At 55.7% G+C, this 53,463-nt stretch carries 48 protein-coding genes; 29 read left to right on the forward strand and 19 right to left on the reverse strand.

All coding sequences use genetic code 11. The features are described 5' to 3' along the window. Nucleotides 1-278: 278 nt before the first annotated feature. Nucleotides 279-1,190: a recombination-associated protein RdgC gene (gene rdgC / locus GVJ63_RS21105; protein ID WP_159227326.1), complete on the reverse strand. Its 912-nt coding sequence runs from the start codon at nt 1,188-1,190 to the stop codon at nt 279-281. A gap of 146 nt (nt 1,191-1,336) precedes the next feature. Between rdgC and mak the strand changes: the two genes are divergently transcribed. Next, nucleotides 1,337-2,248: a fructokinase gene (gene mak, locus GVJ63_RS21110; RefSeq protein ID WP_033766617.1), complete on the forward strand. Its 912-nt coding sequence runs from the start codon at nt 1,337-1,339 to the stop codon at nt 2,246-2,248. 83 nt (nt 2,249-2,331) lie between these two features. Here mak and eat read toward each other — a convergent pair whose 3' ends face one another. After that, nucleotides 2,332-3,696, reverse strand: coding sequence for an ethanolamine permease (eat, locus tag GVJ63_RS21115; protein WP_010671181.1), 1,365 nt, complete (start codon nt 3,694-3,696; stop codon nt 2,332-2,334). 249 nt (nt 3,697-3,945) lie between these two features. On the opposite strand from eat, the gene GVJ63_RS21120 reads away from it, so the two are divergent. Both GVJ63_RS21120 and GVJ63_RS21125 read left to right on the forward strand, forming a co-directional pair. Further along, nucleotides 3,946-4,950: a phosphotransferase enzyme family protein gene (locus tag GVJ63_RS21120; RefSeq protein WP_159227327.1), complete on the forward strand. Its 1,005-nt coding sequence runs from the start codon at nt 3,946-3,948 to the stop codon at nt 4,948-4,950. Between the two features lie 162 nt (nt 4,951-5,112). After that, nucleotides 5,113-6,180 carry an AraC family transcriptional regulator gene (locus GVJ63_RS21125; protein WP_010671183.1) on the forward strand — a complete coding sequence of 356 codons (1,068 nt, stop codon included), beginning with the start codon at nt 5,113-5,115 and terminating at the stop codon, nt 6,178-6,180. Here GVJ63_RS21125 and GVJ63_RS22435 read toward each other — a convergent pair. From GVJ63_RS22435 to sbcD, 3 genes are all read right to left on the reverse strand, one after another. Then, the gene (locus tag GVJ63_RS22435) at nt 6,177-6,407 is read right to left on the reverse strand and encodes a cell envelope integrity TolA C-terminal domain-containing protein (RefSeq protein ID WP_010255303.1); all 231 of its coding nucleotides are present in this window, start codon (nt 6,405-6,407) and stop codon (nt 6,177-6,179) included. The two genes, GVJ63_RS21125 and GVJ63_RS22435, sit on opposite strands and share 4 nt — an antisense overlap. A gap of 286 nt (nt 6,408-6,693) precedes the next feature. After that, nucleotides 6,694-10,368 (reverse strand): AAA family ATPase, encoded by a 3,675-nt coding sequence (locus GVJ63_RS21135; RefSeq protein WP_159227328.1) that lies wholly within the window; start codon nt 10,366-10,368, stop codon nt 6,694-6,696. Then, nucleotides 10,365-11,564, reverse strand: a complete 1,200-nt coding sequence (gene sbcD, locus GVJ63_RS21140; RefSeq protein WP_159227329.1) for an exonuclease subunit SbcD — start codon at nt 11,562-11,564, stop codon at nt 10,365-10,367. The genes GVJ63_RS21135 and sbcD overlap by 4 nt, the downstream gene beginning before the upstream one ends. 197 nt (nt 11,565-11,761) lie before the next feature. On the opposite strand from sbcD, the gene phoB reads away from it, so the two are divergent. From phoB to GVJ63_RS21175, 7 genes are all read left to right on the forward strand, one after another. Further along, a complete protein-coding gene (gene phoB, locus GVJ63_RS21145) occupies nt 11,762-12,451 on the forward strand; it encodes a phosphate response regulator transcription factor PhoB (protein WP_003852491.1) in 690 nt (229 codons plus the stop codon). 14 nt (nt 12,452-12,465) lie between these two features. Next, nucleotides 12,466-13,779: a phosphate regulon sensor histidine kinase PhoR gene (gene phoR / locus GVJ63_RS21150; protein WP_010255313.1), complete on the forward strand. Its 1,314-nt coding sequence runs from the start codon at nt 12,466-12,468 to the stop codon at nt 13,777-13,779. Nucleotides 13,780-13,798: 19 nt separating this feature from the next. Beyond that, on the forward strand, nt 13,799-14,719 hold the full coding sequence (locus GVJ63_RS21155; protein WP_061901708.1) for a PstS family phosphate ABC transporter substrate-binding protein: 921 nt from the start codon (nt 13,799-13,801) through the stop codon (nt 14,717-14,719). A 165-nt stretch (nt 14,720-14,884) separates the two neighbouring features. Beyond that, entirely contained in the window at nt 14,885-15,991 is a 1,107-nt protein-coding gene (locus tag GVJ63_RS21160) for a cobalamin-independent methionine synthase II family protein (protein ID WP_159227330.1), read from the forward strand. 391 nt (nt 15,992-16,382) lie between these two features. Further along, nucleotides 16,383-17,702 (forward strand): branched-chain amino acid transporter carrier protein BrnQ, encoded by a 1,320-nt coding sequence (brnQ, locus tag GVJ63_RS21165; RefSeq protein WP_010255323.1) that lies wholly within the window; start codon nt 16,383-16,385, stop codon nt 17,700-17,702. Nucleotides 17,703-17,772: 70 nt separating this feature from the next. Continuing rightward, on the forward strand, nt 17,773-19,125 hold the full coding sequence (gene proY, locus GVJ63_RS21170; protein WP_010255326.1) for a proline-specific permease ProY: 1,353 nt from the start codon (nt 17,773-17,775) through the stop codon (nt 19,123-19,125). A gap of 441 nt (nt 19,126-19,566) precedes the next feature. After that, nucleotides 19,567-21,135, forward strand: a complete 1,569-nt coding sequence (locus tag GVJ63_RS21175; protein ID WP_235038370.1) for a sensor domain-containing diguanylate cyclase — start codon at nt 19,567-19,569, stop codon at nt 21,133-21,135. A 67-nt stretch (nt 21,136-21,202) separates the two neighbouring features. Here GVJ63_RS21175 and GVJ63_RS21180 read toward each other — a convergent pair whose 3' ends face one another. Then, complete coding sequence (locus tag GVJ63_RS21180) at nt 21,203-21,661, reverse strand: hypothetical protein (RefSeq protein WP_010255330.1); 459 nt, start codon at nt 21,659-21,661, stop codon at nt 21,203-21,205. Beyond that, entirely contained in the window at nt 21,654-22,577 is a 924-nt protein-coding gene (locus tag GVJ63_RS21185; RefSeq protein ID WP_060679577.1) for a winged helix-turn-helix domain-containing protein, read from the reverse strand. The genes GVJ63_RS21180 and GVJ63_RS21185 overlap by 8 nt, the downstream gene beginning before the upstream one ends. 391 nt (nt 22,578-22,968) lie before the next feature. On the opposite strand from GVJ63_RS21185, the gene GVJ63_RS21190 reads away from it, so the two are divergent. The 6 genes from GVJ63_RS21190 (at nt 22,969) to GVJ63_RS21215 (ending at nt 29,164) form a co-directional block, all read left to right on the forward strand. Further along, nucleotides 22,969-23,523, forward strand: a complete 555-nt coding sequence (locus tag GVJ63_RS21190; protein WP_033766625.1) for a fimbrial protein — start codon at nt 22,969-22,971, stop codon at nt 23,521-23,523. Between the two features lie 38 nt (nt 23,524-23,561). After that, on the forward strand, nt 23,562-24,233 hold the full coding sequence (locus tag GVJ63_RS21195) for a molecular chaperone (protein WP_010255337.1): 672 nt from the start codon (nt 23,562-23,564) through the stop codon (nt 24,231-24,233). Nucleotides 24,234-24,251: 18 nt separating this feature from the next. After that, nucleotides 24,252-26,735 carry a fimbria/pilus outer membrane usher protein gene (locus tag GVJ63_RS21200; protein ID WP_010255338.1) on the forward strand — a complete coding sequence of 828 codons (2,484 nt, stop codon included), beginning with the start codon at nt 24,252-24,254 and terminating at the stop codon, nt 26,733-26,735. A 10-nt stretch (nt 26,736-26,745) separates the two neighbouring features. Then, a complete protein-coding gene (locus tag GVJ63_RS21205) occupies nt 26,746-28,035 on the forward strand; it encodes a fimbrial protein (protein ID WP_022626130.1) in 1,290 nt (429 codons plus the stop codon). Further along, entirely contained in the window at nt 28,035-28,772 is a 738-nt protein-coding gene (locus GVJ63_RS21210; protein WP_010255341.1) for a molecular chaperone, read from the forward strand. Before GVJ63_RS21205 ends, GVJ63_RS21210 begins: the two co-directional genes overlap by 1 nt. Before the next feature lie 104 nt (nt 28,773-28,876). Further along, a complete protein-coding gene (locus tag GVJ63_RS21215; protein WP_010255342.1) occupies nt 28,877-29,164 on the forward strand; it encodes a helix-turn-helix transcriptional regulator in 288 nt (95 codons plus the stop codon). A 333-nt stretch (nt 29,165-29,497) separates the two neighbouring features. Here GVJ63_RS21215 and GVJ63_RS21220 read toward each other — a convergent pair whose 3' ends face one another. The 3 genes from GVJ63_RS21220 to GVJ63_RS21230 form a co-directional block, all read right to left on the reverse strand. Next, complete coding sequence (locus GVJ63_RS21220) at nt 29,498-30,754, reverse strand: histidine-type phosphatase (protein ID WP_060679580.1); 1,257 nt, start codon at nt 30,752-30,754, stop codon at nt 29,498-29,500. Next, nucleotides 30,755-31,567 (reverse strand): inositol monophosphatase, encoded by an 813-nt coding sequence (locus GVJ63_RS21225; RefSeq protein WP_064689915.1) that lies wholly within the window; start codon nt 31,565-31,567, stop codon nt 30,755-30,757. A 207-nt stretch (nt 31,568-31,774) separates the two neighbouring features. Continuing rightward, a complete protein-coding gene (locus GVJ63_RS21230) occupies nt 31,775-32,356 on the reverse strand; it encodes an ACP phosphodiesterase (protein ID WP_064689916.1) in 582 nt (193 codons plus the stop codon). Nucleotides 32,357-32,459: 103 nt separating this feature from the next. Here GVJ63_RS21230 and queA point away from each other — a divergent pair, with 103 nt between their 5' ends. From queA to secF, 5 genes are all read left to right on the forward strand, one after another. Further along, entirely contained in the window at nt 32,460-33,530 is a 1,071-nt protein-coding gene (gene queA / locus GVJ63_RS21235; RefSeq protein ID WP_010671194.1) for a tRNA preQ1(34) S-adenosylmethionine ribosyltransferase-isomerase QueA, read from the forward strand. Between the two features lie 78 nt (nt 33,531-33,608). Beyond that, nucleotides 33,609-34,757, forward strand: a complete 1,149-nt coding sequence (gene tgt / locus GVJ63_RS21240; RefSeq protein ID WP_010255351.1) for a tRNA guanosine(34) transglycosylase Tgt — start codon at nt 33,609-33,611, stop codon at nt 34,755-34,757. Further along, the gene (yajC, locus tag GVJ63_RS21245) at nt 34,757-35,089 is read left to right on the forward strand and encodes a preprotein translocase subunit YajC (protein ID WP_010255353.1); all 333 of its coding nucleotides are present in this window, start codon (nt 34,757-34,759) and stop codon (nt 35,087-35,089) included. Before tgt ends, yajC begins: the two co-directional genes overlap by 1 nt. A 25-nt stretch (nt 35,090-35,114) precedes the next feature. Continuing rightward, nucleotides 35,115-36,962, forward strand: coding sequence for a protein translocase subunit SecD (gene secD / locus GVJ63_RS21250; protein WP_010255355.1), 1,848 nt, complete (start codon nt 35,115-35,117; stop codon nt 36,960-36,962). Nucleotides 36,963-36,972: 10 nt separating this feature from the next. After that, entirely contained in the window at nt 36,973-37,941 is a 969-nt protein-coding gene (gene secF, locus GVJ63_RS21255; RefSeq protein WP_010255357.1) for a protein translocase subunit SecF, read from the forward strand. A gap of 66 nt (nt 37,942-38,007) precedes the next feature. On the opposite strand, the gene GVJ63_RS21260 is transcribed toward secF, so the two are convergent. After that, nucleotides 38,008-38,577 (reverse strand): DUF3251 domain-containing protein, encoded by a 570-nt coding sequence (locus tag GVJ63_RS21260; protein ID WP_052272140.1) that lies wholly within the window; start codon nt 38,575-38,577, stop codon nt 38,008-38,010. Between the two features lie 16 nt (nt 38,578-38,593). Next, nucleotides 38,594-39,031, reverse strand: a complete 438-nt coding sequence (gene lysM / locus GVJ63_RS21265) for a peptidoglycan-binding protein LysM (RefSeq protein WP_010255362.1) — start codon at nt 39,029-39,031, stop codon at nt 38,594-38,596. Nucleotides 39,032-39,219: 188 nt separating this feature from the next. Between lysM and nrdR the strand changes: the two genes are divergently transcribed. The 6 genes from nrdR (at nt 39,220) to pgpA (ending at nt 43,290) form a co-directional block, all read left to right on the forward strand. Beyond that, nucleotides 39,220-39,669: a transcriptional regulator NrdR gene (nrdR, locus tag GVJ63_RS21270; protein WP_009091750.1), complete on the forward strand. Its 450-nt coding sequence runs from the start codon at nt 39,220-39,222 to the stop codon at nt 39,667-39,669. Nucleotides 39,670-39,672: 3 nt separating this feature from the next. Further along, on the forward strand, nt 39,673-40,773 hold the full coding sequence (gene ribD, locus GVJ63_RS21275) for a bifunctional diaminohydroxyphosphoribosylaminopyrimidine deaminase/5-amino-6-(5-phosphoribosylamino)uracil reductase RibD (RefSeq protein ID WP_159227331.1): 1,101 nt from the start codon (nt 39,673-39,675) through the stop codon (nt 40,771-40,773). 90 nt (nt 40,774-40,863) lie between these two features. Continuing rightward, nucleotides 40,864-41,334, forward strand: a complete 471-nt coding sequence (gene ribE / locus GVJ63_RS21280; protein ID WP_010255369.1) for a 6,7-dimethyl-8-ribityllumazine synthase — start codon at nt 40,864-40,866, stop codon at nt 41,332-41,334. A 19-nt stretch (nt 41,335-41,353) separates the two neighbouring features. Continuing rightward, a complete protein-coding gene (gene nusB / locus GVJ63_RS21285; protein WP_010255372.1) occupies nt 41,354-41,773 on the forward strand; it encodes a transcription antitermination factor NusB in 420 nt (139 codons plus the stop codon). A 55-nt stretch (nt 41,774-41,828) separates the two neighbouring features. Then, nucleotides 41,829-42,806, forward strand: coding sequence for a thiamine-phosphate kinase (gene thiL / locus GVJ63_RS21290; protein WP_159227332.1), 978 nt, complete (start codon nt 41,829-41,831; stop codon nt 42,804-42,806). Further along, complete coding sequence (gene pgpA, locus GVJ63_RS21295; protein WP_031293112.1) at nt 42,796-43,290, forward strand: phosphatidylglycerophosphatase A; 495 nt, start codon at nt 42,796-42,798, stop codon at nt 43,288-43,290. Before thiL ends, pgpA begins: the two co-directional genes overlap by 11 nt. A 64-nt stretch (nt 43,291-43,354) precedes the next feature. Here pgpA and GVJ63_RS21300 read toward each other — a convergent pair whose 3' ends face one another. The 4 genes from GVJ63_RS21300 to xseB form a co-directional block, all read right to left on the reverse strand. Beyond that, on the reverse strand, nt 43,355-44,329 hold the full coding sequence (locus GVJ63_RS21300) for an aldo/keto reductase (protein WP_159227333.1): 975 nt from the start codon (nt 44,327-44,329) through the stop codon (nt 43,355-43,357). An 82-nt stretch (nt 44,330-44,411) separates the two neighbouring features. Further along, a complete protein-coding gene (gene dxs, locus GVJ63_RS21305; RefSeq protein ID WP_010671199.1) occupies nt 44,412-46,277 on the reverse strand; it encodes a 1-deoxy-D-xylulose-5-phosphate synthase in 1,866 nt (621 codons plus the stop codon). Nucleotides 46,278-46,296: 19 nt separating this feature from the next. Then, entirely contained in the window at nt 46,297-47,196 is a 900-nt protein-coding gene (ispA, locus tag GVJ63_RS21310; RefSeq protein WP_033785424.1) for a (2E,6E)-farnesyl diphosphate synthase, read from the reverse strand. Beyond that, complete coding sequence (xseB, locus tag GVJ63_RS21315) at nt 47,196-47,438, reverse strand: exodeoxyribonuclease VII small subunit (RefSeq protein ID WP_010255382.1); 243 nt, start codon at nt 47,436-47,438, stop codon at nt 47,196-47,198. Before xseB ends, ispA begins: the two co-directional genes overlap by 1 nt. Nucleotides 47,439-47,673: 235 nt before the next feature. On the opposite strand from xseB, the gene thiI reads away from it, so the two are divergent. Then, nucleotides 47,674-49,122 (forward strand): tRNA uracil 4-sulfurtransferase ThiI, encoded by a 1,449-nt coding sequence (gene thiI / locus GVJ63_RS21320; RefSeq protein ID WP_033766637.1) that lies wholly within the window; start codon nt 47,674-47,676, stop codon nt 49,120-49,122. Between the two features lie 81 nt (nt 49,123-49,203). Here the strand turns inward: thiI and yajL are convergent, their stop codons facing one another. Next, nucleotides 49,204-49,800, reverse strand: coding sequence for a protein deglycase YajL (yajL, locus tag GVJ63_RS21325; protein WP_010671202.1), 597 nt, complete (start codon nt 49,798-49,800; stop codon nt 49,204-49,206). Further along, nucleotides 49,754-50,674 carry a 2-dehydropantoate 2-reductase gene (panE, locus tag GVJ63_RS21330; RefSeq protein ID WP_033756769.1) on the reverse strand — a complete coding sequence of 307 codons (921 nt, stop codon included), beginning with the start codon at nt 50,672-50,674 and terminating at the stop codon, nt 49,754-49,756. The genes yajL and panE overlap by 47 nt, the downstream gene beginning before the upstream one ends. A 135-nt stretch (nt 50,675-50,809) precedes the next feature. On the opposite strand from panE, the gene GVJ63_RS21335 reads away from it, so the two are divergent. Next, the gene (locus GVJ63_RS21335; protein ID WP_003852530.1) at nt 50,810-51,301 is read left to right on the forward strand and encodes a YajQ family cyclic di-GMP-binding protein; all 492 of its coding nucleotides are present in this window, start codon (nt 50,810-50,812) and stop codon (nt 51,299-51,301) included. Between the two features lie 748 nt (nt 51,302-52,049). Here GVJ63_RS21335 and GVJ63_RS21340 read toward each other — a convergent pair. Further along, nucleotides 52,050-53,414: an MFS transporter gene (locus tag GVJ63_RS21340; RefSeq protein ID WP_010255391.1), complete on the reverse strand. Its 1,365-nt coding sequence runs from the start codon at nt 53,412-53,414 to the stop codon at nt 52,050-52,052. Between the last annotated feature and the right edge of the window lie 49 nt (nt 53,415-53,463).

The raw sequence follows: 53,463 nt of genomic DNA on the forward strand, positions 1-53,463 counted from the left end.
CGGGCAGGGGCAGGCAATCCGCAGCGCTGAACAGAATGAGTCTGCCAGGAGAGCCCGCAGGACGCGGGCGAAAGGCGGGGCGGCACAGGATGTGCCATCCCCGGCGGTCCGTCAGGCAGGCGAATGAAGTGAAGGAACCGCGAAGCGGCGCGAGGACCGCCAGCCCCTGCCCGGCACCAGACTGCGTTATCACCTGTCGCTTAACTGGCTGGCATTAACGCTAAGCGGCCCTTTTTTTGGCAAATATCGTCTGTCAGGATGATTCTGCCGGTGGCTGATTAACGCTGGGCTTCGCCGCCCAACGCTTCTACCAGATTGCTGGTCAGTGCGGCCAGTTCGCTGGTCATCAGAATAAAGTCCGCATCAAAGCGCTGTGCAAAATCTTCGCGGTCAATATCGTCGTTCTGGTCGCGCAGGGTGTCGCTGAACTTCAGACGCTTCACTGAACCATCATCGGCCAGCACGAACTGAATGCGCTCCTGCCAGTCGAGCGCCAGTTTGGTTACCAGCTTACCCGCTTCGATGTGGTTGGCGATCTCATCGCACACCAGATCCTGTTTCTTGCAGCGGATAACGCCGCCATCTTCCAGCAGCGCTTTCAGCTCCGCTTCATCCATCAGGGCGAATCCGGCAGGCAGCTCGCCTGAACGTACCCATTCTGTCAGGGTCAGTTCAATCGGGCTTTCCAGCGTCAGCGGCACCACCGGCAGTGAGCCCAGGCTTTTACGCAGCAGCGCCAGGGTATCTTCCGCTTTTTTAGCGCTGGCACAGTCAACCATAATCAGGTTGTTGACCGTGTCGATCCACAGGTAGGTCTGGCTGAAACGGCTGAAGGCACGCGGCAGCAGGCTGTGAAGCACTTCATCTTTCAGCGAATCTTTTTCGGTCTTCCTGAGCTTGCGGCTCTGCTCAGATTCCAGCTTGTCGATTTTCGCTTCCAGCGCCTGTTTCACCACCGGCGAGGGCAGGATTTTCTCTTCTTTGCGGGCGCAAATCACAATCTGGCCTTTGTTTTCATGGGTCAGCGCATCGCTGCGGTTGCCCATCGGCGAGACCCAGCCGGTCTTGCTCATATCCTGACTGCCACACGGTGAAAACGTGAAGGCGTCGAGCTGCTTTTCCATCTCATCTGCGGACAGCGGAATGTCACGATTCAGACGATAAACCATCATATTTTTAAACCACAACATCGGGATTCCTTACCGTGGCGCGATCGGGCGCACAAGTCTGCGAGAGTCAGCGCGCATGATAGCGAAACATCGGAGTGGTTTCATTGCCTTTCCGGCAGACGCCTTTTACTGTATCTCTCACCTGAACGAATAACGAGGACGTAATCTTGCGCATAGGCATAGATCTGGGTGGCACCAAGACAGAAGTGATCGCATTGTCGGATAAGGGAGAGGAACTGTTCCGCCACCGGGTGAATACCCCGCGTGATGACTATCAGGCAACGGTGCAGGCGATTGTCGATCTGGTCACGCTGGCGGAGCAGAAAACCGGCGCAACCGGCACGGTCGGCCTCGGTATTCCCGGCACGCTTTCGCCCTACAGTAAGCGGGTAAAAAATGCCAACTCCACCTGGCTCAACGGTCAGCCGCTGGATAAAGATCTGGCGCAGGCGCTGAACCGGGAAGTGCGTATCGCCAACGACGCCAACTGCTTGGCGGTGTCGGAAGCGATCGACGGTGCCGGTGCCGGACAGTCGCTGGTGTTTGCCGTGATCATCGGCACCGGATCGGGCGCCGGTGTGGCGATCAACGGTGAGTCGCGTATCGGGGGTAACGGCAATGCCGGTGAGTGGGGCCACAATCCGCTGCCGTGGATGGATGAGGATGAGCTGCGCTACCGTCAGGAAGTGCCCTGTTATTGCGGTCAGCAGGGCTGCATAGAGACCTTTGTTTCAGGCACCGGTTTTGGTATCGACTATCAGCGGCTGAGCGGCGTGCATCGCAAAGGTGCGGAGATCGTCTCGCTGCTGGCGCAGCAGGATCCGATCGCCGAACTGGCGATGAGCCGCTATGAGCTGCGGCTGGCAAAATCGCTGGCGCAGGTAGTGAACCTGATCGATCCCGATGTGATTGTACTGGGCGGTGGGATGAGCAATGTGGATCGTCTCTATCAGACCGTGCCGGTGCTGATGAAGAAGTGGGTATTTGGCGGGGAGTGTGAAACGCCGGTGCTGAAGGCGCAGCATGGCGACTCCAGCGGCGTACGCGGTGCGGCGTGGCTCTGGCCGCTTAACGGCTGAGTTACCCGAGCATCCGCTGACGATTCAGCGCCGGAGAGACCCGGCGCTGAATCGTTAACCCACGGCACTCACCCGCGCCGCTTTTATTCGCCGACCAGCATACTGTCCTGCGGCGCCCGATCGCGCTGCGCTTTGGTGGCGAGGAAGTAGAGATAGCCTGCCAGCATGATGGCGAAAAACAGCGCGCCTATCACCGGATTAAACCACAGCATCGCCAGCAGACAGACCACCGACAGCAGCAGGGCGATGCCCGGAACAATCGGATAGCCCGGCGCGCGGAAACTGCGGACCATCTCCGGCGCGCTGCGGCGCAGTTTAAACAGGCTCAGCATACTCATGATGTACATCACAATCGCGCCAAATACCGCCATGGTGATCATCGCCGCCGTCAGCGTCATCCCCTGCAGATTAATCACACCATCGCTGTAAATTGCCGCGATACCCAGCACGCCGCCGAGAATAATCGCCCGATGCGGGGTCTGGAAACGCGAAAGTTTGGCCAGAGAAGGCGGCAGATAGCCCGCGCGTGCCAGGGCAAAAAACTGCCGCGAATAGCCGAGGATGATGCCGTGGAAGCTGGCAATCAGGCCAAACAGTCCAATCCACACCAGCATATGCATCCAGTTAGAGTGTTCGCCGACAATCATTTTCATCGCCTGCGGCAGCGGATCGTTAATGTCGGCGAGTTTGCGCCAGTCGCCCGCGCCGCCCGCCATCAGCATCACACCTATCGCCAGCACCACCAGCGTCAGAATTCCGCTGATGTAGGCGCGGGGAATGGTCCGGGTCGGATCTTTCGCCTCTTCGGCCGCCATCGCCGCGCCTTCAATGGCCAGGAAAAACCAGATGGCAAAAGGAATGGCGGCGAAAATGCCGGAGAAGGCGGGCAGTCCGAAGCTGTCACTGCCTGCCCAGCCGTGCGCGGCGAAGTTCGCCAGGCTGAAGCCGGGTGAAACCACACCCATAAACACCAGCAGTTCAATCACCGCCAGCACCGTCACAACCAGTTCGAACATCGCGGCCAGTTTTACGCCGAGAATATTCAGCGTCATAAACAGCAGGTAAGCCCCGACCGCCGCAGTCTTCGGGTTCAGTTCGGGATACTGCACGTTGAGATAAGCCCCAATCGCCATGGCAATCGCCGGTGGCGCAAAGACAAACTCAATCAGCGTCGCCAGACCGGCAATCAGTCCGCCGGTTTCGCCAAAGGCGCGGCGACTATAGGCAAATGGCCCGCCTGCATGGGGGATCGCGGTGGTCAGTTCGGTGAAGCTAAAAATAAAGCAGGTATAGAGTGTGGCGATCAATGCGGTGGTGACCAGAAATCCCAGCGTGCCCGCCACGGCCCAGCCGTAACTCCAGCCAAAATATTCGCCTGAAATGACCAGGCCAACCGCTATCCCCCACAGATGCAGGGTGCCCAGAGTGGGCTTGAGTCTGTTTGTCATACTGTTATCCCCGTCGTTGTTGGCTTCGCGCGGCGTTACACCGCCATTACGCTACAGTAAGGGGATAATGCCGTTGCATTACTCGCCACGACTTGACGCGGGCGCAGTGACTTCTGTCCTCCACGGTCAACTCACAGGCAACAACCGGGCCAGCTGCACGCTGCGGTCAACTTTGTCTCTTCCGGAGTCAAGCAGCTCACCTTCTGGCAACGCATGCTGAGATAACGCAAGTGACAAGGAGCCGGACTGATGAGCGCTAAACAATATGACAACCTGACTGATTCCCAACTCACCCTGATGGCGCAGCAGGCGCTGGCCTGTTATCCCGCCGCGCTGCAGGGCCAGCTCAGCCTGCTGTGCCGCTCAGAGAACGCCACGTTTCTGCTGCAGGCGGCAGGCCGGCGTTATGCGCTGCGGCTGCATCGCGGCGATTATCATCAAAAAGCCGACATCGTCAGCGAACTGCTGTGGCTCAATGCGCTGCGCGAAACCGGCATTATGGTGCCGGAAGCGGTGCCGGACAAAGAGGGCGAAACCGCGCTGACGCTGCGGCTGCCGGAGGGCGGTGAACGCTACGTGGTGCTGTTTCACTGGATCGACGGAGAGATGCCGACCACCGACGTCGATCCTCGCGCCTTTCAGCAGCTCGGCCAGATCACCGCGCGGCTGCATCAGCACAGTAAACAGTGGCAGCCGCCTGCGGGTTTCCAGCGCATCATCTGGGATCACCACACCATGACCAGCGCAGAGAGTCACTGGGGACGCTGGCAGGATGCGCCGAATCTGAATCCTGCCGATCACGGCGTGGTAGAGCAGGCTATAAGCCAGGTCGGCGCGGCGATGACGCAGTTCGGTAAAGGATCGGATCGCTATGGCCTGATCCACGCCGATCTGCGGCTGACCAATCTGCTGCTGCACAAGGGCGAAACGCGGGTGATCGATTTCGATGACTGCGGGCTCGGCTGGTATCTGCACGATCTGGCGGCGGCGATCAGTTTTGTTGAGCATCATCCGCGCGCGCCAGAGTGGATCGATCACTGGATCCGCGGCTATGAGCAGGTGGCGCATATCAGCGATGCGGAGATGGCCATGCTGCCCGCGCTGTTGATCCAGCGTCGTATCCAGCTCACCGCGTGGGTGGGATCACATGCCGAAACCGAAATGGCGCGCAGCCTGGGATCGGCGTGGGCCAGCCACTCGGTCCGCCTCTGCCGCCGCTATCTGGAAGGTGAGCAGCTGCCGGTCGGCGTCTGATGCACCAGCGGCGGGCGTCGCTGCGCCGCCGCAGTGCCCTGCGCGTAGCCCGCGCGCCGCCCGGACAGCCCGCAGGCGGCGCGTCGGGCATCAGGGACCTGGTATGGAAATTGCTCGGATAGGAGTAACGGGTGATCCACCTGAATTCTGACTGAGGCGACCATGAATCCGACACTGATAAAGCCCGATGCGTTTGCGGCCTGCTCGGCAGCGGCGGGGGCAGGCAATCACGGCGTGCTGGCAGCGGCGGCGACCGGCTTAGGCGACTTTATTCATACCCAGGGCGGCGATGTTGATCGTATCTTCGGCATCAGCGGCATCGATCCGGAGCGCCTGGCCAGTCCGACGCTCAGCCTGGGGCTGGTTAACTACTGTCGGGTGCTGGAAGAGGCGGCGCGTCACTCCGGTTTTGATAACTTCGGTTTGCACTACGGCAGGCAGTTTAAACCGCAGTCATTAGGCCTGATCGGCTACATCGGTTTGTGCTCCGCCACGCTGGAACAGGCGCTGCATAATGTGGTCAACGCGTTTCCCTGGCATCAGCACGACACCTTAACCCGGCTGGTGGATAAGGGAGAGTGCTGGCGGCTGGATTATCAGGTGCGACATGGCGCGATCCTGTCGCGCCGACAGGATGCAGAGCTGACGCTGGGGATGTTTATGAATCTGATCCGCCACGTGGCAGGCAGACACTGGGCACCGCGCGAAGTCCACTTTGAACATCCGCGTCCCGGCCAGTGGCACGATCACTGCAAAGTGTTTGATGCGCCGGTCTGGTTCGATCAGCCGTTTAACTCACTGGTGATCCCCAAGCGCGATCTGCTGCGCGCCATGCCGGAGAGCGATCCGATCCTGTTAATGGTGATGCAGGATGCGATCCGGCGGCTTAACCGTGTGACGTCGCAGCAGAGCATGATTGAGCAGGCGCGTTCGCAGGTTAATTTATCGCTGATGCAGGGTGAGCCGGTGCTGGAAGAGGTGGCGGATAAGCTCGGACTGTCGAGCTGGTCACTGCAGCGGCGGCTACGCGAAGAGGGCAGCAGCTTTACCGCGCTGGTCGATCAGGTGCGCTGCGAAATGGCGACACACTATCTGCAGCAGAAGCAGCTGCCCATCTCTGAGATGGCGCTGCTGCTGGGCTACTCGGAAGTCAGCGCGTTTTCACGCGCCTTTCGCCGCTGGTTTGGCATCAGTCCGCGCCAGTGGCGTCAGGAAGGTCTGGCCAGCTAACCGCGCGGCGCAAAGCCGAACCACGCCGGTTGTCCAGGCTCCGGCGGCGGCGGCAGATCGCGGGTCTGCGCGACCAGTTGCCAGGCGCGCAGGCAGAGCGCTTCATCACCCTGCGTCTGGGTCACCGCATAATGTCTGCTGTGTGGTTGCCACTCCATCCGTACCAGACATTGCTGACCGGCGTAACGCGCCGCATCGCTGAACTGCCGGTTCAGTACTGGCTGCATTTGATTAGTCCAGTGACAGGATTGGCTGTCAGGATCTTTCGACGGCTGACAGAGGTTTGCCACGCTATCCCGTTGCTTTGTCACAGGTTGCTGACAGGCGCTGAGCGAAATTGCAATAATCACCCCCGGCAACATTCTCATCGTTATATTAATTAAATTCATTTAACTGGCCAACTTTCCTTAAAGATCTTCCGGTCTGCTGCCGACAGTCTACAGACCGGCATCATGAATGCTATGGCATTACTCCGACTGTCGTCAGAACCAGAATTTACCGCCCTGGCGCCCGCTATCCCTGCGGCAGTTCCAGCTGGCTGTAACCCAGCCCATTCATCTTGCGTACTTTAATCTGTACCGGAATGCGCTCCTTCATCGCTTCCACATGGCTGATCACCCCAATGGTTTTGCCGCTGGCGTTGAGTGCATCGAGTGCGTCCAGCGCGGTGTCGAGCGTCTGCGCATCCAGCGTGCCGAACCCCTCATCCAGAAACAGCGATTCGATGCGCGTTTTGTGGCTGACCAGATCCGACAACGCCAGCGCCAGCGCCAGACTCACCAGGAAGCTCTCGCCACCCGACAGCGTGCGGGTATCGCGCGCCGCATCGGCTTGCCAGGTATCGACCACATCCAGCTCCAGCAGATCCTGCGCCCGTCGCTGCAGCAGATAGCGGCCATGCAGCCGATCGAGCTGACGGTTAGCCAGGGCCACCAGGTGATCCAGCGTTAAGCCCTGGGCGAAGCGCCGGAATTTATCGCCGCTGGCGGAGCCAATCAGATCGTTGAGCAGGCTCCACTGCGCCAGCGTCACACCATCCTGTTCAATCTGCGTCATCAGGCTCTGCTGGCGCACACGAAGGCTGGCATCGCTCTGTAGCTGCTGCTGAATCTGACCCTGCTGGCTGGCGTTGTCGCGCAGTGCCAGCCGTAACTGCTCCAGCTGCTGCGCCAGCGCCTCGGCGGATTCCGGTATCGCAGCGGGTTTCGCCTGCTGATGGAGACTGAGCCGCTGACGCAGATCTGCCAGTCGCGCCTGCTGCTGCTGGCATTGCTGATCGAGCTGCTGCAACTGCTGACGCAGTTGCAATGCGGTCTGCTCATCCAGCAGCGCCGCGCGCAGGCTGGCTTCATCCGCGAATCCGGCGCTCTCCAGTGCCTGCTGCAGCGCGCTTTCCGCCTCTGCCAGTTTGCTATTGAGCGTCTGCCGCTGATTTTCCAGTCCCGAAAGCTCACCCTGCAGGCGACTGACCTCGGCCTGCGCCTGTTGCAGGGCCGTGAGCTGCTGTGCCAGTTGTTCATCAGCCTGCTGAACGCGGGCCTGTATCTGCTGACGGGCGTGGGTGACCTCGCGGTCGCCAAACAGCGCCTGACGGGCACGGCGCATCTCGCTGAGCTGCGTCTGGCGCTGGTTTTGCTGCTGCTGACGAGTGGTGAGCTGCTGCTGCTCCAGTTCTGCCTGCTGTTGCAGGGCAGTGAGCTGGGTTTCCCCCTTTAACAGCTGCGGTTGCAGGTTAGCGAGCAACCGCTCACTTTCCTGCCAGCGCTCCCAGCGCCGCTGCTGTTCTGTCAGCCATGCATCGCGATGGGCGGCGTCGGGCAGGGCAAGGTTGTGTGCACTGAACTGCTGCTCCAGACGACTCTGCAATTGCGCCATGGCCTGCTGGTCCTGCTGCTGACGCTGTTGCAGCGCATCCAGCGCCTGTTGCAGGCTGGACAGCGACTGCTGCGCCAGCTGTTCTGCCTGCAAATGCTGCTGCCAGGCCTGTGACTGCTGAAGATGGTAATCCTTTGCGGCCTGACGCGCCTGTTCGGCGGCTTCCTGCGCCTGTCGCTGTTGCTCAAGCTGGCTTTCACGTTCGCTTTGCTGCTGCTCCCACGCGGTTAAGGCATCCCGATCGGCGAGCGGGAAGGTAAGTGCCAGCTCACCGCTCAGCGCCTGCCATTGCTGCTCAAGCCGATCGAGCTGTTGCTGCATCTCCGCGATCTCATCGCGCAGGGTCTGCTGCTGCACGGCTGACTGTTTCAGCTGTTCGCTTTTTGCCGTGCCCGCTTCGCGCAATGCCTCGGTTTGTTGTTGCAGTGCAGCCCGGCGCTGCTGGTTAGCACTTACTTCCAGCGTGCTGTAGGCCTCAACGGCGGGATGCGTGCAGGAGCCGCACAGCGGACAGGGCTGATCGGCGGCGAGCCGGGCGCGGTAATCGCTGAGATCGACAATCTGCTGCTCCAGCGCGCAGATTTTTTCGACATCATCCAGCTGCTGTTTTTCGCGTTTCCACGTCTCGCGCAGGGCCTGGAGTTCCGCTTCACTCTGCTGATGCGCTTTTGCGAGCGCGATAAGCCGCTGCTGGCGCTGGCCCAGCTGCTGGTGCAGCGGCTGCCACTGGGTTGAAAGCAGCAGCAGTTGCTGACGAGCCGGACGGCTGTTCTGCAACTGGCTTAATGCCTGACGCAGTGCGGCAGGCGGATGCTGTTCCTGTAGCGAAGTTAGTACTTGCTCCGCCTGCGAGAGCGCCTGGCGGGCCTGTTGCTCCGCCTGCTGGCGCGGGAGCGCCTGTTCTGCCTGCTGCTGCTGTTCCGCCTGCTGGGCAGCGATCTGTCGCTGCTGCTGCTCGCGCTGTTGCGCCAGTCCGGCCAGGGTCGCTTCACGCTGCGCCAGCAGGGCAAAGTTCTCCTGCCACACCGGCAGCGAAGCGCCCCATTGGGCGAGATCGGCAAGCTGCTGGCGTAACTGATGCTGTTCGGCAATCGCCTGCTGCCATGTCTCAACCTGGCGCTTCTGCTCTGCCAGGCTGGCCTGTGTCTGATCAGCATGCTGCTGCTGTCGGGCATTTTCCTGCTGCTGCTCTGCAAGCTGCTGCTGCAGTGCGCTGATCCGCTGATCCAGCGGCAGAACCTGTTCTGTCAGCAGACTTTCCTGCTGCTGCTGTTCCTGCAGCGCCTGCTGGCGGGCACTTTGGGTCGTCGCGTAGTGCTGCTGATGCTGCTGCTGTTGGGTCTGCGCCTGCTGCTGCGCCGCCGTGAGTTGCTGACAGCGACTCACGACCTGCTGCTGTTCGGTGCGTAACGCGTCGCGCTGCTGCAGTTTTACCCGCAGCTTTTCAGCTGGTTCGCTGCGTGCCAGCCGCTGACGATCGGCCTCTGCCGCCTGGGATGCAGCCTGGGCCTGCTGCAGCGCGATGTCAGCCTGCGCATTTTCCTGCTGTAACTGCTGCGCCTGCTGTTGCCACTGCTGCTGTTGCTGCGCCTGCTGATAGTGCGCGCTGAGCTGCTGTTCCGCATCGGTCAGATCGGTGAGCTGCTGTTGCAGCGCGGCGCGTGCGTCGCTATCCAGCAGCGCCATCGCTCCCGCCTGGCTGCGCAGCAGATCCAGCTGGGTTTTTGCCTCTTTGTGGCGCTCGTAGATGGCGGCGGAAATCAGACCGTAAATTTCGGTGCCGGTCAGCTCCTCAAGCAGTTCCGCGCGCTCACTGGCTTTGGCGTTGAGAAAGGCGGCGAACTGGCCCTGTGACAGCATCATCGAGCGGGTAAACCTTTCGAAATCGAGCCCGGAGAGGGTTTCGATCAGCTTCAGCTTGTCACCGACTTTATCGGCAACAATAGTGTTGTCAGCGCAGCGTGCCAGCTCAACGCGCGGCGCCTGAAGTTTGCCGTCAGCAGTGCCGCGCGCGCGGTTCTGGCTCCAGAAGGCGCGCCAGGCTTCTCCTTTGATCTCAAACTCCACCTCGGCCAGACATTCGGCACAGTCGCGGGTCATCAGCGCATTCTGGCTCTGTGAAATCGCGCCCAGGCGCGGAGTCTGGTGATAGAGCGCCAGGCAGATGGCGTCCAGCAGGGTGGTTTTACCGGCGCCGGTGGCACCGGTAATGGCGAACAGGCCGTTGCTGGCGAAAGGTTCGGCGCGGAAGTCGATGAACCATTCACCGCGAAGGGCATTGAGGTTTTTGAACCGTAGCGTGAGGATCTTCATTGGGTCTCTTCCATGGCGGCCAGCGTCTGGCGGAACAGGGTGGTCATCTCGGCGATTTGCTCTGGTTGCAGCTCCTCATCCAGCGCCAGCCGGCGGGCAAAGACCTCCTCCACCTTCAGCTCACTCAGGGTTTCGTTGTCGAGCCGCGCCAGGCTCTGTTGCCGCTGTTCACGGCTGCGGCGGAGCAACAGGACTTCGACCGGCAGCGTGGCGGTCAGGGTTTCTACCTGACGCTGCAGATCGCTGAGGTACTCCTGGGTGGTGACTTCGATGTCGAGCCAGGTCGGCTTCTCCTGCTCTGCCGTGCTGAAGGCATTTAACTGCTCTGCAATCTGCGCCAGCGATCCTTTCAGCACCTGCATCGGCTGCGCCTGTGGCACCAACAGCGGCGTGACCGATTGCAGGCCGCTGGTGGTGAGTTCCAGCAGGAAGACGCTTTTTTCTGTGCCCAGCTCGTCAAAGCTCAGCGGAATCGGTGAGCCGCTGTAGCGGATATGCTCGCTGCCCGCGACGCGCTGAGCGCGATGAATATGCCCCAGTGCGATATAGTCAGCCGCGGGAAACGCGCTGGCCGGGAAGGCATCCAGCGTCCCGATATAGATGTCGCGCACCGAATCGCTCTGGCTGACGCCGACGGTGGTGAGATGGCCGGTGGCGATAATCGGCAGTGCATGGCCCAGCGCCTGGGCGGCGGTGAATCGCTGCTGATAGTGGTGGGCGATCGCTTCCAGCAGCGAGGTCTGCTTGTCGCGTCCCGACTGACCCGCCCGGCTGCGCAGGATATCGCGCGGCCGCAGATAGGGAATCGCACACAGCAGCGCGCCCGGCTCGCCCTGGCGGGTGTTGAGCAGCAGCACATCATCCTTCTCCTGCGGGGTGGCGATCACCCGGGTATTGAGACAGGCGAGCAGCTCACGCGACTCATTCAGCGTGGCAACGGAATCGTGGTTGCCCGCCAGCACAATCAGCTGACAGCCGCTGGGCTGCAGCGCCACCACAAAGCGGTTGAACATTTCGCGGGCGTAGCTGGGCGGTGTACCGGTATCAAACAGATCGCCTGCGATGATCAACGCATCCACCTGATGCTGTTCAATCTGGATCAACAGCCAGTCGAGAAATGCCTGATGTTCGGCTGCCCGACTTTTGTTGTAGAAGAACTGCCCCAGATGCCAGTCCGCAGTATGAATGATGCGCATGATGAGTCCCTGCCGTTGTGATTCGCCCGGCGATTATACTGGCTCTGCGGCCAAAGCAAAAAATTGTCGCTGCGCTGTCATAAATGATTACCAGTGAGGTTACAGGCAGGTTATGTTTTTCATAAAAGTGTCACAAATCTGACGCATAATGGCGCCGCGAATCTCAGTGACATCCGTCATAATCAGCAGGAGTAATAATGGCTAAGCGCATTTTGGTTGTGGAGGATGAAGCCCCCATCCGTGAAATGTTGTGTTTTGTTCTGGAGCAGAACGACTATCAGCCAATCGAGGCGGAAGATTATGACAGCGCCGTTGGCAAGCTGATTGAACCCTGGCCCGATCTGATTTTGCTGGACTGGATGTTACCCGGTGGCAGCGGTATTCAGTTTATCAAACATCTGAAACGCGAGGCGATGACACGCGATATCCCGGTGATGATGCTCACCGCGCGCGGCGAAGAGGAGGATCGGGTGCGCGGCCTGGAAGTGGGTGCCGATGATTACATTACCAAACCCTTTTCACCTAAAGAGCTGATGGCGAGGATCAAAGCGGTGATGCGCCGTATTTCGCCGATGGCCGTGGAAGAGGTGATTGAGATGCAGGGGCTGAGTCTGGATCCCTCCTCACATCGCGTGATGTCCGAAACCACGCCGCTGGAGATGGGTCCGACAGAATATAAGCTGCTGCACTTCTTTATGACCCACCCGGAACGCGTTTACAGCCGCGAACAGCTGCTGAACCACGTCTGGGGCACCAATGTGTATGTGGAAGATCGCACTGTCGATGTTCACATCCGTCGTTTACGTAAAGCGCTGGAAGTGTCCGGCCACGATCGCATGGTACAAACCGTTCGCGGAACAGGGTATCGTTTCTCTGCCCGCTACTAAACGGAGCCTTTACCGTGCTGGAACGCCTCTCCTGGAAGAGATTACTGACAGAACTGCTTCTGGTCTGTCTGCCCGCAGTGCTGCTGGGCCTGCTGTTCGGCGGTCTGCCCTGGTGGCTGCTGCTGAGCGTACTGACGGTGCTGTTGTGGCATTTTCACAATCTGATGCGGCTGTCGCACTGGCTGTGGCTCGACCGCACCATGACGCCACCAGCCGGGCGTGCCAGCTGGGAACCGCTGTTTTATGGTCTTTACCAGATGCAGCTCCGCAACCGGCGGCGGCGGCGTGAACTGGGCAATCTGATTAAGCGTTTCCGCAGCGGTGCCGAGTCGCTGCCGGATGCGGTGATCCTGACCACCGAAGAGGGCACCATTTTCTGGTGTAACGGCCTGGCGCAGCAGCACCTGGGTCTGCGCTGGCCGGAAGATAATGGCCAGAACATCCTCAATCTGCTCCGTTATCCGGAGTTCTCGCGCTATCTTCGCCAGCGCGATTTCGACAAGCCGCTGACGCTGGTGCTGAACAACAAACTTCACATGGAGTTCCGCGTCATGCCCTACAGCGAAGGGCAGTGGCTGCTGGTGGCGCGTGATGTCACGCAGATGCATCAGCTGGAAGGGGCGCGCCGCAACTTCTTTGCCAACGTCAGCCATGAATTGCGCACACCGCTCACGGTGCTGCAGGGCTATCTGGAGATGATGAACGACTCGGTGATGAGCGAGCCTTCGCGCAGCAAAGCGCTGCACACCATGTCGGAGCAGACGCGCCGCATGGACAGCCTGGTCAAACAGCTGCTGACGCTATCGCGCATTGAAGCCGCGCCCGCAATCGATCTGAAAGAGAAGGTCGATGTGCCGGTGATGCTGAAACTGCTGCAGCATGAGGCGGCAACGCTGAGTGGTGGCCGTCACGACATCCATTTCCATACCGATCCCCATCTGAAAGTGTTCGGCAACGATGAACAGCTGCGCAGCGCCATCTCCAATCTGGTTTACAACGCGGTAAACCACACACCGGATGGCACGCGAATTGATATCAGCTGGCTGCGCGGCAAACAGGGGGCCATTTTCCGGGTGTGCGATAACGGGCCGGGCATCGCCTCAGAACATATTCCGCGTCTTACCGAGCGTTTCTACCGGGTCGATAAAGCCCGTTCGCGTGCGACCGGCGGCAGCGGGCTGGGACTGGCGATAGTGAAACATGCTCTGAGCCACCATAACGCGCGGCTCGATATCACCAGCGTGCCGCACAAGGAGACCTGTTTTACCTTTACGCTGCCAGCGAGGTTGATTGTCAGCAGCGTGATGCAGGAGAATGCCGTTCATTAATTGCTGCCGGATCTCCCTGATGCGCATCCTTCTTTTGTTGATCGTTACTCTGCTGCCGGGCCTGGCACTGGCCCAGCCCGGCGCGCTCTCCGGCAATCTCAGCAGCGTCGGATCCGATACGCTGGGCTATCTGATGACGCTGTGGGGCGAAGATTTCAGTCGCCAGGCGCCGGGCGTCAATGTCCAGGTTCAGGCCTCCGGCTCTTCTACTGCGCCGACCGCGCTGGCGGCGGGTGCAGCACAACTCGGTCCGATGAGCCGCCCGATGCAGGCAGATGAACGCCAGGCCTTTGAGGCGCGCTACGGCTATCCGCCGCTGGCGGTTCCGGTGGCTATGGATGCGCTGGTGGTAGTGGTGAATCAGCGCAATCCGCTACAGCAGATTGAACCGCGACAGCTCGATGCCATCTTCTCGATTACCCGTCTGTGTGGCGCACACAGCGTGCCGCTGCGCTGGGGCGATCTCGGCTTAACCGGCGCGCAGTGGAGCAAACGGCCGATTCAGCGCTATGGACGTAACTCCGCCTCCGGCACATGGGGTTTCTTCAAGCAGCAGGCGCTGTGCAAAGGTGATTTTCGCAGCGACGTGGCGGAGTTTCCCGGCTCGGCCGCAGTGGTGCAGGCGGTGGCCGGTAATTCTCGCAGCATCGGCTACGCCAGTTTTGGCTTTCATCTCAGCGGCGTAAAAATGCTGGCGGTGATGAATGATCAGGGGCAGGCGATTACCCCGGATGCCGAGGCCATCCGCAGTGGCCGTTATCCCTGGGCGCGCCCGCTCTATCTCTATGTGAATAAAGCGCCCGGCAAACCTTTGCCGCCGCTGGTGGCCGCGTTTCTGGAGCAGGTACTTTCGGCGCAGGGACAGCGGCGGGTCAGCGAAGCGGGCTATCTGCCGCTCTCTGACAGTCAGATGACGCAGGCGCGCGCCGCGCTGCGCTAATCCCCCGAACGTGAATTTTTTTCATCATCACTGAATTTTCTTCAGTTGCAGAAGAAAGCCGCCCATGCCACTCTGTGTTCAGACATGTAGCCATCCAGATGGCTATTTATATCAGGATGCAACTATTTCCTGCCGTCATTACCGGCAGGGGAGACAGGAGTGATCATGCAAAGAGAAACCGCCCCGTTCCGTGCCGATACCGTTGGCAGCTTTCTGCGTCCCACCGCCATTAAGCAGGCGCGCGAACAGTTTGCAGCCGGAGAGATTGATGCGGCGGCCCTGCGCCAGGTTGAAGATGAGGCGATTCGCGATGTGGTGGCGAAACAGCGGGAAAATGGCCTGAAAGTGGTCACTGATGGCGAGTTTCGTCGCGGCTGGTGGCACTTCGACTTCTTCTATGGCCTGAATGGCGTAGAGCGCTATGAAGCGGAGCAGGGCATTCAGTTTAATGGCGTGCAGACCAAAGCGCATGGCGTGAAAGTGGTGAGCAAACTCGGTTTCCCGGCGGATCATCCGATGCTGGCGCATTTCCGCTTCCTGCAGAGTATTGCCGGTGATGCGGTGCCGAAGATGACCATTCCCAGCCCCAGCGTGCTGCACTTCCGTGGTGGCCGCAAGGTGATCGACGCGGAAGTCTATCCCGATCTGGCAGACTACTTCGACGATCTGGCGCAGACCTACAAAGCGGCTATTCAGGCGTTTTATGACGCGGGCTGCCGCTATCTGCAACTGGATGATACCGTCTGGGCTTACCTCTGTTCTGAGGATCAGAAGCGCGATATCCGTGCGCGTGGCGACGATCCTGACCAGCTGGCACAGACTTATGCTCAGGTGTTGAATAAAGCGCTGGAAGGTAAACCTGCCGATCTGACCGTGGGTCTGCATGTCTGTCGCGGCAACTTCCGCTCAACCTGGATCTCTGAAGGCGGCTATGGGCCGGTCGCAGAAATCCTGTTCGGCAGCGTCAACGTGGATGCCTTCTTCCTGGAGTATGACAACGCCCGTTCCGGCGGTTTTGAGCCACTGCGTTACATTAAGCCAGGTCATCAGCAGGTGGTGCTGGGTCTGATTACGACCAAAGTGGGAGAACTGGAAGATCCGGAGCAGGTGAAAAACCGGCTGGAAGAGGCGGCGCAGTATGTCAGTCTGGATCAGATCTGCCTCAGTCCGCAGTGTGGTTTTGCCTCAACCGAAGAGGGCAACAGCCTGACCGAGGCGCAGCAGTGGCAGAAGATTCGCTTAGTGGTCGATATCGCAAATCAGGTCTGGTAGTGCTGTAACGTTGTGCAGACAGGCGCGTAAAACGCGCCTTTTGTGTATCTTCAGGCCCGTTTATGCGGGGATTTCTCGCGCTCTGTCTATTATTTAGGCACATCATCTTGTGTGCCTGCTGCAAAAATTAACGCTATCCACTGCCTTTTGAAAAAATGGCGGCATAACCTTCTGGTTTTCCGATCCCGTATTGCCTTTCACCGCTATAAACGTTTTACTTAGCGCCGTTGTCGATCCATCCCTCTGTGAACAGAATAAAAGCAGCTTAAATCACCTGCGCTTTACCCTGCGACGAGCATAATGCGCTGACATTGTCAGCCTGGTCGCGGTTTACACGCAGCGAGGGGACAACACTAACCCAACTTCCACCGCAACATCAGTGACAGGCCGTATGACACATCGTTTAACTTCGAAGGACATTCTCGCGCTGGGCTTTATGACATTCGCCCTGTTTGTTGGCGCGGGCAACATCATTTTCCCGCCCATGGTCGGTATTCAGTCTGGCGAACACGTCTGGACTGCCGCGATTGGTTTTCTGATTACCGCAGTCGGTCTGCCCGTGATGACCGTGATCGCGCTGGCCCGCGTCGGCGGCGGCGTGGATGCGCTCAGCACCCCGATTGGCAAGGTCGCTGGCATCGTGCTGGCCACCGTTTGCTATCTGGCTGTCGGGCCGCTGTTTGCCACACCGCGTACGGCAACGGTCTCGTTTGAGATGGGTATTGCCCCGCTGACCGGTGATGGCGCGCTGCCGCTGTTTATCTATAGCCTGATTTACTTCACGCTGGTGATTGGCGTATCGCTCTATCCCGGCAAGCTACTCGACACGGTAGGGCACTTCCTTGCGCCATTAAAAATTATTGCGCTGACCGTGCTGGGCGTTGCTGCCCTGGTGTGGCCTGCTGGCGGCACGGTTCCGGCTACCGCTGATTATCAGCGTGCGGCCTTCTCCAGCGGTTTCGTCAATGGCTATCTGACCATGGATACGCTGGGCGCGCTGGTATTTGGCATCGTGATTGTCAACGCCGCCCGTTCGCGTGGCGTCGATAATGCCGCGTTGCTGACCCGTTACACCGTGCTGGCAGGGTTAATCGCCGGTCTGGGCCTGACGCTGGTCTACCTATGCCTGTTTAAGCTGGGCGCGGGCAGCGGTGCGCTGGTGGATCAAAACGCTAACGGCGCAGCGATTCTGCACGCGTATGTTCAGCACACCTTTGGCAACATGGGCAGCTTCTTCCTTGCCGCGCTGATCTTCGTCGCCTGTATGGTGACCGCCGTTGGCCTGACCTGTGCCTGTGCGGAATTTTTTGCGCAATACCTGCCGTTATCGTATAAAACGCTGGTGTTTATTTTGGGTCTGTTCTCCATGGTGGTGTCGAATCTCGGCCTGAGCCACCTGATTCAGATCTCCATCCCGGTACTGACGGCGATTTATCCGCCCTGTATCGTGCTGGTGGTGCTGAGTTTCACCCTCAACTGGTGGAATAAGAGCAGCCGGATTATCGCGCCAGCCATGCTGATTAGCCTGCTGTTTGGTATTGTTGATGCGATTAAAACCACCGGGTTTAAAGATTTGCTGCCCGCTTTCAGTCAGAATCTGCCGCTGGCCGATCAGGGTCTCGCCTGGTTGCCGCCGTCGCTGGTGATGCTGCTGATTGCCGCTGTTGTTGATCGGGTGAAAGGGCCGGAACAGGTGACCGTTCACTCGTAGCAGAGAGCACTGATTTTTCTTTAACCACGGGCCTGCCCGTGGTTTTTTCATTTCACAGGTACAGGTTGTTATGCAAGAAACCAACAAGCTCAAACGCGGACTGAGCACGCGCCACATCCGCTTTATGGCGCTGGGATCGGCGATTGGCACCGGGCTGTTCTACGGTTCCGCTGACGCGATAAAAATGGCCGGACCGAGCGTGCTGCTCGCCTATATCATCGGCGGGGCAGTGGCTTACATCATCATGCGCGCACTGGGTGAGATGTCCGTTAACAATCCTCAGGCCAGCTCCTTCTCACGTTACGCGCAGGACTATCTTGGGCCGATGGCAGGCTACATCACCGGCTGGACGTACTGTTTTGAAATCCTGATCGTGGCGATTGCGGATGTCACGGCGTTCGGCATCTATATGGGCGTCTGGTTCCCTGAGGTGCCACACTGGATTTGGGTGCTGAGCGTGGTGCTGATCATCGGTGCCGTCAATCTGATGAGCGTGAAGGTGTTCGGCGAAGTGGAGTTCTGGTTCTCCTTCTTCAAAGTCGCCACCATTATCGTGATGATTCTGGCCGGTTTCGGCATGATCATCTGGGGGCTCGGCAACGGCGGCCAGCCGACCGGCATCCACAATCTCTGGACTAACGGCGGCTTCTTTGCGCACGGCGTAGTCGGTATGCTGCTGTCGCTGCAGATGGTGATGTTTGCCTATGGCGGTATCGAAATCATCGGTATCACCGCCGGTGAAGCGAAAGATCCGGAGAAGTCGATTCCGCGCGCCATCAACTCGGTGCCGTGGCGCATTCTGGTGTTCTACGTCGGCACGCTGTTTGTGATTATGTCGATCTACCCGTGGAATCAGGTGGGCACCTCGGGCAGCCCGTTTGTGCTGACCTTCCAGCATCTGGGTATTGCGGCGGCTGCCTCTATCCTCAATTTTGTGGTGCTGACCGCGTCACTCTCGGCGATTAACAGCGATGTGTTTGGCGTGGGCCGCATGCTGCACGGGATGGCGCAGCAGGGACATGCGCCGAAGGTCTTTATGAAGGTCTCCTCGCGCGGGATTCCGTGGGTGACGGTGGTGGTGATGATGTTCGCCATGCTGATTGCGGTTTATCTCAACTACCTGATGCCGGAAAAAGTCTTCCTGGTGATCGCCTCGCTGGCGACCTTTGCAACGGTGTGGGTCTGGATCATGATTCTGCTGTCGCAGATCGCGTTCCGTCGCAAAATTGGCAAAGAGGCGGCCAGTAAGCTGCAGTTTGCGCTGCCAGGCGGCAGCTGGACTGCTGGCGTCGGCGTAGCCTTCCTCTGCTTTATTATCGGTCTGATTGGTTATTTCCCCGATACCCGCATTTCCCTCTATGTCGGTATGGTGTGGATAGTGGTGCTGCTGCTGGGCTATAAGCTGGTTCGTAAAGTCCGCTAAGGATGTTTTCCATGCTGGCTGGAGTGAGACTGTTGAAGCCCGGCTGCAGATAATGCTGCGGCTGGGGCTGTTTTTTTGGCCTCCCTGATCGGGTTTTGTCTGAAGGCGTTCGTCAGCGCCCGGAGGGGAATTCTGGCCGCGAGCCTGGCCACTGGCGCAGGGGAGTGAAAGTAATGGTCATCGGGCGTTAGCGGGACTATCGTTCAGGCGCGCAGACGGGCGTAACCGGCCGTCCATCTGTAGTGATCGATATCGATGTGGCGCTTATGACAGTCAATCCGCGCTTTATTTCGCTGGATTGACGCCTGCAAATGCGTCTCAGGCTCTATTCGTATCAACAATAATGCTGATTTACTAATTGCCTGACCGCCCCTATCTTGTTAACTGTCCGTGCCAGCATTAATTCGGCAACACAAATAACAAGTTATTCAGGGACAAACCATGTTCAACAAGCCCTCACTAAAGAGTCTGCTGTGCCTGCACTCTGTGTGCTGCATACTCCTTACAGCAATTCTGCTTTCCACAGTGACCGGCTTTGTGCTGAGGAACCAGGCAGAACAACGTCTCCTTGAATCCAGCACTGCATATGCACGTAAACTGGCCAACACTGCCGATAACATGTTCCGGACGGCCCAGAAGGAACTGGCTTTCAGCGCCGCACAGATAACCAGCTACAGGGATTTGCAGGTTCTGCAGCATGAAACCGACAGGCTACGTCTGCAGTCAGACATGTTCAGTTCCGTGCTGGCCCTGTCGCCCGAGGGGCGGGTCGTGGCCGCTTCTCCCTTAAATTTCATTCCATCCGGTACGTCGCTGAGTGTGGCGTCCGGGCAGCTGGAGGCCGTAAAAAAAGGCCCTTTTGTTTCTGACCCACTCACCCCCTATACGGGAAACTATCTCGTCTTTTTGTCGAACCCGGTCTATTCGCCGTCAGGCGAATATCTGGGGTATTTGGCAGGCTCAATCTATCTGACCAGGAGCAGTATGCTGAGCCGTCTTCTGAACCAGCACTTCTATGCTGATAAGACGACTGTCAGCATTGTTTCCGATACCGGTGAAGTGGTTTACTCCGCGGATGAGGCTCTGACCGGAAAAAGCATCAACCTGAGTGCGGATCTGTCGGCGCAACTGAAACAGAAAAAATATGGCGCAGTGAAAACCCTGTTTAATCAACAGAGTTGCCTGCTGGGTTATTCGGACGTTGTGAAAACGAACTGGCATGTATTCGTCTGCGTTTCATCTGACGTGACGAGCGCAATTCTCAACCGCATCGTAAGTGATGTGATCCTCTACGGGCTGGTGCTGGCGCTTCTGTTGGTCATTGTGAGTCTTTACATCTCCGCCAGAATTTCACAGCCACTCGAAAATCTGGCCCGCCTGACCAGCTCAGGCGCGATCGGGCGATTATCAGGAAAAATGGACGGAATTAAAACGTGGTACAAAGAAGCTGACAGGCTAAAAAAAGCATTTCAGGCTTATTCAGCAGCCATCAATAAAACATTTTCTATACTGCGCGATGATGCTCTGACGGATCATCTGACGAAATTACACAACCGGCGGGGCTTCGATCAACTCACGGCACCTTTTGTCGGGGGACAGGGTTCACACAGCCTGGCTCTGTTTGATATCGACCACTTTAAACAGGTTAATGATCAGTTCGGACACGATACAGGGGACGAGGTACTGGTGGCCGTATCAGATCTATTAAAAAAAGGATGCCGTACTCAGGACATCATCTGCCGGTTTGGCGGTGAAGAGTTTGTCATTTTTTTTCCAGACACAACGCTGACCGAAGCCGGATTGGTTGTAAACCGTATACGTGAAAACATTGCAAACGCGCAGTTTCCCGCAGTGAAGCACATTACGATTTCAGCAGGCGTTTGTGGGCTCGCTCACGATGGCGATGACAGAGAAAAAGCGCTGGTTGTGGCAGACCACCTTCTGTACAGGGCCAAGCATGAAGGCCGGAACCGGGTGGTGACCCAGGCACATTCGGTTCACTCACCCTGAGGTACGTTTTTATGATCCGCTTCAGTCGAATGCAGAGTCCGCGTGTAGTTACCCGTCAGCCTGGCCGTTAATTGCTTCTCTCACAGATGAAAAGCGGTGTGTTTTCGGCATAAAAAATCCAGGCATCTTTACCATAAGGCCTGATCTTGAGTACCAGCGGCATATTGTTATCTGTAAAAAAGTCGGGTAACCATTTCTTCTGATCGGAAAGGCTCATCGTCATCTGAGGGGAGTTCATGATCAGCTCAGACCTGAAGTAGTAAAAAAATTGGTTCTGTAAGTATGAAAATGAAATCGTTTTACTCAGATAAGATTTTGTTTCATTTTTATCATATAAGATCCCAGACATTGAAAGAACGCCTTTTCCGTCAAGAAGGGTTTGCGTAATAAGTAAGTCCATCCGGTCCTGCTTCCATTGATAGGACACATCAGCTGTACAAGAAATGGTGTTTTCACCGTTCCTGCTGAATGGCGCGAAAGAATAGATGACAATGCACAAGATAATCAGGAGGATAACTTTAATCATTATTCAGTTTCTTCACAAAGTAATACGAACGGCAATTTGCTCTGACATGTCCATTCAACGGATGCTCGCAGTTAAAATAAGAAAGACTGTCTGCATGTTTGAATGCGGTAAGGTAGATATAAGGTGCTATACTGCAATTTAATTTCATCTCATCAACCTGTTCCTTCACCTCATCCTTTTTCAGCCACCCATCCGCATTATTGAAGATTATGCAGCCTTTGTAGTTAGTGCTGTAAATAAACACAGTGTCATTATGATTCGGTCCGGATCTGAAATATAAAAAAGACGAAAAAAAAAGTGCCAAAAAAAGCATAAAGGTTGCGATCATCATTTTTTTTGACTTAAAAAAAGCTGAAAAAAACGGATGTTGTGTCAGGGGTGAATATGAAGAAATCTTGTTTTCAGAATCTGATTTTTGCTCATTCTGAGTATTCCTCATTCTTTCATCAGGGAGGCTGTGCTCTGGCATTTCATTGCCGCCGGCGGAGAGAGAATGGGCACTTTCCGACTCAGTGCTGACAGATGTAAAGGAAAAAAGACTTTCTCTCTCAACGGTTGTCTGTGGAGAAAGGAGAAACCCCTTCCGCGGCATGGTCCGGATGATATCTTCCTGAAGACCGGCTTTATTCAGCGCGCGTCTCAGCGCCGAGATATTCTGATAAAGAGTCGTTGAGGCCGGTTCCGTACCAAACCGACGCCATACATAGTCATAGAACTGTTGATGTGTGACAAGTTGCCCTACATTATCAATGAGAAGTTCCAGACACAGTGATGCGGATGCGCTGATAACCGCCGGGTTGCCCCTGCCGGTAATTCTTTTTTTATCCGGTTCAAATATCAGAAAACTATTAAGAGTGATTTTTCTGCTCAAAGCATTCTCCACCAGTGAAAGAAATAAAGACCCCGCATAAAACATACGGCTAATGCGCAGGTGAAAGTTTTGTGAAATAGAAAAATTGTAAGCCTGAAGCTAATCAGATCAGTTTAAATAAGTATATCACATCTTTTTATTGCAAATTTATTTTTATGTTTTGCATGATTTTTTATGTGGGTACTGCAAGTAACTCATTGTTTTTTATGAATATAATATTGAATATAAAATTCATATAAATTTAAACAAGATTAGAGAAATTCAAAGGTGTGTTTATCTCACTTCGCTCGTAAGATGCTTTCGCTGGCTTAATTGTGTCTATGAATTTAAGTGCCCTGACAGTATTAACCATGTTGGATTTTCTCTCTCCTGGTTTATTTACTCAGGCATCAGTCAGCATGTCTATTAACAGAAAAAAATTTCAAGGAGTACTGGAATGTTTAAAAAAACTTTATTGACCGGGTTCGTTGCCCTGACCGCATTATCGGCCAGCAGTGTATATGCAGCACAGGAAAATAGTATCCGCTTCAAAGGTGAAGTTTCTGCCCAGACGTGTAACGTCAGCGTCAACGATTCAACTTCAGCTGCACCTGTTATCTTGCTGCAGACGGCAAAGGTCAGCGATCTTTCCGCGACGGGTAATACGTCTACACCCACAAATTTCAGCATGAAGCTGACAGGATGTACGGATCCTAAAACAGCGGCTCAGGACATTAAAATTCATTTTGCATCATCCAATGTTGATGCTTCCGGTAACCTGAAAAATATTGCAACTGACTCTCCGGCAAGTAACGTCGCGATTCAGTTACTGGACCCTGACAATAATGTCATTGATTTAAAATCAGGCGAAGCAACTGCTAAGGCATTCTCGCTCAATCCGAATGAAACCAGCGGAGAAGCACAGTATACCGCTCGGTATATTGCTACCGGTGGGGCTGCAACAGCCGGTAAGGTTGAAGCGACCGTTCAGTACGCTATCAGTTATCTTTAAAAACTGCGCCCCGCGTTTTCGCGGGGCTGGAATAAATTATGAAACTTGTGACTTATCTGAAAATAATTTCAGTTTTCTTTTTTTTAATCAGTGGCGTAACTCAGGCTGCGGTAGTCATGAATGCTTCGCGTATTGTGATGGCGGGTACACTTGAGAAGACCATTATGTTTGATAACACCAGTGACAATCCGTTTATTGTTCAGGTTGAATCGGATAATAAAGACAAACCAGATTTTGTTGCCGTGCCGCCTGTTTTTAAAATTAAAGAGAAAGGGGGGCAGACGGTAAAAGTTAAACTGTTATCCAGTGAGTTGCCTCAGAATAGAGAGTCGCTCTTTTATCTGGACTTTACTCAGATTCCGGGCGTCAGGAAAAATGAAAATGACGATGACCGGCTGAATATCATCATCCGGAGTCGGCTGAAAGTTATTTACAGACCGGCTGCAGTCAATGCTTTTTCTTCGAAAGATGAAAATAAAGTTTCATACCGATTGCAGGGAGGAGCTTTAGTGATCAGCAACAAATCGCCGAATATTCTATCCATCAGAGATATCAGCAATGGAAAGCGGATCCTGGCAGAAAAATTGACGCTATTGCCGGGTGACGATTATTCCGCAGTCCTCAAGGGCGATCGTCTTAGTGGTCCGCTTAATGCGGTGATGATCAATGATTATGGCACGCCAGTAAATTTCCTGATTAAAGATAAATGATGTGATGTTGTTACGAAAATGAAAATCAGAATTTATTACCTGCTTATTTCTCTCTGCTCGTTTTCTATTTATGCGGAAGAATATGAATTCAGCCCCGCCATGCTCAGTGCGGGCGGCCTGAGCGATATTTCCGCATTGTCAGGAGAAGACACATTTTATAACCCCGGTGAATATGACGTTTCTGTTTACATAAACAATAAATTATTTTCAAAAAAGTCGCTGACTTTTGAACGGAAAGGTAAGTCGCTGACGCCGTTATTTACAGGTGAGTTTATCAACAGTTTACCTCTTAAAAAGAAGCCAGAAGCCCTGGTTAATGACAGAAAATACGCGCTTGAAGCTGTTCTGCCGGAGGTAAAGACTTCGCCCGACCTTTCTTCTCTGCGGGTAAACATTACTGTGCCTCAGTCTCTGCTGGTATACCGTCCGGATGATTATATTCCCTCAAGTGAGTTTGAGGCAGGCAGTACCGCCTTATTTTCGAATTACACGGTCAACCAGTATGAGTCACATAGCACCCATACAGGCGGAGTGAGTTCGACGTATGTTGGACTTAGCAGCGGCTTTAACGCAGGAAAGTGGCAGTTCCGGCAGCAGGGGAATTTCAACCGTAACCGTTTTGGGTCCAGATGGCACTCCTCACGCCTGTACGCCAGTCGGGGCTTGCCGTCACTGCGAAGTGAGCTGCTGCTAGGCCAGCTCAGTTCGGGCTCTGATGCATTCAGCGGGCTCGGTTTTACCGGTGTAAGTCTCAGGACCGATAACCGCGTGTTACCCCCTTCCATGGTTCAGTATGCGCCGACGGTGAGAGGTACAGCGAGAACCAATGCGAAAGTCGAAGTCTTTCAAAAAAAATACAAAATCTATGAGACGACTGTTCCACCGGGTAACTTCAGAATTGATGACCTGGCACCGGCTTTCTACGGTGGAGACCTCAATGTCAGGGTGACGGAAAGTGACGGAAGCCTCACTGAGTATTCAGTACCTTACTCTACACTACCGGGTTCCGTCCGCCCCGGACGCCTGGACTATAGCTTTTCAGCCGGCGAGATCAATGATTACAGCCGTGACAACCAGTTTACCGAGCTTTCCGTCAAGTATGGCGTTTCTAATGCGGTAACGGCAAACAGCGGGTTACGTATCGGCAGTGGTTATCAGGCGGCCAGCGGTGGGGCCATCTATTCTTCGTCACTCGGTGCATTCGGTTCTTCTGCAACCTGGTCCAATGCGCGACTCAGAAATGGCAGCGCCACGCAGGGGTGGATGGTGAATACCGAGTACAGTAAAACGCTGGGTCCGGTTGGCACCACCATCAGTTTTGCCGGCTACCGGTATTCCACCCGTGGCTACCGGGATCTTCAGGATATCGTTGCCCTGAACAACTCGGACACCCCGCTGTCGTCGGTGGAGGGGGGAACGTACATGCAAAAAAACCGTCTTCAGCTCAATGTCAGCCAACCGCTAGGTTCACTGGGCAGCATTTACGTTTCCGGCTCATCGCAAAATTACTATGACGGACGAAACAAAGACACCTCTTATCAGGTGGGATACAACACGGCATTGCCTTACGGCATTCACATGGATTTCAGTATTTCCAGACAGTACCGCACCCGGATTTCTGACGCGCAGAGATGGGGAGTACCTGACGAAAAACGGCACAAGGAATATTACAAAGACACCCAGTTTGCGCTGAATTTTTCTGTGCCTATCGGGCGTGATACCCGTAATACAACCCTGTCTGCGTCATACATCAATAGTAATAGTGAACACAGCTACCAGACCTCGCTGTCCGGCAGCGCAGGTAAAGACAACACGACCCAGTGGGGTGTGAATTACAGTCGCGACCGCTCAGGAAACAGTTCGGGTCTGAATCTGGCGACCATTCTGCCCAAAGCCAACGTGAGTGGAACGGTCTCAAAATCTCCGGGAAACTGGCAGGCATCCGGTTCGATGAGCGGTGCCATCGCGTTGCACAGTGGCGGGATCACACTGGGGCATACCGTGAGTAACACGTTTGCCATTGTGGAAGCAAAAGGGGCAGAGGGCGCCACGGTACTCAATGGCCAGAACATTAAAATCGACAGTTCAGGTTATGCAATCGTTCCTTCGCTGATGCCTTACAGACGTAACAACATCAACCTTGATGCGCCGGAAGGGGCATCCGCGGATGTCGATATTATTGACAGCCAGCACGTTGTGACGCCATACGCGGGTTCCGTCAACCGGGTGGTCTTCAAAACGCGCCAGGGCATACCGGTCATGATGCAGCTCAGGCGGGCGAATGGCAGCTATGTCCCCCTGGGGTCAGATATTTTCGATTCCGGTGGAAATAACGTTGCAACGGTAAGCCAGGCCGGTAATACCTATCTGCGGCTGGAAAACCGTCAGACACTGACCGCCCGGTGGGGCAGCGCGCCCGATGAACAGTGCACCATCCGTTATACGCCTGTAGATACTCAGTCCACGAAAGCGCTGAATTATATTACCGCAGTCTGTCAATAAGGCCTTATGCATGAAAAAGTATGCAGTCATTTTTTCCCTGCCGATCGTGGCGTTTTTTACATCGTCAGCCTTCGCCACATGCCAGCCTGTCTATAAAGCCAGACAGGGCGATGACAGTAAAGGCGGTGTGCCTCTGATTTTTGGTTCAATAAAACTTCAGCCCGCGGAGTTTATGCCAACTGGACTGATTGGCTCCACTACGGCCACGGTAGGGCAGGCTCAATCCTTGCCTGAAGGGGAGAACCAGCTGTTATACACCTGTGATCTTGCCGATCAGGGACAGACCTATGAGTATTTTGCCACTAACGGCGACAGTAACGTGGGGGGCAATATCAGCGCGGGAGAGGGCGTCTATCAGACCTATTTTCCTTTTATCGGCATCAAACTGATTCGTGACAGTGACGGTAAGGTGTTCTCAAGGTACTGGCAGCATTCACCAATTGAAGGGCACCGGGAGGGTAACAAGCTCAACTTTTATGCCCGTGACTTCAGCGGTGTGACGGCAGAAATTTACCGCTTACCATCCACAATGAGAGGAGGCGATCCGGTTGCGCATTGGGGATGTAATGGCCCTGCGGATGATTCCGCCAGCGGTATTGCATATACCTGTCCCCAGCCCAACGGCTATACGGTTTTTGTCGGGCCGGGCTGGAACGACAAAAAAAATATCACTATCCCAGGTGCTGACAGTAACACGAACTGGGACGGGTTCAGTAACTGGAACTGGATTGGCTTTGGGATGCAATACTCTACGGCAAACACGTTCGTGCAAACGCCCTGGGGATGTCGCGTCTACAGCTATACAAATCCTGTCATTTTACCGCCAGTCACTGTCACTGCGTTGAAGTCTGATTTTGAAACAATAGGTAAGGACTTTACTGTAACCTATCGGTGCGGTGGGGCGCTCGTTAATGGCTTTATCAACCGGAATGCAGGTGTTGGACCTGATAAAATTTCGGTCGCATTCAGCACTGATCATCCTATGTCCGGGAACAACGTTTTGTGGTCACGTTATGCGTTATCGGATAATTATGGACAGGATGGATATGCGTCAAACGTCGGCATAGGTGTGTCTGTTGCCGGTAAGACGGTCGGATTTATAACCAACGCATACACTAATGATTATACAAAAGGCTGGTTTTCTCTTCTGGATGGGGAAATCTCGCGTTCTCAAAATACCCCCACTCAGGTAGATATCACGTCTCAGTATTTCGCATTCTATGGCATCGTTGACCCCGCAAAACCTGTCACGCCTGGGAAAATAGATGCGACGGCGCATATTATTGTGAGGTACTGGTGATGAGATATTTTTTATATTGGGTGAGTTTTATTTTTCTGTTTAATGCGGCGGAACTCCATGCCACGATTATGCCGTTGCAGGACAGGGTGCTGTTCAGCAGCAAGGACAGCGGCAGGCGCCTGCTCATCGTCAACAACGACAGTCAGGCGCCGGTGTTACTTCAGAGCTGGGTTGATGATGGAAGCGCCGGCGATATTAATAAAGAAAAAAATTACCCTTTTGCTATTATTCCAGCAGTCGCCAGGATGACACCGGGTAAAATTCTGAACCTTAAGATACTGCCGACGGAAAAAATACTTGATTTACCCCGTGATCGTGAGTCCGTATTCTGGATAAATCTCTATGAAATTCCGGGTGTCAAATCTTCTCAGCAGGAGAAAACGGCCAATAAAATAGAAGTCGGATTAAACACCCAGCTGAGAATTACCTATCGGCCTTTCAATAGCAGTATGGACATTAACAGTATTGGCGGCGCTATAAACGTCCGCATTGCCGACAACGGTCATTCACTCGAGCTGAGTAATCCTACGCCCTATTTTGTGACGCCTGTTTCATTAAAAGTTACGTCATTGGCTGGAGAGCAGTCACTAAAACTGGGCATGGACAGAATGATTGCTCCTTATGACAATAAAGGTTTTAGTTTGCCTGAAGTAATAAAAAATAAAAAAATGACCGTTGAATACACGCTGGTCGATGACGTCGGAAAAGAGGCCGTTTTCACTAAAAACCTGAATTAGTTTTCACCTTATATACGCTGGTTCCAGACTGGCAGAATAACGCTGTTTACAGCTTTTACAACATTATTTAATCCGTTTTAAGCAATGGAGGAACTGTGACGTTTATGGATAATACCCAACGCTGCATGTCATTTACTGAGAATGAAGTCGCTGTCACCTGGTTCTTTATGACCGGCATGACCCTGAAGCAGATAGCCGAATGGTTAGGGCTGACTGAGAAGTCCGTTAGTTATTACAAAAGAAGGGTGATGAGGAAAATAGGAGTAAAAAACAATAATGAATTTATTATGTGGTATCTGGGGAATCGATCGATATATCAGGACAGTGCCGCGGAATTCAGTATTCTGCGCCGAAGTGTTCCTGACTCCCGTAATCAGCAGGTAAGGGATTAACAGGTTGATTTTAAGGAGGCAATTAAATTCAACCTTACTATTTTCCAGGCCGGGTATGTAGCTTCAGGCGAGAGCGCGTGTGGGTACATGGGCACAGGGGGAGAAGACAGAAAGAGAGAAATAAAAAACGGCGAAACCAGTCGCCGAAATACTCAAGAATTACAGGAAAATAGTTAATAAAGGGATGATTGACGGGTCTATCGTAAAACAAAACGAGTGGCGCTGATAGTCAGGCGATTTAAATAAGAAAAGGTCGGAATGGCGTTAATTAACAGCGGTTAACATTATTCAGGCCGCGTTGATGCTGCGGCCTGAATTTGATTAGCCACAGACTCAGGGCAATATAACCGAAACCGGCAGCACAGCGCTGTTATCCAGCTTTTTTCGTAGCTGAGTCAGCGTGGATTGATAAGGGCAGAGCAGGCCGACATCGGTGATTCTGCAGTCATGCTGATGCCACTCCTGACGTAATAACGGATGTTTATCATCAATCGGTTGCAGCTGACGAATCCCATCCAGACTCTGCGCCTGGAAATAGAGCCGCAAAAAACGTTCGCCGCTGTGGGTGTCGCGCCAGCGCTCCAGCACCAGACTACTGCCCGGTGGAATGTTGCCGCGTGAATAGCCTGGCAACTGCCAGCTAAAGCCCATCAGGGTGCGCACCATCGCAATATTAGTGTCATGTGCCACCAGAATCAGCCAGCGGCCCGGCGCGCTATCGGAAGCAATCGCCTCCAGCAGGGCGTTGAGCAATATTGAGCCACGGCGCTGTGCCTGATAGAGCACGTCGTTGCTGAGATCGTAGTTTGCGGTCAGCAGCGGCAGCAGCGTGGTGATCTGCGCGGCCGAGGTGATGTGTCCCCAGGCGAGCTGGTCCAACGGCAGGTTTTCGCTGTAGCCCAGTCGCAGCGTCTCCACCATGCTTGCCATCACACTCAGCCCGTAAACGTATGTGTTGCCGTTACGGGTTTGCCGGAACGACCAGGGCGCATCAAAGAGGGGGCAGTCAGTCGCGGGCGGGCAGACGGCGGCTTTCAGCTGCTGAATGGCGGGTTGCAACTGCTGTTGCAGCCGCGCCAGATCGCCCGCTTTCTGCTGCTTAGCCGCCAGCTCCTGAGCAGGATCGCTCTGGGTGATCGTCAGCTTTTCACTCTGAAACAGGGGATCGACTTCGCCCGCGACGTGATGCACCGGCACGCCGCAGCCGGGAAAGGCCCCATCAGTCAGCGCTGTGGCCGTGGCACGGGTGCGCTGCAGCGGACTGGCGCGCACGTAGACCTGTGCCGCATCAGGACAGCCCGCGCCCAGCAGGCCGAGCTGGCGATAGTGCTCGCCTTGCCAGCGTCCTTTATTGACCACCGCGCTGTAGCCATGACCGGTCAGCTCACCATCGGCGGTGGTCCACTGCGTCCAGGGTTGCTGGCTGGCGGCTTCAATCTCTTTACGATTGCCGGGGGTGGGCGGACGGACACCGTGACGGCTCAGTTCGACCACTTTCTCCAGCTGGTAATCCGCCGCCTGTGACACCGGACTTAACAGCCAGAGAGAACAGAGGATCAGCGCGCAGCGGTACAGGCCTGGCAGCGTCATTTACTCCTCCAGCGCGCGATTATCGGTCAGCGCTTTGATTTTTGGATAAAGAGTCGCATTGGCCAGCAACACCGGGTTGCCGTTTTTGAGTCCTTCGTTGCGCAGATAATCATTAGTAACGCCGCCCGCTTCGCGCATCAGGACGATGCCCGGCAGACTATCCCAGGGATGCATATGTGCTTCATAGTAGCCAATCAGTCGCCCGGCGGCCGCCCAGGCGCTGGTCAGCGCGCCAGAACCGATGCGGATAAACATGCCACCCTGTTCAGTTAAGCCGCTAATCAGGCGCGAGACGCTTTCGGCAGGGGTGCGACTGGAGTTGCTGATGCCGAGCAAACCCTCGTTGAGATGCGTCGCGCTATGAACCTGCAAACGGCTCTCATTAACCCACGCACCCTGACCTGCTCGTGCGTGAAACAGCTCCTGATGATTGGGATCGCAGACCACGCCGATCACTGGTTCGCCGTCACAGACCACCGCCAGCGAGACGCACCAGTTAGGCAGGCCGTTGACGAAGCAGGCGGTGCCGTCGATGGGATCGACCACCCAGATAAAGGGCGCGCCCTGAACCTCACCGCCGCTCTCTTCGCCATAGACAGCATCGTCAGGAAAGCGCTCAGCGATTAATGTCTTAATCAATGCCTCAACGTTACGATCAGCCTCGCTGACCACGTCCTGCAAATCCCTTTTGTGTTCCACCACCAGTGTCTGACGCTGCTGATACCACGAATAAGCCCGGCTGGCCGCCGCACGGGCGATGTCGCAGGCGTAACGGTAACGCGCGTCAATTTCAGAATGCGAAGCGGATGACATCTTTTCCTCTTATGTCTTTTGGTCAAAACGAACGGAAGGCACGCCTGAACAGGCGGTCTGGCTGTGATATTTACTTAACTATTGTTAAGAAAGGCTTCATTAAGCCGCAGATAGGCAGCAATGGCAAGATGATGCGGGGGTCGGGTGAGGCGCTTTCCCGGCGGACGAAAGCTGGCGTCCGCCAGCCCGGCAGCAGAGGATCGTGTTTTACAGGGTTCTGCTGGTCGCCAGCGCCATTAAACGCGGATAAAAAACAAAAAACAGCGCTTCCAGCTGATCATAGTGTTGCGTGAAATCGTGGTAGGAGTCGCGCAGGGCCGCCAGGCGTGGACGGCGGCTGGCCATGCCGTGCAGCACCCGCTCCAGCCGCGCGGGCTGGGCATAATGCTCAAACCAGCGCTCGCGCCACATCACCGCGTTGAGTTCCTGAAACTCGATGGGGGTGTCTGTCAGTTGCGGCATGATCTCGCGCTCGGCGGCGGCAGAAAAGTGCACCAGGGTCTGGCCGGGCGTGAAGTGCTGCCAGTGCCGGGCCAGAAAATGGTCCCAGATGACGTCCAGCGTAATGGGTGCCACGCGATAGGTTTCGGCACGGAATAGCTGACGGGCGCTGCGCACTTCCGGCAGCGCATCGGTCATCACATCGAGACGACGGTGCATCAGAATGCCGTCCGCGACGGGCGCAGACCAGTGCTGGTGCGGGTTGCCACGCACAAAATCGGCCATTAAATTGCCGAGTAAGGAGCTGTCGGCCAGCTTAGCCAGATGGAGATGAGCAAGAAAGTTCATGCCGCATTATAGGCTGAACTGCCTTTGCGCAGCCAGTTGTTCAGAATTGGTCGATTTTCCGCTAAACTGTGCCGCCTGTTTTTGCCTGAGAAAGAACTCTTTCATGCGTGTCGCCGATTTTGCTTTTGAACTGCCTGAATCCCTGATTGCTCACTATCCCCAGGCGCAGCGCAGCGGCTGTCGTCTGCTGTCGCTCGATGGCCCCAGCGGGACGCTGTCGCACGGTGTGTTCACCGACGTGCTGGATAAGCTGAATCCGGGCGATCTGCTGGTGTTCAACAACACCCGTGTGATTCCGGCGCGCGTCTTTGGCCGCAAAGCCAGTGGCGGCAAAATCGAGATGCTGGTGGAGCGGATGCTTGACGACAAGCGTGTGCTGGCCCATGTGCGCGCCTCGAAAGCGCCGAAGCCGGGAGCAGAACTGCTGCTGGGCGAAGACGAGAGCGTCAAAGCGACGATGGTGGCGCGTCACGATGCGCTGTTTGAGATTGTGTTTGATGATGAGCGCGCGGTGCTCGACATCCTCAACAGCGTTGGCCATATGCCTCTGCCGCCTTATATCGACCGTCCGGATGAAGAGGCGGATCGCGAGCTCTATCAGACAGTTTACAGCGCCCGTCCGGGTGCCGTTGCGGCACCGACCGCCGGTCTGCATTTTGATGAACCGCTGCTGCAGGCGCTGAAAGAGAAGGGCATTGAGATGGCGTTTGTGACGCTGCATGTCGGTGCGGGAACCTTCCAGCCAGTGCGCGTCGACACCATCGAAGAGCATCACATGCATGCTGAATATGCCGAAGTGCCGCAGGAGGTTGTTGATGCGGTGCTGGCCTGTAAAGCACGCGGCAATAAGGTGGTCGCTGTCGGCACCACCTCTGTCCGTTCGCTGGAGAGCGCCGCCAAAGCGAGTCAGGATGCCCTGATTGCGCCGTTCTTCGACGATACCCAGATTTTCATCTATCCGGGCTATGAGTATCAGGTGATCGATGCGCTGATCACCAACTTCCATCTGCCCGAATCGACTCTGATTATGCTGGTCTCGGCGTTTGCCGGTTATCAGCACACCATGGCCGCGTACCGCGCAGCCGTGGCTGAGCAATATCGTTTCTTCAGTTATGGCGACGCGATGTTTATCAGCAAAAATCCGCAGGCGCCGCTGGAAAAAGTGGGCGACTGATTTATTAACCGATAGCCGGAATCGACTGAGAGCGACTGAAGGTTATCTGCATCGGACTGTTTCTCCGATGGAGGCTTTGTGAAATTTGAACTTGATACCACAGATGGGCGCGCACGCCGTGGCCGTCTGATTTTTGATCGCGGTGTGGTGGAAACCCCTGCGTTTATGCCTGTTGGCACCTATGGCACCGTTAAAGGCATGACGCCGGAAGAAGTGCAGGAGACCGGCGCGCAGATCATTCTGGGCAATACCTTCCACCTCTGGCTGCGTCCGGGTCAGGAGATCATGAAACTGCATGGCGATCTGCATGACTTTATGCAGTGGAAAGGGCCGATCCTGACCGACTCCGGCGGCTTCCAGGTCTTCAGCCTGGGCGACATCCGTAAAATCACCGAAGCGGGCGTGCATTTCCGTAACCCGATCAACGGCGACCCGATCTTCCTCGATCCGGAAAAATCGATGGAGATTCAGTATGACCTCGGTTCCGACATCGTGATGATTTTCGATGAATGTACGCCCTATCCGGCGGACTGGGACTACGCCAAACGCTCGATGGAGATGTCGCTGCGCTGGGCGCAACGCAGTCGTGACCGTTTTGACAGCCTGGGCAATAAAAATGCGCTATTTGGCATTATTCAGGGCTCGGTTTACGAAGATTTACGAGATGTCTCGGTGAAAGGTCTGGTAGAGATTGGCTTTGATGGGTACGCTGTGGGCGGCCTGGCGGTGGGTGAGCCTAAGCAGGACATGCACCGTATTCTTGAGCACGTCTGTCCGCAGCTTCCGCAGGATAAACCGCGTTATCTGATGGGTGTCGGCAAGCCAGAAGATCTGGTTGAGGGCGTCCGTCGCGGCGTCGATATGTTTGACTGCGTGATGCCGACCCGTAATGCCCGAAATGGTCATCTGTTTGTGACCGAGGGTGTGGTGAAAATCCGCAACGCCAGATACAAAGATGACACTGCGCCACTGGATGCGGAGTGTGATTGTTACACCTGTCGCAATTATAGCCGCGCCTACTTGTATCATCTCGACCGTTGTAACGAAATACTGGGCGCGCGTCTGAACACTATCCACAATTTGCGCTATTACCAGCGCCTGATGGCAGGTTTACGCCAGGCCATCGAAGAGGGTAAATTAGAGCGCTTTGTAAACGAGTTCTACCAACGGACGGGCAAAGAAGTTCCGCCTTTAACGTCTGATAATTCATCAATGAGGGAAATTTAATGAGCTTTTTCATTTCTGACGCCGTGGCCGCAGCAGGCGCACCGTCTCAGGGAAGTCCGTATTCTCTGGTGATCATGCTGGTGGTGTTTGGTCTGATTTTCTATTTCATGATCCTGCGTCCGCAGCAGAAACGTGCGAAAGAGCACAAGAAGCTGATGGATTCTATCTCTAAGGGTGATGAAGTGCTGACCAGCGGTGGCCTTGTAGGCCGCGTAACAAAAGTCTCTGACACGGGCTACGTAGCTATCGCGCTGAATGACACCAATGAAGTCGTCATTAAACGTGATTTCGTCGCCGCCGTGCTGCCTAAAGGCACTATCAAGGCGCTGTAATTCTTTCTTCCCTAAGGGAACTGCCGTGTTAAATCGTTATCCTTTGTGGAAGTACGTGATGCTGGTCGTCGTGATTCTCGTCGGCCTGCTCTATGCGCTTCCCAACCTGTATGGTGAGGATCCGGCCGTTCAAATCACTGGTGCGCGCGGAAGCGCCGCCAGTGAGCAGACGTTGGATCAAATTCAGTCCGCATTAAAACAAGACAATATCCAGAGCAAATCTGTTGCGCTGGAAAATGGTGCGATTACCGCGCGCTTCAATAATACGGATGTTCAGTTACGCGCCCGTGAAGCGATCATGAAAGCGCTGGGTGAAAACTACGTTGTTGCGCTGAACCTCGCGCCAGCCACGCCTCGCTGGCTGTCGATGCTGTCAGCAGAACCGATGAAACTCGGTCTCGATCTGCGTGGTGGTGTGCACTTCCTGATGGAAGTGGACATGGACACCGCACTCGGCAAACTGCAGGAGCAGAATGCTGACTCGCTGCGTAGCGACCTGCGCACCAAAAGTATCCCTTACACCACCGTCAACAAAATCGCGAACTACGGCGTGGAAATTCGTTTCCGTGACGCAGCCAGCCGCGATGCGGCGATCTCCTGGCTGACCTCGCGTCATCAGGATCTGGTGATCAACAGCAGCGGCAGCGATGCTCTGCGTGCCACCATGAGCGATGCCCGTCTCAGCGAAGCGCGTGAATATGCGGTTCAGCAGAACATTACTATTCTGCGTAACCGTGTGAACCAGCTGGGCGTGGCCGAACCGCTGGTACAGCGTCAGGGTTCCGATCGCATCGTAGTTGAGTTGCCGGGTATTCAGGATACGGCACGCGCTAAAGAGATTCTGGGTGCAACGGCGACGCTGGAATTCCGTCTGGTAAACACCAGCGTGGATCCAACCGTAGCGGCCAGTGGTCGTGTACCGGGTGACTCTGAAGTTAAAGACATGCGTGATGGCCAGCCGGTGGTGCTCTACAAGCGGGTGATCCTGACCGGTGACCATATCACCGACTCGACTTCCAGCATGGATGAGTACAACCAGCCACAGGTGAACATTTCACTGGATGGCGCAGGCGGTAACATCATGTCGAACTTCACCAAGGACAACATCGGCAAGCCGATGGCGACCCTGTTTGTGGAGTACAAAGACAGTGGTAAGAAAGATGCCAACGGCCGTTCAATTCTGGTGAAACAGGAAGAGGTGATTAACGTCGCCAACATCCAGTCTCGTCTGGGGAACAGCTTCCGCATCACCGGTATCAACAACCCGAACGAAGCGCGTCAGCTCTCGCTGCTGCTGCGTGCCGGTGCGTTGATTGCGCCCATCCAGATTGTGGAAGAGCGTACTATCGGGCCGACCATGGGTCAGCAGAACATTACTCAGGGTCTGGAAGCCTGCCTGTGGGGTCTGCTTGCGTCGATCCTGTTTATGGTGGTGTTCTACAAGAAGTTTGGTCTGATTGCGACCAGCGCGCTGCTGGTTAACCTGGTGCTGATTGTCGGCATTATGTCGCTGTTGCCGGGCGCGACCCTGACCATGCCGGGTATTGCCGGTATCGTGTTAACGCTGGCGGTGGCGGTGGATGCCAACGTGCTGATTAACGAACGTATTAAAGAAGAGCTGCGTAACGGGCGCTCGGTTCAGCAGGCAATTCATGAGGGCTATAAAGGCGCCTTCTCCAGTATTGTCGATGCGAACGTGACCACCCTGATCAAAGTTATCATTCTTTATGCAGTCGGCACCGGTTCGATCAAAGGCTTTGCTATTACCACCGCAATTGGTATCGCAACCTCAATGTTCACCGCGATTGTCGGTACCCGTGCCATTGTTAACCTGGTTTACGGTGGCAAACGCATCAACAAGCTGTCTATCTGAGGAGTGCGTTGTGGCACAGGAATATAACATTGAGCAGTTGAACCACGGGCGTAAAGTCGTCGACTTTATGCGCTGGGATAAGCTGGCCTTCATCATTTCGGGACTGCTGATTCTCGCCGCGATTGCTATCGTGGGTGTGCGTGGTTTTAACTGGGGCCTCGATTTCACCGGTGGTACGGTGATTGAGATCGCGCTGGAAAAACCGGCCGATCTTGAAGTCCTGCGTGGTGATCTGGTGAAAGCGGGCTTTGACGAGCCGCTGGTGCAGAACTTTGGCAGCAGCCGTGACGTCATGGTGCGTATGGCACCGGTTACCGGCCCGGCGGGCACCGAGTTAGGCAATAAAGTCGTGTCGGTCATTAACCAGACCACCCAGCAGAATGCTACCGTTAAGCGCATTGAGTTCGTGGGTCCGAGTGTGGGCAGCGACCTGGCGCAGGCGGGTGCGATGGCGCTGTTGTCCGCGCTGATTGCGATTCTGATCTACATCGGTTTTCGCTTTGAGTGGCGTCTGGCGCTGGGTACCGTGCTGGCGCTGGCGCATGACGTGATCATCACCTGCGGCCTGCTGGCGCTGTTCCGCATTGAAATCGACCTGACGATTGTTGCCTCACTGATGTCGGTGATTGGCTACTCGCTTAACGATAAAATCGTGGTGTCGGACCGTATTCGTGAAAACTTCCGCAAGATCCGTCGCGGCAGCTCTTACGATATTACTAACGTGTCACTGACCCAGACGTTAAGCCGTACGCTGATTACCTCGCTGACCACGCTGGCGATGATCCTCATCCTCTTCGTGTTTGGTGGTGCGCTGCTGAAAGGCTTCTCACTGACCATGCTGATTGGTGTGACGATTGGTACGATTTCATCAATTTATGTCTCTTCGGCGCTGGCGCTGAAGCTGGGCATGAAGCGTGAACATATGCTGGTGCAGAAAGTCGAGAAAGAGGGCGCCGATCAGCCTTCTATCCTGCCTTAATCGCCGCAGAGAAATAAAAACGGGCAGCCATGTGGCTGCCCGTTTTTTTTTGCACCTGTGATCAGATCAGGGTGCAGCAGGGGAGGTCTGGGCAGGTGCGTCGCCGGTGACGTTATGCACGCGGACATAACCTGATTGATCCGGTGTGAGGCCGCTGAGTCGCAGCGGTATGCTCACCGAATGCTGGCGCAGCAGCGAGGCAGGCACCGCTATCGTCTGACTCAGACTGCCGTTACTCAGTGGTTTACCGGTCGCCGGATCGAGTTCGCCCCAGTTCACCGTAGCGTGCAGGGCGGGCAAGGGGCGATCGTCCATTGAGCGTACCGTCAGGGTTGCCCGCGAGCCGCTGGCTTCAGCGGTGACAGGCGAGAGCGCCAGTCGCAGCGTGCCGAGCTGGGTTTGCAGTGCCACCGGCGTGTTCGCCTGCGGGATCAGCCACGCGCCTTGCTGCGAATGGCTGTTTAACTGCCCCTGAATCTCCAGCGCACTGGCCTGCGTGGTCAGGTGCTGCATCTGCTGATTAAGCTGACTCACTTCCTGATGCAACTCTCTGACCTGCGGGTTGCTGGCGCTACTGCTGCAACCGCTCAGCATCACCAGAGAGAGCGCCACCGGAACCCAAACCATCCTGCTCATAAGTTATCCTTGTCCGTTATTTTGGAATACGTAAAACCTGGCCAGGATAGATCTTATCAGGATGAGAGAGCATTGGCTTATTCGCTTCGAAAATCTTGTTGTATTCGTTGGCATTTCCATAAACCTGTTTGGAAATTGCGCTCAGCGTGTCGCCTTTTTTCACGGTGTAAAGTTCTGACTCGGTCGCGCTGTCTGTCACGGTCACCTTATCTTCCACTTTGGTGATGCCTGCAACGTTACCGGCTGCGATCAGAATCTTCTCTTTCAGCTCCTGGGAAAGGCCATCGCCCGTCACGGTCACGGTATCGCCATTGACCTTCACATCCACTTTGTCGCTGTCGGGTAAACCGAGCTTGTTGATGTGATCCTGCAGCTTTTTATTCTGGTCATCGCCGCCATTCACGGCATCCCATAATTTCTCACCGGCTTCTTTCACAAAATTAAACAGACCCATACAACCTCCAGTGTGTTAGTGGATATACGCCGTCTTTCGGCTCTATAAGCGTAGACCCTTTTGCCGTCGCTGATATTTAACATCATTTATGCTGTGCGTGGTGGCACAGGAAAGGCACGGAAGAGATTTTGTTGATTCGCAGTTCGCGTTACACTGTCTGGCCCATCTCTCTCGCGTCAGGAAACGTCATGCATTGCCCATTCTGCTCCGCTGTGGACACCAAAGTGATTGATTCTCGTCTGGTTAGTGAAGGCTCTTCGGTGCGCCGCCGCCGCCAGTGTCTGATGTGTCATGAGCGTTTTACCACCTTCGAGGTGGCGGAACTGGTGATGCCACGCGTGGTGAAAAGCAATGACGTGCGCGAACCCTTTAATGAAGACAAAATGGCCAGCGGGATGATGAAAGCGCTTGAGAAGCGTCCGGTCAGCGCCGATGCGGTTGAAAGCGCCGTAAACCATATTAAAACCCAGCTGCGTGCCACCGGTGAACGTGAGATCCCCAGTAAGCTGATCGGCAATCTGGTGATGGATGAGCTGAAGAAGCTCGATAAAGTCGCCTACATCCGCTTTGCCTCGGTTTACCGCAGCTTTGAAGACATTCGTGATTTTGGCGAAGAGATCGCCCGGTTACAGGATTAAACCATGGATGAACTTTACATGGCGCGTGCGCTGGAACTGGCGCGACGCGGCCGCTTTACGACGATGCCGAACCCCAATGTGGGCTGCGTGATTGTGCGCGATGGCGAGGTGGTCGGTGAGGGCTGGCATCAGCGCGCCGGTGAACCGCATGCTGAAGTCCACGCCCTGCGCATGGCGGGCGAGAAAGCGCGTGGCGCAACCGCCTATGTCACGCTGGAACCCTGCAGCCATCATGGCCGTACGCCACCCTGCTGTGATGCGCTGATCGCCGCTGGCGTTACCCGTGTCGTGGCCGCCATGCAGGATCCGAATCCGCAGGTGGCGGGGCGCGGACTGCACCGTCTGCATCAGGCGGGCATCGAGGTCAGCCACGGTCTGATGATGCCGGAAGCGGAGGCGCTGAATCGCGGTTTCCTCAAACGCATGCGCACTGGCTTCCCCTGGATCCAGCTCAAGCTGGGTGCCTCACTGGATGGCAGAACGGCAATGGCCAGCGGCGAAAGTCAGTGGATAACCTCGCCGGCTGCCCGTCGTGATGTGCAGCGCCTGCGTGCGCAGAGCGCCGCCATTCTCAGCAGCAGCGCCACGGTGCTGGCGGACGATCCTTCCCTGACGGTACGCTGGTCTGAACTCAATGCGGAGAGCCAGGCACTGCTTGATGAGCAGCAACTGCGTCAGCCGGTGCGGGTGATTATCGACAGCCAGAATCGCGTGACGCCGCAGCATCGGCTCATTTCGCAGCCGGGCCAAACCTGGCTGATGCGTCATCAGCCCGATCAGCAGAGCTGGCCCGCTGACGTGACGCAAATCGCTGTTCCGCTGCGCGAACAACAGCTGGACCTGGTGGCGATGATGATGCTGCTGGGACAGCGACAGATTAACAGCGTCTGGGTTGAAGCGGGCGCAACGCTGGCCGGTGCCCTGTTGCAGGCCGGACTGGTCGATGAACTGATTGTTTATCTGGCGCCTAAGCTGTTAGGTCATGAAGGACGCGGGCTGTGTCAGCTACCGGGACTGAGCCAGCTGGCTGACGCACCTGCCTTCCGTTTCAGTGATGTCCGCCAGGTCGGTGACGATTTACGCCTGACCCTGACACCACAATAACACGGTCGGAAAAGCGAGAGCACGCCGCCCAAGAGTATGATAGAATCCGCCCCCCTGCGCGGGGCCAACCAAACCCCTGAAAGGATAAGTATGAAAGTTATCGAAGCTGCTGTTGCAACGCCTGAGGCCAATGTTGCCATCGTTATCGCGCGTTTTAACAACTTCATTAATGACAGCCTGCTGGATGGCGCAGTTGATGCCCTGAAACGTATCGGCCAGGTCAAAGATGACAATATCACTGTAGTCTGGGTGCCTGGTGCATACGAACTGCCTCTGGCAGCACGCGCGCTGGCCAACACCGGCAAATATGATGCGATTATCGCACTCGGTACGGTTATTCGTGGTGGCACTGCGCACTTCGAATATGTGGCGGGTGAAGCCAGCTCCGGTATCGCCAGCGTTGCCATGAACAGCGAGATTCCTGTCGCGTTTGGCGTGCTGACCACTGAAAGCATCGAGCAGGCCATTGAGCGTGCCGGCACCAAAGCGGGTAACAAAGGTGCTGAAGCGGCTCTGACTGCGCTCGAAATGATCAACGTATTGAAAGCCATTAAAGCCTGATTTTTGTAAGGGGAATTTTGTGAAACCTGCTGCTCGTCGTCGCGCCCGTGAGTGCGCTGTTCAGGCGCTTTACTCCTGGCAGTTGTCGAATAACGACATTGCCGATGTGGAATACCAGTTTCTGGCGGAACAGGACGTCAAAGACGTCGACATTACCTACTTCCGCGAACTGCTGTCCGGTGTGGCGACCAACAGTGCGTATCTGGATGGACTGATGAAGCCCTATCTGTCGCGTCAGCTCGAAGAGCTGGGCCAGGTAGAAAAAGCTATCCTGCGCATCTCGCTGTACGAGCTGAGCAAACGTAATGATGTGCCTTATAAAGTGGCCATCAACGAAGGGATTGAGCTGGCGAAAGTCTTCGGTGCCGAAGACAGTCATAAATTTGTTAACGGCGTGCTTGATAAAGCCGGTCCACAAATTCGACCCAATCGCAAATAAACAAAAAGGCCGGCTTGCCGGCCTTTTTTCATGAAGGGTTAAGCGGAACGCAATTATGTCTTGTGGTGAATTTGAACTCATCGCACGCTACTTCAACCGCAAAACACGCAGCCGCCGTGATGTCGAACTCGGCATCGGTGACGATTGTGCGTTACTTAGCGTGCCGGAAAAACAGACGCTGGCGATCAGCACCGATACCCTGGTCGCGGGTGTGCACTTCTTACGGGATATCCATCCTGCCGATCTGGGTTATAAAGCCCTGGCTGTGAATCTCAGCGACCTTGCTGCCATGGGCGCCGATCCCGCATGGCTGACTCTGGCCTTAACGCTGCCGCAGGTCGATGAGAGCTGGCTCTCTGCCTTCAGCGAAAGCCTGTTTGAACTGCTGGAATATTACGACATGCAGCTGGTCGGCGGCGACACCACCCGTGGCCCGCTGAGCCTGACGCTGGCGATTCACGGTCTGGTGCCGCAGGGCCGCGCCCTGAAACGTTCAGGCGCGAAGCCGGGTGACTGGATTTACGTGACCGGAACGCTGGGTGACAGCGCCGCGGGCCTGGCGCTGCTGCAGCATCACTGCCGCATCAGCGATCCGGCGGTGCATGAAGCGCTGATTAAACGTCATCTGCGTCCTATGCCGCGCATTCTGCAGGGCCAGGCGCTGCGTTCGCTGGCCTCCTCAGCGGTGGATCTTTCCGACGGCCTGATTTCCGATCTCGGCCATGTGCTGAAAGCCAGCGGCTGTGGCGCACGGCTTAATCTGGATGCGTTGCCCCTTTCGGCTGCGCTGCGCGATCATTTCGACCCTGAGCAGGTCCTGCGCTGGGCGCTGAGTGGCGGAGAAGATTACGAACTCTGCTTTACGGTGCCCGAGGTCAATCGCGGCGCGCTCGATGTAGCGCTGGGTCACCTGGGCGTGCCCTATACCTGCATCGGGCAGATGGCACCGGAGTCGGAAGGCTTAACGCTGCTGGATAATGGCAAGCCCGCCACATTCCGTCATAAAGGGTTTGATCACTTTGATGCTAAATAACGACGTGGCGAAGAGTCGCCTGCGGATGAGCAATCCCTGGCATCTGCTGGCGACCGGTTTCGGCAGCGGATTAAGCCCGGTCGTGCCTGGCACCATGGGATCGCTGGCGGCCATTCCGTTCTGGTGGCTGATGACCTATCTGCCGCAGGATCTCTATTCGCTGGTGGTGCTGGTCGGTATCTGCGTTGGCGTCTATCTCTGCCATCGCACCGCTAAAGATATGGGCGTACACGATCACGGCAGTATTGTCTGGGATGAGTTTATCGGCATGTGGATCACGCTGATGGCGATTCCGGTCAACAGCTGGCAATGGGTTCTGGGTGGCTTTGTGCTGTTCCGTATTCTTGATATGTGGAAGCCGTGGCCGATTCGCTGGTTTGACCGCAATGTGCATGGCGGCATGGGCATTATGGTGGATGACATTATTGCTGGCGTGATTTCCGCTGCCATGCTGTATGGCTTTGGGGTCTGGCTGGCAGGTTAACTGCCAGGGCTCATCACACCGCGACAGAAGGTGACGCCCGGGCAGGGCGTCTCCTTCTCTGATTTTATTCGAATCCTACCGGCTGATGCGGCTGATAGACCTCTTCCAGCAGTGCAACTTCCTCGTCACTCAGCGTGACATCCACCGCCTTCACCAGATCCTCAAACTGCTCAGCACGCGACGCACCAATAATCGGTGCCGTGACGGCAGGCTTGCTCAGCAGCCAGGCCAGAGCCACCTGCGCCCGCGTTACACCTTTACCTTCCGCCACCTGCGCCAGCCGCTCTGCAATCACGGCATCATTCTCTTCGGTATTGTCATAGAGCGACGCCATCACTTTGTCAGAGGCGGAACGCGCGGTATTTTCCCCCCACGGGCGAGTCAGCTTACCGCGCGCCAGCGGACTCCACGGCAGCACGGCAATCTGCTCTTGCAGGCAGAGCGGATGCATTTCACGCTCCTCTTCGCGCTGAATCAGGTTGTACTGATCCTGCATGCTGACAAAGCGATGCCAGCCCTGTTCCGACTGCATCTGCAACGCCTGGGCAAACTGACTGGCGTGCATCGACGAGGCACCGACATAACGTGCTTTGCCAGACTGCACGACTTCATGCAGCGCTTCCAGCGTCTCTTCCAGCGGCGTTTCATAATCCCAGCGGTGAATCTGCAGCAGGTCGACATACTCCATGCCGAGGCGCTGCAGGCTGTCATCAATGGATTGCAGAATATTCTTGCGCGACAGTCCCTGTGACAGATTGGTCAGCGGGAAATAGACTTTGGTGGCGACCACGATCTCTTCACGGCGGGCAAAGTCTTTCAGCGCCCGGCCCAGGATCTCTTCGCTGCTGCCATCTGAATAGCTGTTGGCGGTATCGAAAAAGTTGATCCCCGCGTTCAGCGCCTGCTGGATCAGCGGACGGCTGCTCGCTTCCGGCAGCGTCCAGGCATGGTTGCCGCGCGTGGGCTCGCCATAAGTCATGCAGCCAAGACAGAGACGCGACACCTGCAGATCGGTGGTACCCAGTTGAATCGTTTTCATGGTGGAGGCTCCTGCGAAAGTGCAAAGGTCTTAGCATAGCAGGATGTTGCGCTCCCCGAGGGGGGAGCGCAGAGAGTGGAGGTTACTGCGCCAGCCAGCGGGCGATCTGCTGCTGAATGCCCTCCGCGTCCAGCAGATAGTCATGACGCACTTCGTCCTGCGTCCCCTGCGGGATGAACTCATCAGGCAGACCAATGTTCAGCACCGGAACAGCCAGACGTTTCGCCATGACAAATTCATTGACGCCACTGCCGGCACCGCCTTTGATGGCGCCTTCTTCCAGCGTAATCAGCGAGTCGTGCGTGGCGGCGAGCTCGGCGATCAGCGCCTCATCCAGCGGCTTCACAAAGCGCATATCGACCAGAGTCGCATTCAGTGCTTCCGCCGTGGCGGCCGCTTCCGGCAACAGGGTGCCGAAATTCAGAATCGCCAGCTTTTCACCCTGACGTTTCACCACGGCTTTACCCAGCGGCAGGCTCTGCAGCGGAGCCAGTGGCGTACCGACACCGGTGCCGCGCGGATAGCGCACCGCACTTGGACCATCCTGATAGTGATAGCCGGTGTAGAGCATCTGCCGACACTCATTTTCATCGCTGGGGGTCATGATCACCATATCCGGCACGCAGCGCAGATAGGCGAGATCAAACGCGCCCTGGTGAGTCTGACCATCCGCGCCAACAATACCGCCGCGATCGATAGCAAACAGGACCGGCAGTTTCTGGATGGCGACGTCATGGATCAGCTGATCGTAGGCGCGCTGCAGGAAGGTGGAGTAGATAGCAACAATCGGTTTATAGCCGCCAATCGCCATACCGGCAGCGAAGGTCACGGCGTGCTGCTCGGCAATCGCCACATCGAAATATTGTTTCGGAAATTCGCGTGAGAAGGCCACCATGCCGGAGCCTTCGCGCATTGCTGGCGTAATCGCCATCAGTTTCGGATCGTCGGCGGCCATTTCGCACAGCCAGTTACCGAAGATTTTAGAGTAGCTCGGCAGGCCTTCTGCGCTTTTTGGCAGTTCGCCAATCGCAGGATCAAATTTAGGCACGGCGTGCCAGGCAATCGGATCTTCCTCTGCCGGGGCGTAGCCTTTGCCTTTCTTCGTCATGATATGCAGGAACTGCGGCCCTTTCAGGCTGCGCATGTTGCTCAGCGTATTGACCAGCGTCAGCACATCGTGCCCATCTACCGGGCCGATATAATTAAAGCCCAGCTCTTCGAACAGCGTGCCCGGCACGACCATGCCTTTGAGATGCTCTTCGGTGCGTCTTACCAGCTCTTTAATCGGTGGCAGGCTGGTCAGCACACGCTTGCTGCCTTCGCGCAGTCGCGCGTAGGTTTTACCCGACAGGATCTGCGCCAGACGGTTATTCAGCGCGCCGACGTTTTCGGAGATCGACATCTCGTTGTCGTTGAGGATCACCAGCATGTCCGGCTTAATATCACCGGCGTGGTTCATCGCCTCAAACGCCATGCCAGCGGTGATGGCGCCATCGCCAATAATACAGGCGGTGCGACGACCCTGACCTTCACGTTCTGCCGCCGCGGCCATGCCGAGACCGGCACTGATGGAGGTTGACGAGTGACCGACGCTCAATACGTCATATTCACTTTCGCCGCGCCATGGAAACGGGTGTACGCCATTTTTCTGACGAATCGTACCGATGCGATCGCGGCGACCGGTCAGAATTTTATGGGGATAAGCCTGATGACCCACATCCCATACCAGATGGTCAAAGGGGGTGTTATAGACATAATGCAGCGCGACCGTCAGTTCGACCACGCCCAGACCCGACGCAAAATGGCCGCTGGAGCGGCTTACACTGTCTAACAGATACTGACGCAGTTCATCACAGAGCGCAGGCAACTTCTCTTTCGGCAGGGCGCGCAGCTCCTGAACCGTGTTTGCCAGCGCCAGTGTCGGGTATTTAGCAATATCAAAACTCATCAGAGACTCATTATGGAAGTTATTTGTCGCGTTCAATTATGAAGCTCGCCAGCGCCTGCAGTGCTGTAGTGTTATAAGAGTGCGCAGCGAGCATTTCTAACGTATCAAGTGCTTCCTGATACAAATCCCGCGCTTTAGCTTGGGCATTTTCAAGGCCTAACAGTGAAGGATAGGTGCTTTTTCCCAGATGCTGATCGGCACCCTGGCGTTTTCCGATCACCGCTGTGTCACCGATCACATCCAGAATGTCGTCCTGCACCTGAAACGCGAGACCAATGGCCTCTGCATAGCGGTCGAGCAGCGGCAGGGCTTCCCGGCCAGCATCGCCCGCCGTTAAGGCGCCTAACCGTACCGCTGAACGGATCAGCGCGCCGGTTTTATGACGATGGATCTGCTCCAGCTGGTCCAGATCCACAGATTTACCTTCCGCCGCTAAATCAAGCGCCTGTCCGCCACACATGCCGGCCACGCCGCTGGCTTTCGCCAGTTCAGAGAGCATCATCAGACGATATTCAGCGCTGACACCGGGCATTGCTTCGTCGGCCAGAATTGAAAAGGCCAGCGTCTGCAGGGCGTCGCCCGCCAGAATCGCGGTATCTTCGCCATATTTAATGTGACAGGTTGGCTGCCCGCGACGCAGTGCGTCGTCGTCCATTGCGGGGAGATCGTCATGAATCAGAGAGTACGCATGAATGCATTCAACCGCGGCGGCGGGGGCATCCAGACTCGCCGGGTCGGCGTGGAGCATTTCGCCGGTAGCGTAGACCAGAAAAGGACGCAGGCGTTTACCGCCTAATAATGCCCCATAATGCATGGCATTCACCAGAGGAGAACTCTGAAAAGGAAGTGGCTCTATAAAACGCGTCAGCGCGGCGTTAACCTGCTGCTGATACGCGTCGAGTAATCGGGCGAAATCCATTAGCTGTTTTCCGGCGTGAAAGCAGTGAGGTCGGCATCTTTATCATCGTTCAGCAGAATACGGACCCGCTGTTCAGCCTGCTGCAGCGTCTGCTGGCCAGTCCGCGCCAGCTGCACGCCGCGCTCAAATTCGTTCAGGGCTTCTTCCAGCGGCAGTTCACCACTTTCCAGACGGCTGACAATCTGCTCCAGCTGCTGCAATGACGTTTCAAAGCTGGCTGGCTGTTCGGCTTTTTTCGGCATATTTCGTGTCGACTCACGGTTGGGACATTATCTCGCAATCGGTCATGGTAGCTGAGACCCTATGATTAGCAAAATAATCAATGCGGCGGCTGATGAAGAAGCAGTCACCTGACAAAGGTGATATACTCCCGCGCCTCGGATGCGGTTGCGCCTTGCAGCCCGCAATTTTGTGATTTTACCAGCTAAGTGCTGCCTGTTTTAGCACTTATTTGCCCAACGAAGCTGTGTCGCCGCCATGAAGTTTATCATCAAGTTATTTCCTGAAATCACCATCAAGAGTCCGTCGGTGCGTTTGCGCTTTATCAAGATTCTTGCCAGCAATATCCGCAACGTCCTGAAAACCGTTAGCGACGAAATCGCCGTTGTGCGTCACTGGGATCACATTGAAGTGCGTTCGAAAAATCCGGTGCTGCGGGACATTATTCCCGATGAGCTGACGCGCATTCCGGGGATTCATCACGTTTTAGCGGTTGAAGATCGTGAGTACACCGATATTCATCACATCTTTGAACAGACTTTAGTGCAGTATCGCGACAGCCTTGAAGGGAAGAGCTTCTGCGTGCGTGTTAAGCGTCGTGGTAAGCATAGCTTCAGTTCACAGGATGTGGAGCGCTATGTTGGCGGTGGTCTGAATCAGCATATTGAAAGCGCCCGCGTACAGCTTAAAAACCCGGACGTTACAGTGAATCTTGAAGTTGAAGAGAATCGTCTGACGCTGGTGACTGCGCGCTACGAAGGTCTGGGCGGGTTCCCGATCGGCACGCAGGAAGATGTGCTGTCGCTGATTTCCGGTGGCTTTGACTCCGGCGTCTCCAGCTATATGCTGCTGCGTCGCGGCAGTCGCGTACATTACTGCTTCTTTAATCTTGGCGGTGCCGCCCATGAGATTGGCGTCCGTCAGGTTGCGCACTATCTGTGGAATCGTTTTGGTCGTTCACACCGCGTGCGGTTCGTGGCGATCAATTTTGAGCCGGTAGTGGGTGAGATCCTCGAAAAAGTGGATGACGGTCAGATGGGTGTGGTGCTGAAGCGCATGATGGTGCGTGCCGCCTCGACGATTGCTGAGCGCTACGGCGTGCAGGCGCTGGTTACCGGTGAAGCGGTGGGTCAGGTGTCGAGCCAGACGCTGACCAATCTGCGCCTGATTGATAACGCCTCTGATACGCTGATTCTGCGTCCGCTGATCTCTCATGACAAAGAGCACATCATCAGGATTGCCCGTGAGATTGGCACCGAAGATTTCGCCAGCACCATGCCGGAATATTGCGGTGTCATCTCAAAAAGCCCGACCGTGAAAGCGGTGAAAGAGAAGATCGAGGCTGAAGAGCAGAATTTCGACTTCACGATTCTGGATCGGGTCATTGAAGAGGCGACCAACGTCGATATCCGTACCATCGCTGAGCAGACAGAAGAGGAGGTGGTTGAAGTTGAGACCGTCGCCATGCTGAGCGAGAACGACGTGGTGCTGGATATCCGCTCTATTGATGAGCAGGAAGAGAAGCCTCTGGCACTGAAAGCCACGGAAGTGAAGTCGCTGCCGTTCTACAAACTCAGTACGCAGTTTGGCGATCTCGATCAGAACCGGACCTGGTTGCTCTACTGCGATCGTGGTGTGATGAGCCGTCTGCAGGCACTCTATCTGCATGAGCAGGGCTTTAAAAACGTCAAAGTCTACCGCCCGTAGTGACGCCCCAGAGCCAGTCAGCGCCTGTTCAGGTCTGACTGGCTGCATTGTCTTAAAACAGATTGTTCAACTCAGGCGTGTTTACGCCTGATAGTCATAAATGCCGGGAGCCAGCACCAGCTGTGCGGCCACCTCGCGCGCCATCTCTTTTCCCACCAGCAGATCGATCAGCTTCAGCGCAAAATCCATTGCCGTGCCAGGCCCCTGGCTGGTCAGCAGATTGACGCGCGGATCCCAGACCACACGCCGCTCCATCCACTTGTCTGACGGAATGGTCTCTTTTAAGCCGGGAAAGCCAGTCATGTTACCGACCGGGAAGAGATCGTGGGGGATGAGTACCGTGCCTGCTGCTGCGCAGATAGCGGCGACGATCCTTTCATTGAGGTGAAACTGGCGTACCGTTTCGACTAACAGCGGACTGTCACGGAAGGTTTCGGCGCCTTTCAGGCCGCCGGGCAGGACGATGGCGGCGAAATCATTGTCGGCGACTTCAACCAGCGTCACGTCAGCCAGCAGACGAACACCGCGTGAGCAGACGATCTCCCGGTTGCCGTCGCTTTCGACGCTGGCGGTGACAACGTTCAGCCCGGCGCGTACCAGCAGGTCGATGGTGGTGACAGCTTCGGTTTCTTCACTGCCATGTGCCAGGCAAACCAGCACTGATGCGTTCGCGGTCATAATGGGACTCCTTGCGTTTTACAATGTCATACAGACGGGTATTCTCCGTCAGCACCAGGCCGTGCGTCCGGGCGCGGCGCAGCAGAAAACCGCTGATATAGTCGATTTCGGTGAGACGCTGGGCGCGTATGTCCTGCAGCATCGAAGAGGTGTTGGCCGCGGTGCTTTCAATCACGTCGAAGATGATGTCCTGCAGGCTTTCGCTGGCAACGTTCTGACCTTCGCGCTCCATGACCCAGCTGATCTCTTCGCACAGTTGCGCGATCTGCTCCGGATAAGCGCGCAGGGCACCGTTCTGGCACTCATACTCCACGCTTAGCGGATTGATGATGCAGTTCACTGCCAGCTTGCGCCAGCAGGCCGCCCGGATGTTGTCATGCCAGGCGACATCAGGCAGGGCATGATGCAGGATATCGGCGAGATCGCTGTAAGCGGCGCTTTTGCGGTTACCGGGGCCGATGTGGGTAATGCCACTGGCAATGTGTTTAATAACAGTGCCGTCGCGCATCGCCGCATGGGTGGTGACGCCGCGCAGCAGCGGCTGAGTCAGCCCTTTCAGCTCTTCCAGCGTCCCCATCCCATTGTGCAGCAGGAGCACCGGGCAGTTTTCTGGCAGCACGCTTTCCAGGTTTTTCACCGCGGGCGAGACCTGCGGGGCTTTGAGCGTAACCAGCAGCAGCTGGCTTTCTGCCAGAAACAGCGGATCGTTGGCGATAAACGTGCGGTTCGAAATGTTACCCTGTGGATCAATCACATTGGCTGAACAGTAGGGCTGCGGCACCCGCAACCATCCCTGCACCTCATGTCCCTGGCGGGCAAGGGTTGTCATCCAGATCTGACCCAGAGCACCGCAACCTAACACGGTAATTTTCATGCTGCCTCCCGCTGGCGGGCTATCCATCTATTATTTACTGTCACACTTTCATTATAGCGTTGTGTGCAGCCTGATTTTATTTAGCACCTTAAGACGCGTATTATGCATGTCACTTTAGCGTCAGGAGAAGAAGAGATGCCATCTTTCGATATCGTTTCAGAAGTCGATCTGCAGGAAATTCGCAATGCGGTGGAAAATGCCAACCGTGAAGTGTCTACCCGCTTCGATTTCCGCAACGTGAGCGCCGAGTTTGAGCTCAACGAAAAGAATGAAACCATCAAAATCACCAGCGAGTCCGATTTTCAGGTTAAGCAGCTGGTGGATATTTTGCGTGAGAAGTTACTGAAGCGCGGGATTGAAGGCGGTGCTTTAGAGGTGCCGGAAGAGATTGAGCACAGCGGCAAAAGCTGGGCGGTCGATGCCAAACTGAAAAAAGGCATTGAAAGCGACGTGGCGAAGAAGCTGGTGAAGCTGATCAAAGACAGCAAGCTGAAAGTGCAGACCCAGATTCAGGGTGAAGCATTGCGTGTAACCGGCAAAGCGCGTGATGATTTGCAGGGTGCGATGGCAATCGTGCGCGGCAGTAATCTGGGGCAGCCATTCCAGTTTAAAAACTTCCGCGATTAAGCGGGGGCAGGCTGAATTTCAGCATGAATGCAGTGATAAAAACCCGGCTAAGGCCGGGTTTTTTGTTGTTGAGTTTGGGTGGGCTTCTGTCGCTTTAAACAAGTCGAAATTCTGGAGAGAGTTGGGAGCTGTAGGGCGTCTGTGCAATCGCGCGCTTGCTCAGGGAGCCTGTGCCTTTCGCAAAGACGCAAAAGCGCCATCCATGGCGGCTCAGCGCGGGCGATTACGCACCTCATCCCTGAGGTGCGCCCGTAGCCGGGCCAACGCGTTGCGTTGTTCAAAAACGCTCCCGGCGTTTTTGTCCCTGGCCCGCGATGCTTTGCTACAGGCACAGGCTCCCATCGCCTTGGATTTATGAGTTGTCTGTAAGAAGGCTTGTGCCGGGTTTGGCGCGGTTGAGCCTATGCTGGCCCCCTTGCTTTGAGTTTATAAGCTGTCTGAAACCAGGATTGAGTTGGATTTGAGTCTATTAACAGATTCAAATCCTGGGGGAACTTAGCTGCAACTCAAAAGCTCAGGGGCGCAGGGAACACGGTCAGAGGAGGAAAGCGTCCCGCGCCAGGGACGGCGCGGGCCGAGCGTGCCATGGATGGCGGCTTTTGCGACTTTCCGATCTGACCGTGTTCCCTGAGCCAGCTCGATCTCACAGCGAAATGGACTGATGTTGCTCACCCTATCAAGCTGGCTCTCTGGGCCTGCTTCCTAAGTCAGATCGATCTCACAGCTAACATGCCAAACCGGTTTTTTATCAGCAACTACCCAGCAGAGCTTCCAGCTCAGGGCGGCTGGTAACCTTGCTATCAATTTTGATATAGGCGCTTTTCTCTTCGGGCACGATAAACACAGAGTTAACGCCCGGCTGCGCTTTCAGGCGCTGCTCCAGATTCGGCACGGCCAGTGCGGCATCACTCAGCACGATGCGCAGGCTGCTGACATAAGGCGGTTCCTGCATTGTCATACTGACAAACAGCCAGGCTGCGGCCACCATCGCGCCAACCAGGAATACGGTCTGCGCATCGAAATGACCAAATACCCAGCCACCCATGCTGCCGCCAACGGCCACGCCCAGGAACTGGCTGGTGGAGTAGATCCCCATCGCCGTGCCTTTGTAGCCTGCGGGCGACTCTTTACTGATCAGCGAAGGCAGAATCGCTTCCATCAGGTTGAAGGCGAAGAAGAAGAGCTGAACACCCACCACCAGCGTCCAGAAATGTCCTTCCGCGCCCCACAATACGATCTCGGCAATGACAATCATCCCGACGCAGCCGACAAAGACACGCTTCATGCGGCGCTTCACTTCGGCATAAATGATGAAGGGGACTACGCCAGCAAAAGCGATCAGCATGGTGGAGAGATAGACTTTCCAGTGTTCGGGAGCCGGGAAGCCTGCCTGCTCAAACTGCCCCGGCAACGCGACAAAGCTCGACATCAGCAGGACGTGCAGGCAGAAAATACCGATATTGAGCTTCACCAGACGTGGGTTAGCCAGCACTTTGCGGAAGCTGCCTTTAACCATGCCTGATTCACGGTTCAGAACATGATGGGAGGCCGATGGCACCACCAGCAGGGTGATCACGATACCCAGCGACGCCAGAATCGCAATCATCCAGAACAGCGCATGCAGGCCCAGTGCGTGAGTAACAATCGGGCCGACCACCATGGCGATCGCGAAGGTAACGCCAAAACTGATGCCGATAAACGCCATCGCTTTGGTGCGGTTCTGCTCACGGGTTAAATCGGATAACAGCGCCATCACGGCAGCGGCAATCGCGCCTGAGCCCTGAAGTGCACGGCCCAGAATAATGCCCCAGATGGAGTCGGTGCAGGCAGCAATAATACTGCCCAGGACAAACAGCAACAGTCCGCCAACGATCAGCGGCTTACGCCCGATGCGATCGGAGAGCAGACCAAAAGGAATCTGAAATATCGCCTGGGCAAGGCCATAAATGCCGATTGCCAGGCCAATTAAGGTTTCACTCGCGCCCTGTAATGCCATGCCATAAGTGGTCAGTACCGGCAGGACCATAAACATTCCCAGCATGCGCAGGGAAAAGACCGTACCGAGGCCCCATGTGGCGCGCAGCTCCACCGGAGTCATTTTATTATCGTTCATTCCAACCTCTGTTAATGTGCTGCATTTATTCTAGGGGGCGGGGCAGGGC

This window comes from Pantoea sp. 18059, from assembly GCF_902706165.1.
Lineage (GTDB): Bacteria > Pseudomonadota > Gammaproteobacteria > Enterobacterales > Enterobacteriaceae > Pantoea > Pantoea agglomerans.

Excerpts from the sequence above, each read along its gene's own strand:
- proY (WP_010255326.1), top strand. The coding sequence starts at position 17,773 with ATGCAAGAAACCAACAAGCTCAAACGCGGACTGAGCACGCGCCACATC.
- GVJ63_RS21300 (WP_159227333.1), bottom strand. The coding sequence starts at position 44,329 with ATGAAAACGATTCAACTGGGTACCACCGATCTGCAGGTGTCGCGTCTC.
- GVJ63_RS21160 (WP_159227330.1), top strand. The coding sequence starts at position 14,885 with ATGCAAAGAGAAACCGCCCCGTTCCGTGCCGATACCGTTGGCAGCTTT.
- GVJ63_RS21220 (WP_060679580.1), bottom strand. The coding sequence starts at position 30,754 with ATGACGCTGCCAGGCCTGTACCGCTGCGCGCTGATCCTCTGTTCTCTC.
- queA (WP_010671194.1), top strand. The coding sequence starts at position 32,460 with ATGCGTGTCGCCGATTTTGCTTTTGAACTGCCTGAATCCCTGATTGCT.
- GVJ63_RS21135 (WP_159227328.1), bottom strand. The coding sequence starts at position 10,368 with ATGAAGATCCTCACGCTACGGTTCAAAAACCTCAATGCCCTTCGCGGT.
- ribD (WP_159227331.1), top strand. The coding sequence starts at position 39,673 with ATGGATGAACTTTACATGGCGCGTGCGCTGGAACTGGCGCGACGCGGC.
- GVJ63_RS21230 (WP_064689916.1), bottom strand. The coding sequence starts at position 32,356 with ATGAACTTTCTTGCTCATCTCCATCTGGCTAAGCTGGCCGACAGCTCC.
- GVJ63_RS21175 (WP_235038370.1), top strand. The coding sequence starts at position 19,567 with ATGTTCAACAAGCCCTCACTAAAGAGTCTGCTGTGCCTGCACTCTGTG.
- GVJ63_RS21335 (WP_003852530.1), top strand. The coding sequence starts at position 50,810 with ATGCCATCTTTCGATATCGTTTCAGAAGTCGATCTGCAGGAAATTCGC.
- thiI (WP_033766637.1), top strand. The coding sequence starts at position 47,674 with ATGAAGTTTATCATCAAGTTATTTCCTGAAATCACCATCAAGAGTCCG.
- ispA (WP_033785424.1), bottom strand. The coding sequence starts at position 47,196 with ATGGATTTCGCCCGATTACTCGACGCGTATCAGCAGCAGGTTAACGCC.
- sbcD (WP_159227329.1), bottom strand. The coding sequence starts at position 11,564 with ATGCGCATCATTCATACTGCGGACTGGCATCTGGGGCAGTTCTTCTAC.
- GVJ63_RS21155 (WP_061901708.1), top strand. The coding sequence starts at position 13,799 with ATGCGCATCCTTCTTTTGTTGATCGTTACTCTGCTGCCGGGCCTGGCA.
- GVJ63_RS21120 (WP_159227327.1), top strand. The coding sequence starts at position 3,946 with ATGAGCGCTAAACAATATGACAACCTGACTGATTCCCAACTCACCCTG.
- GVJ63_RS21260 (WP_052272140.1), bottom strand. The coding sequence starts at position 38,577 with ATGAGCAGGATGGTTTGGGTTCCGGTGGCGCTCTCTCTGGTGATGCTG.
- pgpA (WP_031293112.1), top strand. The coding sequence starts at position 42,796 with ATGCTAAATAACGACGTGGCGAAGAGTCGCCTGCGGATGAGCAATCCC.
- phoB (WP_003852491.1), top strand. The coding sequence starts at position 11,762 with ATGGCTAAGCGCATTTTGGTTGTGGAGGATGAAGCCCCCATCCGTGAA.
- GVJ63_RS21225 (WP_064689915.1), bottom strand. The coding sequence starts at position 31,567 with ATGTCATCCGCTTCGCATTCTGAAATTGACGCGCGTTACCGTTACGCC.
- GVJ63_RS21340 (WP_010255391.1), bottom strand. The coding sequence starts at position 53,414 with ATGAACGATAATAAAATGACTCCGGTGGAGCTGCGCGCCACATGGGGC.
- GVJ63_RS21180 (WP_010255330.1), bottom strand. The coding sequence starts at position 21,661 with ATGATTAAAGTTATCCTCCTGATTATCTTGTGCATTGTCATCTATTCT.
- panE (WP_033756769.1), bottom strand. The coding sequence starts at position 50,674 with ATGAAAATTACCGTGTTAGGTTGCGGTGCTCTGGGTCAGATCTGGATG.
- ribE (WP_010255369.1), top strand. The coding sequence starts at position 40,864 with ATGAAAGTTATCGAAGCTGCTGTTGCAACGCCTGAGGCCAATGTTGCC.
- GVJ63_RS21185 (WP_060679577.1), bottom strand. The coding sequence starts at position 22,577 with ATGTTTTATGCGGGGTCTTTATTTCTTTCACTGGTGGAGAATGCTTTG.
- GVJ63_RS21125 (WP_010671183.1), top strand. The coding sequence starts at position 5,113 with ATGAATCCGACACTGATAAAGCCCGATGCGTTTGCGGCCTGCTCGGCA.
- xseB (WP_010255382.1), bottom strand. The coding sequence starts at position 47,438 with ATGCCGAAAAAAGCCGAACAGCCAGCCAGCTTTGAAACGTCATTGCAG.
- GVJ63_RS21215 (WP_010255342.1), top strand. The coding sequence starts at position 28,877 with ATGGATAATACCCAACGCTGCATGTCATTTACTGAGAATGAAGTCGCT.
- eat (WP_010671181.1), bottom strand. The coding sequence starts at position 3,696 with ATGACAAACAGACTCAAGCCCACTCTGGGCACCCTGCATCTGTGGGGG.
- lysM (WP_010255362.1), bottom strand. The coding sequence starts at position 39,031 with ATGGGTCTGTTTAATTTTGTGAAAGAAGCCGGTGAGAAATTATGGGAT.
- GVJ63_RS21200 (WP_010255338.1), top strand. The coding sequence starts at position 24,252 with ATGAAAATCAGAATTTATTACCTGCTTATTTCTCTCTGCTCGTTTTCT.
- GVJ63_RS21210 (WP_010255341.1), top strand. The coding sequence starts at position 28,035 with ATGAGATATTTTTTATATTGGGTGAGTTTTATTTTTCTGTTTAATGCG.
- GVJ63_RS21190 (WP_033766625.1), top strand. The coding sequence starts at position 22,969 with ATGTTTAAAAAAACTTTATTGACCGGGTTCGTTGCCCTGACCGCATTA.
- brnQ (WP_010255323.1), top strand. The coding sequence starts at position 16,383 with ATGACACATCGTTTAACTTCGAAGGACATTCTCGCGCTGGGCTTTATG.
- yajC (WP_010255353.1), top strand. The coding sequence starts at position 34,757 with ATGAGCTTTTTCATTTCTGACGCCGTGGCCGCAGCAGGCGCACCGTCT.
- yajL (WP_010671202.1), bottom strand. The coding sequence starts at position 49,800 with ATGACCGCGAACGCATCAGTGCTGGTTTGCCTGGCACATGGCAGTGAA.
- GVJ63_RS21195 (WP_010255337.1), top strand. The coding sequence starts at position 23,562 with ATGAAACTTGTGACTTATCTGAAAATAATTTCAGTTTTCTTTTTTTTA.
- thiL (WP_159227332.1), top strand. The coding sequence starts at position 41,829 with ATGTCTTGTGGTGAATTTGAACTCATCGCACGCTACTTCAACCGCAAA.
- dxs (WP_010671199.1), bottom strand. The coding sequence starts at position 46,277 with ATGAGTTTTGATATTGCTAAATACCCGACACTGGCGCTGGCAAACACG.
- GVJ63_RS22435 (WP_010255303.1), bottom strand. The coding sequence starts at position 6,407 with ATGCAGCCAGTACTGAACCGGCAGTTCAGCGATGCGGCGCGTTACGCC.
- nrdR (WP_009091750.1), top strand. The coding sequence starts at position 39,220 with ATGCATTGCCCATTCTGCTCCGCTGTGGACACCAAAGTGATTGATTCT.
- rdgC (WP_159227326.1), bottom strand. The coding sequence starts at position 1,190 with ATGTTGTGGTTTAAAAATATGATGGTTTATCGTCTGAATCGTGACATT.
- GVJ63_RS21205 (WP_022626130.1), top strand. The coding sequence starts at position 26,746 with ATGAAAAAGTATGCAGTCATTTTTTCCCTGCCGATCGTGGCGTTTTTT.